The sequence below is a fragment of the Enterobacter sp. R-1.6.2 genome (assembly GCF_035064085.1).
GTDB lineage: Bacteria > Pseudomonadota > Gammaproteobacteria > Enterobacterales > Enterobacteriaceae > Enterobacter > Enterobacter asburiae_B.
Genome location: NZ_JASEYI010000019.1, coordinates 1 through 54,681 on the forward strand (window position 1 = coordinate 1; position 54,681 = coordinate 54,681).

The window sequence follows — 54,681 nt, forward strand, 5'->3', positions numbered from 1 at the left end:
ATACCGTCGCTGACATCGTGCAACGACACAGAGCTAACGCTTAGGGTGTCATTTCGCCCTCAGCCGGAACCGACCCCTTGTTGCCGTTCTTGTTATAGATTTCTGCAGCGTTAGCTGCACCGGCTACCAGCAGGGCAGGGATTACCACTGCCAGAATATTGCGCTTCATCATTATTTATTACCCTCATTGGTTTTTTTATGACACTCGCCACTGCCGTCAATAAATTCTGTCAATAAATATTTCCGGAACTATTGATGAGAGTTTGGTGTCTTTATGTATCTGACAGGCATCTTTCCATTCGGCGAAGCGTTTCGCTAGCCTGAAAGTGCTACAATTTTCAAGATTAAGTAACCGAAAGAAAATATGTGTAACCAAATATGTATTTTTCGGAACTTTGTGAACCATCTCAAACTTCAGAACACCCTGGCGAATTAAACAGCAAATTCTATCCTATATATATGAATTCCTTATGATTAATTGAGATAAAGGCGATTCATATAAACAGACGCTAAACGGCTCGTTTTTTCTTATGACTGCAAAAGGCCTTCCGGATGGCTGTAAGATTGGTCGAAATTTGTGCTATCGCTTGAGGGTGTAATAATCGCAATAAGAATGGGGTTTATTTTTTGTGGCTGGATATTTCGCGGAAACAAAACGTAACAGGTAGTGGTTGTGACGGGGGGAAGGTTTAAAGACGCTGACTTTGCGCTGACGAAAACTGACAATACAGAATAAAATAATGGCCAGCATCTGCTGGCCATTTCAGTCTTTTACCGATTAGAAGCTGGCGTTACGTGGAGTACGTGGGAACGGGATCACGTCTCGTACGTTCTGAACACCGGTAACGTAGGCAATCAGACGCTCGAAGCCCAGACCAAAACCGGCGTGCGGTACGGTACCGTAACGGCGCAGATCGCGGTACCAGCTGTAGTCAGCGGGGTTGAGGCCCATCTCTTCCATACGCGCGTCCAGCACGTCAAGACGTTCTTCACGCTGAGAGCCACCGATGATTTCACCAATGCCAGGCGCCAGTACGTCCATCGCTGCCACGGTTTTACCGTCTTCGTTAAGGCGCATATAGAAGGCCTTAATGTCTTTCGGGTAGTTTTTAACGACAACCGGCGCTTTGAAATGCTTCTCGGCCAGATAGCGTTCGTGCTCAGACGCCAGGTCAACGCCCCAGTAAACCGGGTTCTCGAACGTCTCACCGCATTTCTCGAGGATCGCCACCGCGTCCGTATAGTCCACCTGCGCAAAGTCGGCAGAGACGAAACGCTCCAGACGCGCTACAGCATCGCTGTCTACGCGTTCTGCGAAGAATTTCATGTCGTCAGGACGCTCTTCCAGCACCGCTTTGAACACATACTTCAGCATGGCTTCTGCCAGGCCAGCGACATCGTCGAGGTTGGCGAACGCCACTTCAGGCTCCAGCATCCAGAATTCCGCCAGGTGACGGCTGGTGTTGGAGTTTTCGGCGCGGAAGGTTGGGCCAAAGGTGTAGATCTTTGACAGCGCACAGGCGTACGTTTCGCCGTTGAGCTGACCAGATACCGTCAGGAAGGCTTCTTTACCAAAGAAGTCTTTGTCATAGTCCACTTTACCTTCAGGCGTGCGCGGCAGGTTTTCCATGTCCAGCGTCGAAACGCGGAACATCTCACCGGCACCTTCCGTATCGGACGCGGTGATCAGCGGGGTAGACACCCAGAAGTAACCCTGCTCATCGAAGAAACGATGCAGCGCCTGCGCCAGCGTATGACGCACGCGCGCCACCGCACCAATCAGGTTGGTACGCGGACGCAGGTGGGCGACTTCACGCAGATATTCGATGCTGTGGCGTTTTGCCGCCATCGGATAGGTATCCGGATCTTCAACCCAGCCGGTGACTTCAATCGCAGTGGCCTGAATTTCGAAGCTCTGGCCCTGACCCGGTGAAGCCACAACCACGCCGGTAACAATGACGGAGCAACCCGTTGTCAGTCGCAGAACGTCATCATTGTAATTGGGCAGAGAATTATTAATGACGGCCTGTACAGGATCAAAGCAGGAACCGTCATAGACGGCGAGGAAGGAGATGCCAGCTTTAGAATCTCGGCGGGTACGCACCCATCCGCGCACGGTGACTTCCTGGTCAACGGCGACACGGCCCTGGAGTACGTCGGCTACAGGCACAACGCTCATAATATTCTCTCTGTTAATAGTCGGAAAAAATAAACACTTGTCCACCCTTATGGGGGGATATCTATGTTACCTGCCATCCGCTATCAGACAAGTAAATTTCGCAGTCAAAAGAGAAGAATTGAGAAATAAATAATAAGAAGGGAGCCATAAAGGCTCCCGTAAGCGCTTAACTGGCTTTTTTGATCAAGGGGAGGTCGAACGCTTTACGCAATGCGCGGACAAATGCTTTGTCATGGCAGATGGTTTTACCCGGGCTGTCGGAGAGTTTCGCCACCGGCTTGCCGTTACATTCCACCAGTTTGATGACGATATTCAGAGGTTTTACCTGAGGAATATCGCAGGTCAGACGGGTACCAATCCCGAAGCTCAGGTTCACACGGGTGTTGAAATGACGATAGAGGTCGACCGCTTTCGCCAGGTCGAGATTATCCGAGAAGACCAGCACCTTGCTCATCGGGTCAATGCCGAGTTTTTCGTAATGGGCAATGGCTTTCTCGCCCCATTCAACCGGATCCCCGGAGTCGTGCCGTAATCCCTGGTAACGTTCAGCGAACTCGGGACCAAAGTCGCGCAGGAAAGCATCCATCGTAATACAGTCGGTGAGGGCGATCCCGAGCTGATTCGGGTACTCCTCAAGCCATGCGGCCAGCGCCGCGCGCTGGCTATTAGCCAGATCGGGACTGATCTGCTGATGCGCCTGGAACCACTCGTGTGCCTGGGTGCCCATTGGCGTCAGGCTGAGGCGGCGTGCCAGATCGTAGTTACTGGTGCCCACGAACCACGGCTCCCGCTGCAGACGTTTAACGATGGCCTCCTGAACGTCACGCGAGAAACGGCGACGCGTGCCAAAGTCCATCAGGCGGAAGCGGGACAAGTCCAGCCCTTCGGTCAGCGTGGAGAAGGCTGCGAGTTTATTTTCCAGCGCGGCGACCGCCTGCTCGACGCCTTTTTCCGGCGAACGGTAGCGGTGAGCCAGTTCACTGATCACCGCCAGAAGCGGCACTTCCCACATGATCACTTCCCGCCACGGACCTTCAAGGCGAATATCCAGCTTGCCATTATCGTTAACTACGCTGACCTGCTCCGGCTTATAGCGGAAATCGCGCAGCCAGTTCAGGTAGTCGGCTTTGAAGAAAGGCAGGCCAGAAAGCCACTGATATTCCTCGTCCTGCAGCGTCAGATGCTGCATAGCATCGACCTGTTCACGAATGGCGTCTGCGTAGATACCGAGCAAGTCGTCGCCACGACAGCGGAATTCCGCCGCGACGTGAACGTCATAGTAATGGTGGAAAACGGCTTGCTGCATATGCAGTTTATACGCGTCGGTATCCAGCAACGTATGCAGAACTGGAGAAGCGAATTGAGTCATAGGTGCGCAGTAGCATCCTCTCACAGGAGCGTTTAGTACAATAAACAACTCCGGAGTATACCTTGTTTAGTGATTTATTGAACCCCGATCACAACATAAGCGCGTTTTATGGTCGAGGGCATTTTGTGCCCCGTGTTATACAAATGTAGCGATATGGCTGCTAACCACTTGAATTTACAGATTACTACTGTGCTACTACCATGCTTTGGGGCAGTGATGGGGCAAAGCGTGAAAGCGCCTGGTTGAGAAGGGAAACCTGTTCGGCACTCTTCTCTGACATCCACTTTCCATACACCTTGTAAACCATCTGTGCATCGGTATGTCCCATTTGAGTTGCTATAAAGTTTGGGTTTGCCCCAGCTGATAATGACCAGCACGCATAAGTATGTCGCGACTGGTAGGCGTTGCGGTACCGTATTCCGGCGCGCTTGATTATCGGGGCCCAAATTTTATTAATCGAATTAACCGCGTAGTGATATCCTCTACGAGGCCCATGCTTGACGCATTGAGGACTGAAAACGAAAGTGCAGGGGTGTATGACTGACTGGCCATATTCCCGCAATTTCACTTCAATCTCATATTGCCGGCCAAGGCGCGTCAGCTGGGCCTGATTCCTCAGGGCATCAATAGCTGGTTGAATGAGATAAATCACCCTGTCAGTGCCTGCGTCGGTTTTTGGCAGGGTGAACTCATTCGTCTGGGTAAGGTTGCGTTTCACTGTGATCGTTCCGGCATGCAGATCGATATCTTCCCACGCCAGACCGCACAACTCCCCATGCCTCATTCCAGTATAGACTGCCAGCGACCAGAGATTTCTCATCTGCTGGTGGCCGCAAGCCTGGATAAACCGGATAAACTCTTCTGTCGTGAGTGGATCTGGTTCACCTTTCGCTTTTTTGAGGCGGTTAATTCCGCTAAACGGGTTTTCCTTCGCATAACCGTTATCCGCTCCGAACTGGAAGATCTCGGCCATCAGCATCATGTAATTATTCACGGTCGAAGACTTCCTGCCTTTAACCTGTGTCCGGTGATCCTTCTTCATTACATGAAAACCCGTCAGCAACTCCTTTCTCACGTACAGCAAATCCTCAGTGGTCACCGCAGAAACCATTTTGTTTTCGCCGATGCGCGGAAGCATGTTTTTTATGATGGATTCGTACCGACTCATAGTGTTAGAGCTGATTTCCATCCTCTTCAGCTCAGACCACTTTTCGGTAAGCTCCAGCACAGTAATTTCCTTTCTATCCTGACCGAACCGGGCAAGGTTCGGTGAGTTTGGGAATTTTTCCGCATAGTCAAAATTTCCCATCCTTATCGCAAAACAAACTGAAGAACGAAGCTCGCCGGCTATCCTGCGATTTTTGGCAGTATCAGGGACACCGAGGTTTTCCCTGACACGCTTGCCTTTATATACAAACCAGATGCGGAGTGAACCGCCGTGGTTTTCGACGCCTGTCGGGTATGATGCATTAGCCATTAATCCCTCCTGACGTCCAGGAGCGTTGACGAGTGTACTGCTTTTCATGCTGTCTTCGCACCTGGTTGATTTTTTTTCTGAGCCTCGATCCACTGATCAACTGCTTTTCTGTTGTACATGCATTCGCTCGAAGGCTTTGGATTGCCATCTGGTGAAATGTGCAGGTACTCGCGACCAAGCATCCAGGATTCTTTTCTGGCTCGGGTGATGGTTCCGGGCTTAAGCCCGGTAACCGCAATCAGAACCTTTTCGCTAACCCAGTCATTCGGCACCAGAAGAATAATTTCAGCACTGGTTTGCATGGTTCTCCTCCACTTTTTCTTTAGCCAGGCGAACGCACCGCGCGAAAGAAGAGGGCGTTACAATTTCGCGAAGAGCCTGAACCAGAAAATCATTGTGCTGCTGGTGCAGCTGCAGGTTGCGTTCCTTCTCCTCATGGCGCAGGACAGCCAGACGAGCTGTGATGATGCGTCGCTTACCTTTGATCACCCGTAGCGCGTTTTCAGCCTTTTTCCGCCATGCGCTCCAGTCACTGCAGCTGTTCGATCTCGCCAGTTGCTCTTCAATGCTGAGCTGCGCTTCTTCTGCGTTAACAAGCTGCTGCAGGCAATCGCTGATAGTGCTCAGGTTGTCTGTCTCGATAAGAGTTTTTTTCATTATTAATACACCTCTTTTTTGTTGACGCAGTTTTCCCAACCACCGCAGCCATTAACCATTTCTCCCAGCCTCAAGAAACAGGCGTTCATCCAGCGGATCCCCCGAGGTGTCAGCGTTGGTACCGTCCCCCAGTCAATGAAATCCGAACTCTTTCTGCCCATATAATCAATAAGGTCGAGCATGTTGATGTAATGCGCCCGGCGGCGCTCTAAATCCCAACCTTTGTCTTCCAGATACGAATCGATGAATCCCTGCAATGCTGGCTGATTAAGCGAAATATCACCGTACTGGTGGCGATAAACCGGGCGGCGGTGCAGGCTGACCAGATAAAACAGATACGCATCGCATACCCATGTTAAGGCCCGTTTGTGGGCCTCCTCGACTGAACCTGCCGGCATCCAGATATCACTATTTATGGTCACGTTAGTCACTCTCCCCAGGGATCTCCTTCGGATCCTTACGCAGAATGAAACCGCCGAACTCAGGGTGCTGCCAGCGTTTGCGCTTACCACTCGGGCGAACAGATTCTTCCAGCAGCACCTGAAAGGCATGCAGGAATGATTCACGATGCACGCACAGACCACGAACACCTGGAAGTTGCCTTGTTGGCAAATTTGCGAACTGAACCAGGCGACGGCATGAAGGATCGGACAGTCCGGTTTCCCATGACACCTTGTGTACCGGTTCAAATTCAGAATCGGTATTCACAAATCCAGCGCCAGAACCGATGGTTGTCGGCTGACCTGCTGGGGATGCCGGCGCCGCGGCAATCAGGTTAGTGCCACTCACTTCCATTACAGCTTTCATCGTCGCTGATGCGGTTGCTTCGGCCACAACGCGGGCTAGCGAAAGAATGTCGTGGTTCATACTGATTTCCTGTTGATGTGGGTTAGCGCATGGCACTTCTTTGCTGTACGTGCCGGTTGTCATAATGGATGGGAGAACATCCTCACAAACCCAGTCCTGTACACGCTCAGCAGACGGGAGCTGGCTGCGCAGGATCAGCCGGAACATATCAGCCTGGCCGGCAAGCTGAGTTCCACGTGGCTTTTCACCAAAGCCCAATTCTAACGATTCGTTATAATCAAGTTTAATCAGCGCCTTACAATGGTCCTTAAGTGCCTTGGCTGGGTTGGTATACCCAAGAGACTTAGCAAGTTCGACGGCATCAAATGCTGGTTTTCCTTCATAGAGGATTCCGCTCATGGAAAAATTGAGTTCCTCTGAGCTAAAGGTCATTGGTTGGTTATTCATTGCCTTCGCCCTCCAGTTCTTTCTCTTCCCGTTCGGCAATTGCATCGAGTTCTGCATCAAGCGATTCGGCCTCGCCATTGGTCGCGATACGGATAGATTTGAAAGTTGGGTTACTTAACCCGTCACGGCCTTCGCAGATACTGACTGCCGCAGCAACGGCCGCGCCTGTTTCACTGCTTCCCTGGATGAAAGTTGAGTATTCGCGTCGATCGCCGCCCTCTGTCACCGTGAATGTGATTCGGTACCACACGTTAATGAGCTCGTTATTCATTATTTTTCCTTATTGCCCGGCACCTGGCCGGGCCTGTGAATTATTTGACCTGGATAAATGGAGTGCCGGCGCCGCTCGTCATGTACTGGGGAAGGGTGCCATTCCATTTATTGATAGCTTCCAGCTGCATTACCTCCGGGTTCTGGCGAAGCGCATCACCGCGGATACGGATGGATTTTGCTTCTGCCTCTGCAAGCTTCAGCTTTGCGTCGGCCTGGCCATCAGCCTCGGCACGGAGCATGTTTGCCTCCGCTTCACGCTGCTTTACTTCCTGTTCGCGCTGCAGCGTTTTCTGGTTGGCTGTCACTTTGGCGTTGATGCTGTCGATAACCGTCGGTGGGTATTCAGGTTTCCCAACGTAAGAGAGGCTCACAACCTGAATACCTACAGGTCCCATTTCCTCCTGGATCTCTTTAAGCGCGTTGGTCAGCAGGTCGGCTTTACCGCCATCAATGAAGCGGTCTGTGCTCATACGGCTAGACAGTCGGTTAAGAGAGTCCGCAATTTTCTGGCGAAGGTCTGTATCGGTGATATCGTCGACGCCCTTACGGTAGGTCTGGAAAACGGTTGTGACCTTGGTTGGGTCGACTTTGTACGCCACGCCGATGTGGTAGCCGATAGTGGTGCCATCGCTCATCTGGAAGTTAAAAGCGTCTTCATAGGTCTTCATCTGCTTGAAGGTGGGGAAGATGTAAACCTCCGTATTCCAGCCGGTCCAGTAGCGGCCTACGCCTACCACTTCACCAACGCCTTTATCGTCACCCAGCTTGTTGACCTTAATCCCAACGTTGCCAGGCTCAACACGATCACAACCAACAAGACCGATGGCAGAAAGCGCGATAATTGAAGCCATAATTGCTTTTTTCATTTCTTTTCCTTAGTTACGGTTACAACAAGACCCTTACAGATGGCGTAGATGCACGGCGGGGTCAGGATCGCCAGGGCAATACCGGATAACACAGATGTGGTGTCCTTCATCGAAACGAGGATCGGAACAAACAGTCCATAAACGCTGGCGCCAATTACCAGCGATAGAACGAGGCGTAAGTAGGCAATCATCAGCGCACCCCTTCTGGTTTAATGGACTGCAGCTCTGCCTGCTCTTTCACGTAGTGGTCGTGCATGGAGTCCCACTTCGCCAGCCACTTTTGTGCTTCGCGTTTACGTTCCAGGATTCGGCGCAGACGGCGAACACAACGCTGGTGGGCGGCCAGATACTCAGCCTTTGTTTCCCCGTCTCGCCATACTTCCCTGTCATCGAGATCAATACGCACCCGCGGGTGACGCTGCGGAAAACCTGAACGCTCAAAAGCCCCGGTGGTCATGAAGAAAGCCAGATAGCGGATCGCCGTATCTCGCGTGAAGCATTTTTTGATACGACCGTGGCGTACTGCCACGAACAGCGGGCCAACTGGCGTATCGTGCTTCTGTAATGCCAGGTCAATCATGCTTACGGTGCGTTTATCTTTCATTTCCGGTCCTTAACTTTGCTGTATCGTTCGTGACTCATTACTTCCCAGTTCTTGCCGCCATCGCGGGAGAGTAGCCGCCAGCGGTGATTAACCTTGAGGCTCAAATTCCCGGAGCCGTGCATACGGCAGGGGTGAATGCGCCTTGCTCTAAACTGGCTTAAAACGTGTGCTGCTTTGAGGTGAACCCACTCAGGAATTCGTATCGCTGTAAGTGCCATCAGATCCCCCCATTTCATGACCCTCCGTTTTCGGAGCCACCACTTTTTGTTTTTTGACGAACTCAACCAGCTCAGAAATGAGCTCGTCGATTAACTCCTTCCCGCTATCCGTAAGGAATTCACCGCTGCCATTAACATCAACAGCGCTGCTGTAAATTCCCTTGATAGCTTTTACGCCTTCGACATTCCCGTACTCACTGATCGCAAGCCTTTCGAATTTTCTCAATAATCCATCAAGAAGAATCTCTGTTAACTCGACCGTGTTAATGCCGCCTTTATTGAGCTTAATAACAAGGCAGTTACTGCCTGTTTTACGCTGGTGGCGTAATAACGCTGCTTTTAAAGTTCGTCGGCGATATGTTTCAATTACGTTGTTTTTCACGGCGTTCAAACTCCGAATCCATCCACATAGAAACCTGAGCCGATAAATCGAGGCAGAGGCCTGATAAGGAAATTATTTGCTCAATATCCATATCAGTAATGTTCTAGTTAATTAACTCCATTAACTGATAAAGGTTATCTGCTGTGTTTTTAGCGGTTTCGATTGAACTATCTTTGCTAAGCATATTCAGACTCCATAAGCTTTGCGCATGAAAAGGTCTGTGATATGGCGGTATTCTTCGCCATAGGCCTCGAAGAAAAGCCGCGCAGTTTTATAAGCTGCTCTGTCTTTGATGAAAGTCATACGAAGCGCCTCATAGTCATTGAGGCAATAACCCGGCCATGCACTTGCATATCGCTCTGCTCGTCGGCATCAAGCGTAAAGGTCTCGTAATGATGATTGTCAGAAATTATCACCAGAGCACCGTCAGGCAATGGCTCAACACGCTTAACGAATACGCATGGTCGCCCGAAAACATCGCGGGTAAAAACATAAATACCCGCCTCTGAGATTTTTCCGCCACAGTCAGCGAAAGCGATCAGTTCGCATGGCTGGATGGTTGGCTGCATGGAATCCCCACCCATCTGACAAGTCATAACTTTCCCAGGCGTGTACTTACCTTTCTCATCAACAAATAATTCACGAGGATAATCTACTGGCTTATTTATTTGGTTAAGTAAATTATGCATTTTCACTTCCTTGGGGTGAGTCTGTCCTCACCCGTAAAGGTGTTAATTAAATTCAGATTTATTAATTAATATCTTAATTGATTGGCGGAAAACATCCGCTTAATGTCCGGATGATCATCGATTATATTTTTAGCGTCATCACATGCTTCATCATAGGACTTGAAGAAATCAACTAACACGAAACAATTATCAATGCGCTCGTAAACCGCAAACTCTACCCCATCTACACAGGTTGTTCTGAACTGGTAATTAAAACCTTCATCATGAGGCTGGGCTGAAAAACGATGAGACCAGTGAGTATTGCTACCTCTGAGCTTGTCGTGGATATTAAATTTTTTGCTGCCTGTATTTTGATGGGAAGATTTCTTCATCTCATTGGCTCCGTTGTTTGCCGATGGATGAAATATACCTATAGGTAACATTGCAAATCAATACCTACGGGTAATAAAAAGCGATTTATTTTCTAATTATATGATTGTTATAGATTTTTATTTCTTTATCTGTTTGGCTTGTGATTTCAGGGATAAAAAAACCCGGATGAACCGGGTTTGAGGTGTAGGATCATAGGCTTCTAAACGAGGCGCATTTTCGTTTCTATAGCAACCCCTATAATGCGGCAATTACCATTTATAGGCACCACGGGCCACTGTGGGTTCAAACCTTTCAGATAGGATTTTCCACCGTCGAGCACAAGTTTTTTAAAAGTTGCCTCATTGGAGTCGTAAAGCTTAGCTATAACCAGACTACCGTTGATAGGTTCCCTGCCTGTGTCAAAAAGAACATACGTACCTTCGGGTATGCTAAGGCCTGTGGGTGAAGTCATCGAGTCGCCCTCAATCTTCAGCCAAAATGCATCACCTTGTACATGAGCATCAGATTCAAGCCACATGTCTATGTCTTTTAAGCTATAGGCTTCCACAGCTTCACACCATGCACCGGCCTGAACATTACTTATAACAGGATAAGATCTGCTCGGTTTGTAAGGACCTACGTAGCTAACATTTGCATTCTCTAGGCCTATTTCATCCATCCATCCCCTTGGCAAATTAAAGGCCTTCTCAATAACTTCTATCATCCCGTCAGCGATTCGTTTTTTGCCTGCCTTACCTTCTGGCCACAGCATTCGCGATACGTAGGAAGGCTCTCGCTCCAGTTTCCTGGCGAGTTCTGATGCGTTGCCATTGCAGTATTCATCCCGCAACTGGATGAGCCTTAAGCGGCGTTTCTCGTATTTGTCCATAGCTTTCATTCTAGCAGTTGTTACCTGTTGGTAAATTACCTGTGGGTATTGATTATTGTATTACCTGTGGGTAATATCAATCCTGTTGATTTATCCAGAGGCATCATATGGAAACGTTAAAGAGATACATGGCTAGTCTTTCACCAAGACAGAAAAGGGCTTTCGCGGAAAGTTGCGGGACAACAATCAACTATTTGCGCAAGGTTATGAGCACCGGCTCAGTGATTGGTCCTGAAATTTGCGTACAAATTGAGATCCAAAGCGGAGGAGCTGTAAGCCGTCAGTCACTCAACCCTGAAAACTGGCAACGCATCTGGCCAGAACTAAAGGGTACAGAGTCCACCCCTGAGAATAATGAGGTGTGACATGTCACGGCATGCTGGAGGAATCATGAATCACTCTGACTTCGTACGTAAATATTCATTCGATAACCCACTTCAGCGGTTGGTCATGCTTCGCATTTTGATGGGCGGCTCTATGGATGGAGAAGGGGAACGAGTAATCGATCATCAGGTACTTTACGAATTCTGTTGCTGCTCAAAGCAGGCAATGTTTAAGGAGATCAAGGCCCTTGAACGTGCAGGTTTCCTGAAAGTGAGAAAAATTGGTGCTCTCGATAACGGGCTTGCAGTTCGTCTTGAGCCAGCTCGCGGCTACACAATCACGCCAGTTCAGGAGTTTGTATGAGTAGCAAAATTCTCGGTAACGTCTGGGACGCATGCGCCGCGCATGACGTTAAGGGTGCAAAGCTGGTGATTATGGCACGCCTGGCTGACTACTCGAATGATGATGGTGTGTGCTATCCGAGTGTTGAAACTATTTGCCGCCAACTGGGGCTCGGGGAAAGCACGGTCAGGACCGCCATTGCAGAACTGGAGTCTTCCGGTTGGCTGCGTCGTGAATCACGTCGTAAAGGTAATCGCAACACGTCCAATCTTTATCATTTGAATGCCGATCGTCTCGAGGCTCTGGCACGCATTGAGAAGGACAAAGTGGCAGCGCTGAAAAAGCAGCGCAGGACTAACGGTTTTCACCCGTCAGAATCTGACCCTTCAAAATCTGAACCGTCAGATTCTGTATGTTCAAACGGTTTTCACCCGTCAGATTCTGACAAAAATGGCGTTTTCACCCGTCAGAATCTGACCCCAGATCCACAAGTAAATTCAAAACATGATCCACAAGTAAATTCAAAACAAGAATCACAAGATATTAGCGCACGTGGGAAAGCCCCTTCTGAAAACCGCTCTTCCAAAGAGAACTATTCCAACGAGTTCGAGCAGGCATGGCAGGCATACCCAAAACGTGCTGGTGGTAACTCCAAGGCAGCTGCCTGGAAAGCCTGGAAAGCTCGAATCAAAGACGGTGTTACCACTGAGGCAATGCTGGCTGGTGTAAGCCGTTATGCCGGGTATGTTCGCGCCACAGGTAGCGAGGGGACTCAGTTCGTCAAACAGGCTGCAACGTTCTTCGGTCCTGATCGGCACTTCGAAGATGTATGGCAGCCTCCCGCAGGCAAAACCAACGTACGAACCGGAATGCTCCCTGTATCAGGGTTCAGTGAACAAGATTACGGCCAGTCAGACTGCAACTGGTAAGCAGGAGATATCACAATGCTGAATATTAAACAACGCGAAGAAAGGGAAGCTCTGGTGGCAAAGCGCGAAGGGCTTCGTGAAGAACTGGCGTTTGCTGTAGAGCATAAAAAACCATGGCAGTGGGGGAGTTGGGAATCTGGCGAGGTACACGCTGCCACCTGTGAAATGCATGGTGACTATCAACGTATTTCCCTAACTGGAAAAGCCTATCGTGGCGTTGAAAACGTCAAGCATTCCCAATGCCCGGAGTGCGTGAAAGCGGAACTGGCGGACATCGAATCCAGTCTGCGTGCATTACGTGTGGCCGACCTGCTGGACAATGCGGGGATAGCACGACGTTTCGAAGCATGTGAATTCGATAACTACCAAGCTATCAATCAGGATGCGGCCAAAAATCTCGCGTCCTGTCAGCGTTACACCCACAGTTGGCCTGAGCGTCTGAAAGCCGGAACCGGGTTAGTCATGACCGGAAACTGCGGTACTGGTAAAAACCACCTGGCAGTTTCTATTGCGAAAAGCATCATTCGCGATCACCTCGCTAAAGTGGAAATAACCGACGTCATGCGCCTCACACGGGCTGTGAAAAGCACGTGGCGCCACAATGCTGATGTGACAGAGGAAGATGTCATTGAGCGATTTGCTTCACTGGATCTGCTGATTATCGACGAAGTGGGTGTTCAGTTCGGTAGCCCGACTGAAATGACTATCCTGCAGGAAATCATCAATGCCCGGTACGAAAGTATTTTGCCAACAATCCTGATCAGCAATCTCACCTTCGACCAGCTGAAAGAGACGATTGGTGAGCGAATCGTGGATCGGGTTACAGATGGTGGACGCAACCGTCTGGCATTTGGCTGGGGAAGTTTCCGCGCTATTGCGTCAGGAGTAGTAGCATGACCCCTGTCTGGAAAAATGAAGATCTGGAAGGTGCGGTAATCGGCGCGATTTTTCTGCGTGGTGCTGACCCTGAGGTACTGGATATTCTCTCCAGAGTTCCGTCCAGCGCCTTCTCGGTACCACAGTATCGGGAAATCTACACTGGGATCTGCCGTCAGGCGCGAGGGGCCGGTGTTATCGACCCTGTATTGCTCTGCGAAAGCATGCCAAAGCACAGCGCAATCATTCTGGACTCAAGCCGTATCGCATGGGCGAAGTCGGCGCTTGTTTCCTACGTTTCGACGCTGGAGCGTAATGCAGCTGTTCGCGATGCCGAAGCTGTTATTGAAAGGGCGCTGGCAGATCTGCGGAGTGCTCACAATGGTGATGCAGCTTTATCGGCATTCAGGGCCGCACAGAACAGCATTGCCGCAATTTCTCTCGAAGAAAAGACCGTTCAGCCAGTTCACATCGACGACATTCTTCCTGCTGTAGTGGATCGGGTAGATGCACGCAACCGCGGGCTCGAAGAAGCCAGAAGCCTCATGACGGGTATTGAAGAGCTTGATGCAAAGACTGGCGGCATTGAACCAACAGACCTGGTGTTTATCGCTGCGCGTCCGTCGATGGGTAAAACTGAATTGGCGCTGGATATCATCGACAAAGTTTCTGAGCAGGGCCGTGGTGTGCTGTTCTTCAGCATGGAAATGCCAAATATCCAGATCGGAGAGCGAATGGTATCTGCTGCCGGCGGCATGTCAGTTTCGCGCCTGAAAAAGGCTGCTGATTTTGAAGATGAGGACTGGGCCAGACTGACAAACGGTGTAGAGCGCCTGACAGGCCGTAGTATCTGGATGGTTGATTCCACCGATCTGACAGTAGATCAGATTCAACAGATAGCTACCCGCCTACAACTGGCGCATCCGGAAATAGCGCTGGTGGTTGTGGATTACTTGGCACTCATCAAAATCGAAAGCACTGCACGATATGACCTTGCCGTTGGTGAGGTGTCAAAAGGACTCAAGCGTCTGGCTAAATCTAATAAAACGCCGGTGCTTGCACTGAGCCAGCTTTCTCGTGGCGTTGAGTCGCGGCCCAATAAGCGACCGATGAACTCAGACCTCAAAAACTCTGGTGAGATCGAGGCAGATGCTGATCTGATCATGATGCTTTACCGCGACGAAGTTTATAACCCTGAGTCTCAAGCGAAAGGTATCGCGGAAATTAACGTGACCAAACAGCGCAACGGTGAACTAGGCACGATTTACCGTCGATTCTATAACGGGCACTTCCTGCCAATTGACCAGGAGTTAGCAAAGCAGCGTTCGGCGCCACAGCAGAAAACTCAAACCAGACGATACGCAAAAGATAGGCAATCCAGCAATGCAGACTATTAAAACCATTAAAACAGCGGGGGCAAGCGCATGAAACTGGAAGCATCACTCAAACATTTTAGTCCTCAGGGAATGCATATCGGCGACGACGTGAAGGGAACTTCTCCGGACCGCCTTACAGGAACAGATGTAATGGCGGCGATTGGCACCACCAGCAGCCGTGCGCGCTTCGGCCTGGCGGCGTTCTTCGGTAAAGCAGGAATCAGCAAAACCGATGAACAGCTCGCAGTTCAGGCGCTGGCGCGATATGCGATGGATGTCGCACCGAAGAATGTTCGCAAAGCAGCTGGTGGGCAGTTCGGTTGGTGCATGCAGATGTTGGCACAATTTGCCTTTGCCGATTACTCCCGTTCGGCGGCTACCAGCGTGACATGTCACAGTTGCAGTGGTACCGGACGAACAACCCGCGAGCAGATTACCCGCAAGGTTTCGTACCCATGGGGTAAAGCTCCATACTGGGCCTGCCGCTCTCGTGCTGTTCGACCGTCTGACTGGGAGCAGTGGACGGAGGTAACAGAGGTTGTACCGGCGGTCTGTGATGCTTGCGAAGGCAAGGGAACGATCAGCGCCCGCTGTCGGTGTGGGGGTAAAGGCGAGGTTCTAGACCGCAAGGCCACAAGCGAGCGCGGCGCTCCGGTGTTTAAAACCTGCGAGCGCTGCAGCGGAAATGGATTTTCTGCGGTGCCGTCTACCGCAGCCTATAAAGTGATACTGAAGCGCGTTCCGGATCTGCACGTCAGAACATGGACTCGCAACTGGAAACCGTTTCTTGAGGCGCTGGTCAGCATTTGCCAGCAAGAGGAGGGGAAGGCGGCAAGGGAATTTCAGGCTGTAACCAGTAGCTGTGAAGAAAGCAGCAAAGTTTAGTTTTTTCACTACATAAAGCTTGATTTTGTCCGAAGTTGTCATGTATGCTTCTAATCATGCGGAGTAACGCCTAAAAGATTTCAACATGAAGCCCCTCTCGGGGCTTTTTCATTACTTAAGCCAACCTAAAAAGCCCATAAAGTTTTTAAGCTCGATTTCTTCTGCTGTCGAAGAGTATTTTATTTTATTTGCTATAGGTAATAGGTTCTTTTTAGTTAAGAACTTACCGGCTTGATGTTTTAGATTTTTTAGTCGTTTGATTCGTTCTTCAATTGTGGCCGCGATTCTGGCAGTTTCAGCAATCTCAGGGCTTGGTGCTGTCGATAGATCAATGGTACGAATTTTTTTGATATCTTCACTTATAGATACAAATAAATTTCGAAGGTTATTTTCGGGTAGTAGCACATGGGTAAATGATACTTTCCCCATGTCGTACTCGCTTGTTGCCTCTCCAGAATCCCGCATATGCTTATTCATTGCAAAAAGAATGGTTCTTGTCTTCTTATCAGTTTCAACTTCTGAAAGAGTTACAAAGCCACTCTGATTTTTTTCTAATAGGCGGATTTCTGCAGCTCCAAGCCTGCCAGAAAAATTGGAGTTTTTACTTTTTTCAATAGCAAACGACAGATAATCGATAGTGGGCTTGATGCTTCGTAGCGCTTCAATATTTTTTTTCCATGCATCACACTTATCTTTTGCGGTGCTAATAATTTCTCGGTTTGTTTCGATCTCCATGAATTTATTGAAACTGAGAACGTTTTCACCAAACTCAACTCCAAATTCGTTTTTTCCACATTTGTTGCCGATGTTGGTTTCTATACCTCTTGAGGTTTTGACGATGTAACCCATTTGGTGTGGCTGGTTGCATCCAGTTAAACCACAGTGGATTTCTTCCTTAAATTTATAGTAACCAATAATCTCCTCAAACTGATGATCGCCTTTTGCTATTTTGGCAACAAAATTTGGTCTTGAAGTGATTAGCTCCCAGTCGTCAACTTTTTCGCTGCCATTTTCTGTTCGAAGAAAAATCATGAATCGCTCCATTCGATAGTGGACCGTTTATTTTATCGCCATGCAATTGAGATCACCATATCTTAGTTTCACTTTTGAAATTGATTCGTTTGGCGGCCTTACTTCCCCTCATATTGAGAGAATTCACAGCATTGAGGGGGCTGTCCGATCCTGTTCCTGGCGCTACGGTCGCGTCTGGTGGGGAGCCAGAGTGTTTGGCCCCGCAACCGGGTATTTGCGAAGGTACATTGCACCAGTACCCCTATCGTATAGTCGGTTGTCACAAGACCTTATTCTTGCAAGGGTAGTTTCGCTTATGTATCATCTCGCTCCCGGCCCTTTAGCTCAGTTGGTTAGAGCGTGCGACTCATAATCGCCCGGTCGCTGGTTCAAGTCCAGCAAGGGCCACCAAACCGCCATTAGCTCATCGGGAAGAGCGAGCAACCACGCTGTTGTTTTTGTACGGGGTTCGAGGCCTCGATGGCGGACCAAGCGCTGTTAGCTCAGCAGGATAGAGCAATTGCCTTCTAAGCAATCGGTCACTGGTTCGACTCCAGTACAGCGTGCCATGCGGGCATCGTATAATGGCTATTACCTCAGCCTTCCAAGCTGATGATGCGGGTTCGATTCCCGCTGCCCGCTCCAGTTAAAGCTTTTCGGTCTGCGATGATGGGTTTCCCGGAGTGACTGAAAAGCACCCCCGTTTTGAATGGGCGCTGCTTTTCGCAAAATTGCTGTGTGAAAATACTGACCTTTGAGTTCAGCGCTCATCCAAAAGCATCTCGTCAAAATCCAATTAACCTCGGGTGGTTTGTTGGATGAGGTGCCTCAAATTCAAATAACCTCGCTTTGGCGAGGTTTTTCTTTTCTAAGGCTGCCATCTGGTGGCCTTTTTAATTTCCCCTCGTTCTGAGAGGACTTACAGCAAAAGAGGGGGCTAAATGTCCGCAGAACCAATAACTGCAACGGTAACGGCTGGCGTGGCCGCTGGAACCACTGGAATCACTTTTGCCACGTTATTTCCTGAAGCCACTCCTGCGGTTATGGTCTGCTCCCTCGCAGGGGCGGCACTGTATATCCTCAGTTCTGAGGACCACAAAATCTGGAAGCAGATTCTTTTCGCGCTTATTTCCTTTATCGGTGGCATTTACTGCGCCGGTACAGCTTCAGAGATCATTGCCGCCCTTATCAACGCCGGACTAAATCAGCTAAGTCCGCCAGTCACTATCAAGGTATCGCCCGCGATTGGCGCACTGGCGGCTTCAACGGTTTCCGTGACAATTCTGCTGCGCATTCTTGCCCGCTCAAAAACAGGCAATCTGCCCGGCGTGAAGGGGGAAGAATGACGTGGCTGCTGCTGAACTTTCCATGGCTGTTGCTTCACCTTAATGCACTGGCCTGCATCATGATTTCGTTCCGCCTGATGTTTTTCCGTAAACGAAGTATGCGCCGCCGCCGGGTAATGGAGTTTCTGGCCTACGGGCTGATTCTGGCTCCTGCATACACGGCTTTCCGCATCTGGCACGGCGATTATGTGCAGGTCGATTACGGTGAAATCCTCATTAACGTTGTTGTCTGCGTGGCTGTCTGGCGTGCTGGCGGCAATATCGCTCGTATTACTGGAGAGAGCACAACGTGACGAAAAACGAAATTTTTGACGCCATTCTTGGTAAGGAGGGCGGTTACGTTAATCACCCTGACGACAAAGGCGGCCCAACGAACTGGGGGATCACACAAGCGGTAGCTCGCGCCCACGGATTCACCGGAGATATGCGAAACCTGACCCGCCAGCAGGCGCTGGATATCCTGACGGCTGACTACTGGACAGGGCCACGTTTCGACCTTGTTTCTGAGGTATCACCAGCCATCGCCGCCGAACTGTGCGATACCGGCGTAAACATGGGCCCATCGGTTCAGACCAAATGGTTTCAGCGCTGGCTGAACGTGTTCAACATTCAGGGCACGCTCTATCCCGATCTGATTGCAGATGGTTTTATTGGTCCGCGAACCATCAGCGCGTTAAAAAGCTATCTTTCCCGGCGCGGAAAAGAGGGTGAGCTGGTTATGCTTCGGGCCCTGAATTGTAGCCAGGGTCAGCGTTATCTTGAGCTTGCAGAACAGCGCAGCGCGAACGAAACGTTTGTTTATGGCTGGGTAAAGGAGCGGGTGGTTATATGACGCTTGAGATAATTACCGGACTCGTTGTCGCGGTGTTTGCTGCTATTGCCGCCGCGTTTGGCCTGGGTCATTCACGCGGAACCAGCAAAGCGGAAGCGAAAGCCGACCAGCAGCGCACCGAAGATAACGCAGCGGCAGTGGTTGCAGCAGCAGAACGCAGGGTAGAGACAACGAAAGAGGCCAGCAATGTACAGCAAACTGTTAACCACATGCCTGATGACGATGTTGATCGCGAGCTGCGTGACACGTGGAAGCGTCCCGGTGGTGGTTGATACTGCCTGTGACTGGGTAAAGCCAATCTACCTGACTGATCACGACATCGACGTTATGGACCGCCAGACGAAGAAAGACATCCTGGCGCATAACAAAGCGTGGCAGGCGAACTGCCAGAAAGAAACCAGAGCCTCGCAATAGCGGGCGTTTTAACGCTACAAAGGTAAAGACGATGGATGAAGAGTATCGTAAAGACCTGCAACTGTGGTTTGGCCTGTCACATGCCGCTTTCTGCGTGATGCCCCGAGTTTTTATGGAGGCAATGCCAAAGGAGTGGCAAGAAAAGATGGCTCAACTGCTTTTTGAATACGACGACACAATTAAAACGAATGTCTGTGGGATTCATAGCTGTTTTGTTACTGCCAAAGACAGCAACAACCGCTTTATGAAGATGCCAGAAGATATTCTGAATTATCGTCATCCCCAACGTGAGTTTATCGAGTCATTCCTGAACAAGTAGCCATTACAAAGCTCACCAGCTGGTGAGCTTGATAATGGTTATCCCCGCAAAAGGATATTTGGCGTGGAATGCTTACTCAGTAACTTTAGAAAGCAGCGCTAAAATTTTTTCATTCAGTTGCTTCTCATATCCTTCTGGAACCGGATTTTCAAATTCTACGGGTGGTGCAGCATCAATGCCCTCCTGGAACGCCCGTGCAAGCAAGCCATGTTCTTTATTCATCGTGTTGATAACAGTAGACATGACCGTTATAGCCACTTTTGCTGCATGAAGATCCAATTGGAGACTATTTACGTAATCTTCAAGATTATCAATGCGTTCTTCTAAGTTACTCATTTTTGCGTCCTTCATGATTAGATTGCCAAACGTGCATAAGTATCAAATCAAAAACCCTGATTTTTATCCATAAATTTCGGAGTAAGCATGCAAGTCACTGTCAATGGTGTGACTTATGTTCCTCAATCAGTCGCATCGTCAGTTATTGGGATTGTCATCACCACGCACAACCGCGAGGACGTCCTAAAACGTTCCCTTAAACACCACATGCAGCACCTGCCGTCCGGCGCGCTGGTGGTTGTTATCGATGATGGTTCAAAACCTGCAGCGGTAGTGCCCGACGGCGTGCAGCTGCTTCGCAATGAAACATCACTCGGCATTGTTGCTTCGAAGAACGCTAGCCTGTCAGCCCTGATGGATGCCGGGTGCGAGCATCTTTTTCTGTGGGATGATGATGCCTGGCCCATCGCCGATAACTGGCATCTTCCCTACATCGAATCACCCGAGCCACACCTGGCTTACCAGTTTCTCGATCTTGCTGGCACGAACAAGCTGAATGACCTTTCGGTGCTTTACCGTGACAATCAGCATGTGGCGTATACCGGGCAGCGTGGCGTGATGCTTTATTACCACCGCAGCGCCATCGAGAAGGTGGGCGGATTCGATCCTGTTTATGGTCGCGGCATGTACGAACACAGCGACCTTGCCCTGCGCATCCATAACGCTGGCCTGACGACCTGGGCTTACGCTGATGTCATCGGTTCAGAAAAGTTGATTCATTCTCTCGATGAGCATGAGGCCGTAGAGCGTTCAGTGCCGAGGCCCGACCGCCAGGCGCTGGTGGAACGTAACGTGAAGATCCACAACGAACGGCGTGATACCGGGTATACCGGTTACGTTGAATACCGGAAGCAGCGCGACGTGGTTATCACTACGTTACTGACCAGCCAGCCTGATCCTCAGCGTGGTACGAAAATGACGGCCTCGCCTGACATTCTGAACAGGTGGGCGGCATCGCTTCGAAATTGTGGCCGTATTGCGCTGGTGGATGAATTACTGACGGCCCCGGCAGATGTTGAGCTGTATCTCGTACCTGACGTGAAGATGAATGTCTACTTTCGTCGCTGGCTGCACATCTGGCAGCACCTGCGAGATCACCCTGAGTACCGGTTCGTCTGGTGTACTGATGGTACCGATGTCGAAATGCTTCGCGCGCCGTGGGAAGAAATGGAACCCGGGAAGGTGTATGTCGGTTCTGAACCGAAGACCTACGCCGACTCCTGGGCGAAACAGAATCATCCTGAGCGTATCTATCAGGAATTCATTGAAGCGCACCGCGGTGATGTGATGCTTAACGCTGGTCTGCTGGGTGGCACCCGTGCTGATGTAATGGCGTTCGCTCACGGCATCATCCGTCTTTATTACCGGATCGAGAGTTATCGTTTCTGGAAGAAAGAACAGGTTGGCGCCGCGGTGGGTGACATGCTGGCGTTCGGTATTGTCGCGCAGTCATTCGCTGACAGGCTGGTCACTGGCCCTCTGGTACATACCGTTTTCAAAACTGATGGTATCGGTAAGGAGGCCGCATGGTGGAAACACAAGTGAAGTTTGTTGTGGTTGGTCATCATTCCCGGATAGGGCATGCACAACGTCTTGCTACGATGTTGGATGCTCATCTGCTGATTGACGATGGTAACCATGGCGCGAACTGGAATCATCGACGCGCCCTTGAATGGGCAGCAGAAAAAACATGCCGGGTAATTGTTGTTGAAGATGATGCTCAGCCTTCAAGCAGTCTTACTGAGCTGGTGATAGGTCACTGGCTAAACCGCTTCCCTGATTCTCTGGTGAGTTTTTATCTCGGTACAGGCCGACCACCTCAGTATCAAATGCAGATAGCCGAGCGGTTGATTGTTGCTGATAAAACTCAGGCTGACTACATCACTCTGCCGCGACTGATACACGGGGTGTGCTATAGCGTACCTCCGCAACATATCAACCGCGTGCTGTCTCGATGGGATAACAGTAAGCCCGCTGATTATGCCGTGGGTGATGCCTGGGGCGCTGCAGTGGTCTATCCGTGTTACTCGCTGGTGGACCATGCAGACTTTGAATCAGTCGAGTGTCACCCTGACTCAGCACCACGAACAGAACGCCGCAGGGCGTGGAGATTAGCCTGATGCCTGCGTTAATACCGAGAGCATGCCGCAAGCGTGGCTGTCCTGGAACAACCACAGACCGCTCTGGCTATTGTCCCAAGCATCTTAACGAAGGCTGGCAGCAGCATCAGCGAGGACAGAGCAGGCACCAGCGCGGTTATGGCAGTAAGTGGGACAGGCTGCGCCCAATCGTTCTCGACAGGGATAAACACCTCTGTCAGGAATGCCTGCGAAATGGAAGGTATACACCCGCTAAGACGGTGGACCACATCACCGCCAAAGCAAATGGGGGGACCGATGACCTGTCCAACCTTGAAAGCCTCTGCAAGCCCTGCCACAGGGCGAAAACAGCGGTCGAAAGACTCAAATGACATCAATTCTCATTTGAATAGACCGAGGGGGAGGGCGGGTTGAAAGTTCAGGAACGACGCGCCAAAGGACCGCCGCCTAACCTCTTTTCACATCGCCGCAGGTTAGAAAACTTTTTTAGGGGTCCCCCACTCGATGATTAATAGGAGTTTTCGATTATGTCTGGACCACCGAAAACCCCGACCCATCTACGTTTGGTGAGGGGTAACCCATCAAAACGCCCGATTAATGAAAACGAACCTAAGCCAGCTGCAGGGGTACCCCCAACGCCGAAGCATTTCAACAAGCAGGGGAAATACTGGTTTAAGCGGATGGCCGACGAGCTCGATGCTATCGGTGTGATGTCCCAGCTGGACGCCAGAGCCCTTGAGTTGCTGGTTGAGGCATATACCGAATACCGGCACCACTGCGACACGCTTGAAATTGAGGGGTACACCTACCGGACCGAAACGCAGAGCGGGGATGTGATGATCAAGGCTCACCCGGCAGCCGTCATGAAAGCTGATGCCTGGAAACGTCTGCGCGCCATGCTCGGTGAGTTCGGCATGACGCCAGCCAGCCGCTCTAAAGTGAATGCAAAAGGTCCTGATGCGGTTGACCCGCTGGCCGAGTTTATGAAAGCGAGGGATTAATGGCTAAGGTTGCAGAAGGCATCCGCTACGCCGAGAGGGTAGTGGCGGGGGAAATTATTGCCTGTGAGTATGTGCGCCTTGCCTGTCAGCGTTTTCTTGACGATCTGGCACACGGCGAAGAGCGCGGTATTTTCTTCAGTGAGCCGCGCGCGCAGCACATTCTGAATTTCTATAATTTTGTGCCTCACGTCAAAGGCGCGCTGGCAGGCCAGCCTATCGATCTGATGGACTGGCATGTTTTCATCCTGATTAATATTTTTGGTTTTGTTATCCCGCTGGTTAACGAAGAGACGGGGGAAACCGTCCTGCGTAACGACGGCAGCGGTCGGCCGGTGATGGTTCGGCGTTTCCGTACAGCAGATGTTGAGGTGGCCCGTAAAAATGCCAAATCAACACTTTGCTCCGGCGTGGGGCTCTATATGGCTGGCGCTGACGGCGAGGGCGGTGCGGAGGTTTATTCCGCTGCAACCACCCGTGACCAGGCGCGAATTGTTTTTGAAGACGCGAAAAATATGGTCAAGAAGGCGAAAGCCACTCTTGGGCGGATCTTCGAATTCAACAAGCTCGCTATCTACCAGGAGCAAACGGCCTCCAAATTCGAGCCTTTATCATCAGATGCGAACAACCTCGACGGCCTGAACATCCACTGTGCCATCGTCGACGAGCTGCATGCTCATAAAACCCGTGACGTCTGGGACGTTCTGGAGACGGCCACAGGCGCGCGCCTGCAATCGCTACTTTTCGGTATCACCACCGCCGGCTTCAACAAAGAAGGTATCTGTTACGAACTACGCGATTACGCAATCAAGGTCCTGCGCGGCCTGGTTAAAGACGATACGTTTTTTGCCATCATCTACACCTTAGATGAAGGTGACGATCCCTTTGATGAAAAAGTCTGGCAGAAGGCGAATCCGGGGCTGGGTATCTGTAAGCGCTGGGATGACCTGCGCCGCCTGGCTAAAAAGGCGAAAGAGCAGGTTTCGGCCAGGATTAACTTTTTCACCAAACACATGAATATCTGGGTTACCGCTGAGTCTGCCTGGATGGACATGATGAAATGGGAGAAATGCGAGTTTATCGCCCCGCAGCACGAACTTAAAACCTATCCCTCCTGGGTGGGCGTTGACCTTTCAAACAAAATTGATATCTGTGCAGCCGCTAAAGTCTGGCGCGCGCCAGGTGGCCACGTTCATGCGGATTTTAAATTCTGGCTGCCGGAGGGACGCCTTGAGAAGTGTTCACGCCAGATGGCAGAGCTCTATCGTAAGTGGGCCGAGATAGACAAGCTGATCCTTACCGACGGGGATGTAATCGACCATGCCCAGATTAAGGAAGAGCTGCAGGTGTGGGTTGCTGGCGAGAGTCTGAAAGAAATTGGCTTCGACCCGTGGAGTGCGACGCAGTTCAGCCTTGCGCTGGCAGAAGAAGGGCTGCCGCTGGTGGAAGTGCCACAGACGGTTCGCAATTTCTCTGAGGCGATGAAAGAAGTCGAAGCACTGGTATACGGTGGCCGCTTCCATCACAGTGATCACCCGGTAATGAACTGGATGATGTCCAACGTAACTGTCAAACCTGACCGGAACGAGAACATTTTCCCGAACAAGTCCACACCAGAGGCCAAGATTGATGGCCCGGCGGCATTGTTCACAGCAATGAGCCGCGTTCTGGTTAACGGTGGCAACGACCAGCAGGATCTCTCCGGATTCTTCAATAATCCCATCATGGTAGGTTTCTGATGAAAAAAAACAAACAGCCAGGCAGGGTGAAAAGCGCTCTGCTTAACTGGCTTGGTGTGCCTATCAGCCTGACTACCGGCACGTTCTGGGAGGAATGGTTTGGCACCAGCAGCAGCGGAAAGGTGGTCACGGCCGATAAAGCCATCCAGCTATCGGCTGTGTGGGCATGCGTAAGACTGTTAAGCGAGTCTATTTCAACCCTTCCGCTGAAAATATACGTTCGACAGCCTGACGGTTCGCGTAAAGCGGCAACCGATCATCCGGCCTATTCGATACTGTGCCGCCGACCCAATTCAGAAATGACACCATCACGCTTTATGTTGATGGTGGTCGCCAGTATTTGTCTGCGCGGGAATGCCTTCATTGAGAAGAAATTCATCGCAAACCGCCTGGTTTCGCTGGTGCCTTTACTGCCGCAGAACATGGTGGTTAAACGTCTCACGACCGGGACGCTGGAATACACATACACTGAAAACGGAAACGAGCGCGTCATTCCGGTTAAAAACATCATGCACATTCGCGGGTTCGGTCTGGATGGTGTTTGCGGCATGATGCCGATGAAGACTGGCCGGGATGTGATCGGTTCAGCAATGGCCGTTGAAGAGTCCGCGGCGAAAATATTCGAGCAGGGTCTGCAGAGCTCAGGTTTTCTCTCCGCTGATAATGCGCTGACAGACGATCAACGTGAAAGACTTCGTGGCTATATGGCATCATTCACCGGCTCCAAAAACGCCGGAAAAATTATGGTTCTTGAAGGCGGCCTGAAATATCAGGGCGTGACCATGAACCCGGAAGATGCTCAGATGCTCGAAAGCCGCGCATTTAGCATTGAGGAGATCTGCCGCTGGTTTCGCGTGCCGCCTTTCATGGTTGGTCACACCACGAAACAAAGCAGCTGGGCATCCAGCCTGGAAGGTATGAACCTGCAGTTTCTGACTCATACCCTTCGACCGCTGCTGGTGAATATTGAGCAGGAAATTGGCCGGTGCTTACTCGACAGCGATGACGAAGTGTTTGCAGAATTTTCTGTTGAAGGTCTACTGCGAGCCGATAGTGCCGGTCGCGCGGCATACTATACCAGCGCGCTTCAAAATGGCTGGATGTCCCGCAATGACGTTCGTCGTCTTGAGAACATGCCGCCAATTGAAGGGGGCGATATTTACACCGTTCAGCTCAACCTGACGCAACTGAAAAATCTCGAAAGCAGCAACCCTGCTGTTCAGGCACTGGCCCTGCGGGAGCTGCATAACCACGTATTCCCCGATATTTCCTTTGAACAATCTCCGCTGAAACAGGCCGCTTAGGAGCACTTTCCTGATGAGCAAAAAACAACTTCCGGTAGCACCGGCGGGTCGCCCCTGCGCGCGAGTTACCTGTGAAACATTACCGTCCGCACTGGACCGCTGGGACGGCGGGATCAAAGCGGCGGCCACCGACGATAACAGCATTTCTGTTTTTGATGTTATCGGGCAGGACTACTGGGGCGAAGGAGTAACAGCTAAACGTATTGCCGGTGCGCTTCGGGCGATGAACGGCGCCGACGTCACGGTGAATATCAACTCACCGGGCGGCGACATGTTCGAAGGTCTGGCTATTTATAACCTGCTCCGCGAATACGAAGGCCGTGTAACGGTGAAGGTGCTGGGCATTGCCGCCAGCGCCGCCTCGATAATTGCGATGGCCGGGGATGATATTCAGATTGGCCGCGGTGCCTTCATGATGATCCACAACTGCTGGGTATACGCGATGGGAAACCGCCATGATTTTGCAGAACTGGCACAGTCACTGGAACCCTTCGATACCGCTATGGCTGACATCTACGCGGCGCGCTCCGGCCTTGATATGGCCGCTGTGCAGAAGCTGATGGACGCGGAAAGCTATATAGGAGGCAGTGATGCTGTGGCGAAGGGACTGGCAGACAGCTTGCTTTCTGCTGATGCGGTCAGCGACGGCGACGAATCGCCTGCAGCCGCGCTTCGCAAACTTGATGCATTGCTGGCCAAGACCAACACCCCGCGCTCTGAGCGCAGAAAACTCATTAAAGCCTTATCCGGTGGCATGCCTGGCGCTGTCACCACCAACGACGGTACGCCGGGCGCTGCCGAAGACATCAAACCTGAAACCATCAATTCACTTGAAAGCGCCCTGGCGGCGTTAGTCAAATAAGGACCCTTTATGTCTGAAGTAAACGATATTCTGAAAAAAGTCACGGCCAGCATTGAAGAGGCAACCGGCAAGTTCAACGCGAAAGCAGAAGAAGCAGTGAAGGAGGCGCAGAAGTCCGGCAAGCTGTCAGAAGAAACAAAGGCAGCCGTCGATAAAATGGCTTCTGAGTTCAATGCCCTGCGTGAGGCAGAAAAAACGCTGAAGGCAGCTATGGGCGAACTCGAGCAGCATGTAGCTCAGATGCCGCTGGCAAACGCGAAGCATGTTGTGGAATCAATCGGCCAGCAGGTGATCTCTGCTGAAGCGCTGAAAACCTTTGCCTCCGGTGTGGAAGGTGGCAAACGTATCAGTATCCCGGTTAAGGCGGCACTGACTTCTGCGGATGTGCCTGATGGCGTCGTCGAACCCCAGCGAATTCCGGGCATCGATACGGCACCGAAGCAGCGCCTGTTCATCCGCGATCTGATTGCGCCTGGTCGCACTTCCTCCCCGGCTATTTTCTGGGTGCAACAGACAGGCTTTACCAACAACGCGAAAGTGGTTCCTGAAAATTCACAGAAACCATACAGCGACATTGAGTTTACGCCGAAAATCACTGGTGTAAGCACCATCGCTCACCTGTTCAAAGCCTCGAAGCAGATCCTGGATGACTTCGCACAGCTGCAGTCAACCGTTGATGCAGAAATGCGCTACGGACTGAAGTACGCGGAAGAGCAGGAAATTCTCTTCGGTGATGGTACCGGCGTGCATCTGCATGGCATTGTTCCTCAGGCGTCAGCGTTTAATCCGGCGTTTACTGTGGAACAGCAGAGCGGGATTGACGATCTGCGCCTGGCAATGCTGCAGGCGCAACTGGCGCGATTCCCAGCATCTGGCCACGTTCTTCACTTCATTGACTGGGCGCGGATCGAACTGACCAAAGACAGCCTTGGCCGTTACATCCTGGCTAACCCTGCAGCGCTGACTGGACCGACGCTTTGGGGCTTGCCGGTTGTAGCCACGGAAGCGGCGGCCTTCCAGGGTAAATTCCTGACCGGTGCTTTCAACGCTGGGGCGCAAATCTTCGACCGCGAAGATGCGAACGTGGTTATCTCCACGGAGAACGCCGACGACTTCGAGAAAAACATGATCACCATCCGTTGTGAAGAACGTCTGGCACTGGCCGTTAAACGCCCTGAAGCATTCGTGTACGGTTCATTCAGCACTGGCGCTGGTAGCTGATAAATAATGCGGCCTTCGGGCCGCTTTTACAGGTGGGAAAATGAAACTGATTGCACTTAAACCGATTTATTTCGGCGGTACTGTCGTTACTGAGGGGCTTCCGCTGGAAACTCTGGAACAGCACGGTCGCGAGCTCATCAAAAAAGGCTATGCGAAGCTCGATGAATCAGAAAATCCTGCAGAGCAGGAACAGCAGCAGGAACAGCAGCAGGAACAGCAGCAGGAACAGCAGCAGGAACAGCAGCAGGAACAGCAGCAGGAACAGCCGGAAGTAAAAGCGGACAAGAAGGCGAAAAAATAATGGTCGATCTTGATGTGGTGAAACAGCACTGCCGCATTGATACCGATTTTACCGGCGATGATGCTCTGCTGAAGATATACACAGGTGCGGCTGCGCAATATGTACAGACATGGACAAGGCGAACGCTCTATGACACTGAAAGCAGCCCTGGATACGCAGAAGACCCTGATTCGATTCTCCTTAAAGACGATGTGAAGGCTGCGATGTTACTCCTTATCGGTCACTGGTATGCAAACCGAGAGGCAGTAAATATCGGGAACATAACATCAGATATCCCATTTGCTGTGGAAGCATTACTGCAGCCGTACCGAATCTATGGGTTGTAGGAGGTGTTATGCAGGCCGGGAGACTCAGAGACAGAATCACCGTACAGAACCTTTCTTCGGAAAGGGATAGCTCCGGGCAGCCCGTTGAATCGTGGCATGACGCCCCGGAGACATGGGCCGAAGTAAAAGGGATTAGTGGACGTGAACTGGTAGCGGCAGGGGCTGAAACCGCCATCGCTACTATCAGGGTGTGGACACGATTTCGCCGTGATATCACTGCTGCCTCCAGGATAAGGGTTGAAACTGGCCCGTTTAAGGGGGCTGTTTTAAATATTGTTGGTCCACCAATACCTGATTCTCGTGGTGTTCTTTTCGAAATTTTATGTAAGCAGGGGGCCGAAAAATGATTGAAACGAGCCTCGACTTCTCCGGTTTAAATGACATCGCAAAAGACCTTGAGTCGCTCAGCCGCGCTGAAAACAATAAGGTTCTGCGTGATGCCACGCGCGCTGGCGCCGAAGTGCTTAAGGAAGAAGTGATCGCCCGCGCGCCGGTGCGTACCGGAAAACTGAAAAAAAACGTGGTGGTGGTGACCCAAAAAAGCCGCCGCCGCGGGGAAATTTCTTCCGGCGTCCACATTCGTGGTGTTAACCCGCGCACTGGGAACAGCGATAACACGATGAAGGCGAATAACCCGAGAAATGCCTTTTACTGGCGCTTTGTGGAGCTTGGCACTGCGAACATGCCTGCGCATCCTTTTGTGCGACCCGCTTACGATACGCGCGAGGAAGAGGCCGCCAGCGTCGCCATTGCTAGGATGAATCAGGCTATTGATGAGGTGTTGAGCAAGTGAATGAAGATGATATCTACGCTTTGCTTTCTCCCCTGGCAGAAGGACGGGTATATCCCTATGTTGCGCCATTAGGTAGTGACGGGAAACCGTCTGTCTCTCCACCCTGGATTATCTTTTCCATCGTCGATGATGTTTCCGCTGACGTACTGTGTGGCCAGGCAGAGAGCAGGGTTTCCGTTCAGGTCGATGTGTATGCCACAACGATCACTGAATCACGATCCCTGAGAGATTTGGCGCTCGCATCGCTTAAGCAGTTAAACCCTACAGAGGTGGTAAAAATCCCCGGGTACGAGCCAGATTATCGGCTCTACCGTGCCACCCTGGATTTTAAAGTTACCCCCTGACAATTAATTCACCCAACGAACCCGCCTGATGGCGGGTTTTCTTTTTCCAGGAGACAGCTATGTCTGCACTTTATGAAAAATCGCAGCTGACGAAGATCCTTATTTCCTCCCTGCCAGCCACCAAAGAAACGATGGATTCCGCAACCTTCCTCGATCTGAGTTGCACCATCAAAGAAATTCAGTTCACCGGTGGTCAGAAGCAGGATATCGACGTAACAACGCTTTGCTCGACCGAGCAGGAGAACATTAACGGCCTGCCTTCTCCGTCAGAAATCTCTCTGTCCGGAAACTTCTACAAGAATCCGGCGCAGGACGCCTTGCGTGATGCGTATGACAACGATACGACCTACGCTTTCCAGGTAATCTTCCCTTCCGGCAAGGGCTTTAAGTTCCTGGCTGAAATCCGCCAGCACACCTGGTCTTCAGGTACCAACGGCGTAGTGGCGGCAACGTTCTCCCTACGTCTGAAAGGTAAGCCTGAAAATATCGAGTCTGGCTCCTGAGAGGTCGCATGAAGAATATTAAAAATCTCGCCCTGGCTAAGATGTCGGGTTTCCGTCATAAGACGGTCGCCGTTCCTGAGTGGGAGGGCGTCAAAGTGGTTCTCCGTGAGCCGTCAGGTGAAGCCTGGCTGCGCTGGCAGGAAGTGGTGAAAGCGGGTGCTGATGACGAAAATGTGTCGGTATCGGAAAAGGCGCACCGCAATCTTTGTGCTGACGTGGTGCTCTTCATTGACGTCCTGTGTGACACCGATAAGCAACCGGTATTCAGCGTAGATGAAGAAGAGCAGGTGCGTGAAATCTACGGCCCCGTCCATTCACGCCTGCTAAAACAGGCGCTTGACCTGATCAACAACGCGGACGAAGCGCGGGAAAAGTCTCAACCCCCGGCGTAAAGTTTCTGATGTCGCTTGCGCTCCGGATGGGGCGCACGCTCTCAGAGCTTCGGCAGAATATGACGGCAAGCGAGCTTCTGATGTGGATTGAGTACGACAGGCAAAGTCCGGTTGGCGATATCCGTGGCGACATTCAGGCAGCCCAGCTCGTCTCTGCCATCTACGGCTCGCAGGGGGCAAAAGTACCGCTGGACGATGCGATCCTGCGATGGGGTGGTGAAGAGCAATCAGAACCGAAGGACCCGTTTGCAGGACTTGAGGCTGCACTTACAGCTGCAACTCAGTGACTTTTTACCCAGAAAACATTAGGATTTTAGCCACTAATAATTCTGGAGATAATTTAATGGAAAAAATACTTCTGGGTGCTGCGTTAATATTATTGGCAGGTTGCTCTACCCAACCTGTAAATACAGAACAAGCCTCTATTGTTCCCCAAGAGAGGGTTTGGGATAAGAAGATAACAAGTAAGTCTCCAGAAACCGGTGTTGTAATAGTTAAACGAGACTCGGGATTTATTGGGAGTGCATGTCTTGCAAGTGTTTACTTAGATGGAAACCCGGTAGCTGATTTAAGCACAAGAGAAAAAGTAACACTGTATACAAAGCCAGGAAGACACATTTTAAGTGCAACTCCCCATGGGTGGTGTGCAGGAGGAATGGTTGAGGTGGGTGCAGATGTGGTTCTAGATAAAACATTAATTTATAGAATTGGTTATGGAGCTAATGGTGATTACAGGTTTTCACCAACAGCATTTTAACTATTTAAGTGAATAAGAAGCCCGCCGAATTGGCGGGTTTTTTAATGGGTGAAATATGGCTACGTTGCGCGAACTGATCATTAAGATTTCCGCCAATTCACAGTCTTTCCAAACAGAGATTTCACGCGCCTCGCGGATGGGGCAGGATTATTATCGGACTATGCAAAATGGTGGCCGTCAAGCCGCCGCCGCTGCGCGTGAAAGCGAAAGGGCGTTATCCGATCTTACAAACGGCTTTGCCTCTGCAGGAAGGGCTGCTGCTGCAGCTACGGCAGCATTTGCAACGGGCAAGCTTGTACAAATCGCCGACGAGTGGAATTCCGTAAACGCGCGCCTCAAACAGGCATCATCCTCTGCTGATGATTTTGCTGCTTCCCAGCGACAGTTAATGGAAATCAGTCAAAGAACAGGAACGGCGTTTTCCGATAACGCAAACCTTTTTTCACGCGCAGCTGCTTCAATGCGTGAATACGGGTATAGCTCTGACGAAGTTCTGAAAATCACAGAGGCCGTTTCAACCGGTCTTAAGCTTTCCGGGGCAAATACGCAGGAGGCAAGCTCGGTTATAACCCAATTCAGCCAGGCTCTGGCGCAAGGTGTTCTTCGCGGTGAAGAATTTAACGCCGTTAACGAAGCGGGTGATCGCGTAATCCGAGCTCTGGCCACCGGAATGGGCGTGGCTCGAAAAGACCTGAAAAGTATGGCTGACCAGGGTCAACTTACAATTGATAAGGTTGTTCCAGCTCTAATGGGCCAACTTGGCGCATTGCAGGGTGAATTTGCCAGCATGCCGCAAACCGTATCCGGTTCCCTGCAAAAAGTGACAAACTCATTCATGGCCTGGGTTGGTGGTGTCAACCAGGCTACTGGTGCTACCGATGCGTTGTCTGGTGGACTGGATAATGTCGCACAGACGCTTGATTCTTTTACCTCATCAGCAGTGAGCGGTGCGCTCAGTGAAGTTGCTGACAATATGTCCACAATAACAACAGTAGCTGGTGCGCTTGTTGGCGTTGGGTTGGCAAGATACCTCAGCGGAGTTGTAACCAGTGCCACGAGTGCAACTGGTGCACTAATATCCGCCGCTAAGTCAGAGGTTGCTCTTGCTGTCGCGCAGGACAAAGCGGCTCAGTCTGCTGTTGCGGCTTCCAGGGCTGAAGTTTATCGGGCTCAGCAAGCAGTACAGAGTTCAAGAAGTGCAGATGTTCAGGCAGCTCAGCAAGAGAAAGTCGCGGCAGCTGAAGCAAAAGTCACTGCTGCCCATACAAGACTGACTACCGCTCTTGCCAGCGGTACAGCTACGGAAAAGGTGAGAGCCAGAACAGCACTTGAACGTGCGCAGGCAGGGCTGGTAGCAGCTAAAAATGCCGACGCTCAGGCTGTCGCTGAAAGACGGCTGGCTGCCGCTCAGGGTGCCTTAAACCGTAACCTCTCAAATCGTGTTTCGACTCAAAGTAATCTCAATAGCGTGACATCTGTCGGTACTCGGCTCATGAGTGGTGCCCTTGGTCTCATCGGCGGAGTTCCTGGTTTGGTAATGTTGGGTGCTGGTGCCTGGTATGCGATGTATCAAAATCAGGAGCAGGCTCGGCGTTCTGCTCAGGAATATGCAAGTCAAATTGACGAGATTAGAGAAAAAACATCTCGCATGTCCTTATCGGAAACAGATGACAACCGGGGTAAGACTGTTGGAGCGCTTGCCGAACAAAATCGTCTGATTGATGAGCAAGCCAGGAAGGTTGGTGATCTGAAGTCTCAAATTGATGATCTTAATGCCTCTCGTGGTAAACCGGGCATTAACAGCGAGAACGATGCAAATATTTTAAGAGCTATCGCTATTGTTACTGATCAACTCGCGGTTGAAGAGGGAAAATTGAATGATATGCGAGATAAGTCTCGCGGGATTCAGCAGGCCCTTGAAGAAATAGAGCGGCGTCGTAACGATTTGATACGCGAGCAAGCCTGGCGTCAAAATGCTGTATATCAGTCACTGATCATGATGAATGGACAGCATACGGAATTTAATAAACTTCTGGGGGTGGGTAATCAACTCCTCATGGCTCGACAGGGCCTGGCTAACGTTCCGCTCAGACTTCCTCAGGCCGACCTCGACAAAAAACAAACTGATGCCCTCGAAAAGAGCCGCCGGGATCTGGAGTTGTCACGCCTGAAGGGTGAAGCAAAAGAGCGCCTGCGACTGAGTTATGCAGCCGATGACCTGGGGTTAACCAGTGATCCGCAATTCCAGACAGGCCGTCAGGAGTTGATTAATAACGGTCTTGCTGAATGGCGGAATAATGAGGCCAACAAACCTAAGGCGAAGGGCGGTAAAACCGAAGGCGAGAAAACCGAGGATGTGTATAAGCGCCTTATCAAGCAGCAAAAAGAGCAGATCGCCCTGCAAGGTCAGAATACTGAACTGGCGAAGGTTAAATACCAGATCAGCCAGGGGGAACTTGCTTCTCTGACAGAAGCCCAGAAAAAGACGGTATTGCAAAATGCTGCGCTGATTGATCAGCAAAAAATTCGTGAACAACTGGCAGCGTATGAGGCAAACCTTGCCGATGCTAACGCCAGCTCGCGTGCATCAAACCAGGCTGAACTCACTGGATACGGGCAAGGGAGCCGTATGCGTGAGCGTATGCAGGAAATGCTGCGTATCAGGGATGAATTTCAGCAGAAAAACGTTGACCTTCAGCGCCAGTATCAGTCCGGTGATATCTCTGAGGAACTGTATCGCCAGGAGCTGGCACTGAATAAACGTTATCTCGATGAACGCTTACGCGATCAGGAGGGTTTCTACGCTGCGTCTGATGCCCAAAGAAGTGACTGGGCTGCTGGGATGCGGGAGGGTTTTGCTAACTGGGCAGATACTGCTTCCGATTATGCCTCACAGTCAGCAGACCTGGTGAACAATACCATGTCTGGGCTGGTGGGGAATATTTCTGAAGCGCTGGCCGGTAACAAAGTTGACTGGGAGGACTGGTCAAAATCGGTACTGGCATCCATGCAGAAAATTATCCTTAACGCGATGATCGTCAATTCGCTGCAGTCTTCTATGGGCGGTGGTGGATTCCTGGGCGGATTGTTTGGCGGCTCTGCTGGCGGGTCCACACCGTCTGGTTCTTACAACTCGGCGGCATCAGGTCTTCAGCTCAACGCTAAGGGAGGGGCTTACGCTTCCGCCAGCCTCAGTGCTTACAGTAACAGCATTGTCAGATCACCGACATACTTTGCTTTTGCGAAAGGCGCTGGGCTGATGGGGGAGGCTGGCCCGGAAGCCATCATGCCACTCACACGCTCTGCGGATGGTTCGCTCGGTGTCCGAGTAACCGGGGCGCAAACCGCACCAGCGGGAAGTGGTGAAATCCATATTACCCAGCATATCAATGTCTCTGGTAACGGTGACGCCGCGCTTAATCGTGCCATGCAGGAGGCCGCGCGTCAGGGTGCTGCCGATGGCGCTAAAAAAGCGCGTCAGGACATGCTGAGTGATTTTCAGACCAACGGTCAGGCCAGGAGGATGCTTGGCGTTTAATGGTACTTATTGTGTTATTAATGAGCCGAAAGGCAGGAGTAATTTATGAAGCCAAAAAAGAAATATAATGGAAGCAGGAAAGATTATATAATTTCTGATAATACGACCTGCAAAAAACAGGTCGTGGTCATGCAAATTAAAAAAGACCGTATTCTAATTTCAGAAAATGGTATCAGCCTTCTTTGTTTGTCAGCGTTTTGACCATGGCTCCTAGTTGAGCAAAGGCCAACTGAGTCTTATCGTTCCCGACGTTTTGTTCATAAACCCTATCAAGGTTTTTCAGAAGTTCATGACCAAACCCTGGGATATGGTCATCAAGCGTTCTGGCTAAAACTGCATAAGCAGCGCTATGGACGTAAATAACAGTTTTGTCGTCAGGAAGTTCTGTTCCCGCTGATAGCGATTTTTCAAAGTTGTAATTCATATAATTTCCTTTAAGAGGTTATCAACCATCCCTCCTGGTTAAGTTCGACAGCGTCCCACCGCTGTCGGGCTGAGTTGCCAACATAACCAGGTATTTAAATCAGTAACATCCTGATAAACGATCAGTATATTCAACATCGGGAGTAATTAAGAATGGCTGTGCTTGAATGGCCTGAAGATGTATGTCCGGCGTCGCTGACGTGGCGGCCGGAAAGTAACACAAAAACATTTCGTTCCCCGTTTAATGGTGCATCACAGACCGTCCGTTTCCCCGGCACCCGCTGGATCTGCTCCCTGACGTTTAGCAACCTTACAGATGATAAATCCCGGCGCATCGATGCGCTGGTGGCCGATCTGGATGGTGAATATGGCAGGGTGAAGATCAGCGACTGGGGGCGGGGGGGCAGGACGCCAGCCGGAAATCCGGTGGTTTCTGACGCGAACCAGACCGGTACGCAGCTCGGCAGCAAGGGCTGGACACCAGGTACACTGGTACTGCGCACCGGTGATTACTTTACCGTTAATGACGAGCTTAAGATGGTCACCGCCGATGTGACCAGCACTGCTGCAGGAACTGCCGTTATTCCCTTTGCGCCTATGCTGCGCGCCTCTCCCCCTGCCAACGGAAAAATCGAAGTCGCTAAGCCATACGGCATTTTCAAGCTGAAGGATAACCAGCAGGGGGCAGGTAACCGCGTGCCTGGCATTTTTACCAGCTACACGCTGGAGTTTGAGGAGGCTTTCTGATGCTGTATTCCCCGTTTTCTGATTCGATGGTGGACTGGCTATCCCGCGACAGGGTTACCGCCGTGCTGGCGGCCAATGTCCAGTTTGAGTCCGGTACCGCCTACGTGCATTCCGGTACCGGCACGCTGGTGCTGGGTGGTTATGTCTATTACGGCATGGGAACAATGGGCGCCATCGATGATGTGGGCGAAACCAACACGACAAGCCCGACGCAGCTCAGGATGACGCTATCAGGGCTGGATATGTCGCTGTTTGCTAAAACGCTCAATGAGCGCTGTGTGGGAAGGCCAGCGGAGCTGTATCTGGTGGCGATGGATGATAACGGCGTCGTTCAGGTTGCAGACCTTATTTTTAAAGGGAAGGTTTCCGGCACCGGGGCAACGGCGGGTGAAACGAATGCCCTGCAGTACACCGTCAGTAATATTTTTGAGGACTGGCAGCGACCGTTCCCGGACCGCTATACCGACGAGTCACACCAGGCCACCCAGCCAGGCGACCGCATATTTCGTTACGTCGCGCAGATGGCAGAACGTTCAATTTACTGGGGCAGCAAAAAAGATGCGCCAGGGTTTACCTATTCGTGAGGAAGCATGAAGCATCCAGACTGGCATAACAGATTAATCGCCGTAATAAGGGCCGCTGAAAAGCGGCCTTTTTTATGGGGCGAACATGACTGCTGCCTGTTTGCGGCAGATTGTGCTGAAGCGATGACCGGGGATAATTTCGCCGAAGGCTGGCGTGGGACCTACGACAGCGAAACGGGTGCAAAAAAGGCGCTGCTGCGCGGTGGCGGATCACTTGAAAAGGTGCTGGCTAAATACCTCGATGAAGTGCCGGTGAAGATGGCTCAGCGCGGAGATATCGCAGTAGTGGAAAATGCGGGTACCCGATGCGCCGGGGTAATTTACGGTGGTGCAGTGTGGGTGCCGGGTGAAACTGGGCTGGTTTGCCTTCGGATTAAGCCCCTGAGTACGTGGAGGGTTCGCTGATGCCTGCTGCAATCCCTATCATCGCGACGGTAGCCGCTGGCGCTGCGGCAGCCAATGGAGCCTACGCTATCGCAATGGCAATTACCATTGCCGCTCAGGTCGCCACACAGATGATGACGAAGAAGCCATCACTGGGGTCTTACCGGGACACTGCAGAACGTAAGCAGGTACTGCGCGCGGCTGCCAGCCCTAAAACGGTTGTTTATGGCAGGACCGTATCTGCAGGCACTCTGTTTTTCGCTGAAGAACAGTCTGGCGAGCAGACTGATGGTGAATGGGTTCACCTTGCCATTACTCTGGCGGGACACCCAATATCAGGCACGGGCACCATTTACCTGGGCGATGACGATATCGGCTCCTATGGTGAGAGCGCTACGTATGAAGTGCATATCGATCGCCAGACAGCAGATCCGTTTATGCTGGCAAATTGCCCGTCGTGGAAAGATGACATGATCGGCAAGGGGATTTCCTGGCTGCGTCTGTCTCTGAAATACAATGCTGAGAAATTCCCGTCCGGCATCCCGAACGTGAAGGTTGAGAAGACGGGCCGGAAAGTATACGACCCGCGCACCGGCCGCACGGAGTACAGCAACAATCTGGCGCTGTGCGTGCTGGACTATTACCGGAGTTACCTGAAAGTCGCTGATGCTGATATTAACTGGGATCAGTTTCAGGAGGCGGCCAACATCTGCGACGAGCTGGTGACTAACGGCGACGGCACGACGGAAAAGCGTTACACGCTGAACGGGGAATTTGACCTTAGCGAAAATAAGGCGAGCATTCTTGAGGCGATGCTGACAGCTGGCGCAGCAGAGCCAACCTATATCGCCGGTAAACATGGCATCCTCGTTGGCGCGTATTATGGCCCCGCAACCGAAGTTATTACCGAGAGTCAGCTGGCCGGTGATATCGAGATCATGCCTGAGGTGTCACAGTCAGAGCGCGTTAACACCATCAGCGGTACGTTTGTTGATCCTAAACAGACATACTCTGAAGCCGATTTCCCCTCAGTATCTGTGAGCGAGTGGGTAACCGAAGACGGCGTGGAGATATCGCAGGATCTTAAGCTGCGTTTCGTTACGTCTGAATTTCAGGCCCAGCGCCTGGCGGACATCAAGCTCAAGCGGACCCGCATTTCCCGCACAATGAATCTCACGCTGAACCTCAGTGGGTACCGTTACCGCCCCGGTATGTACGTAAAAGTTAATTTTCCCTCGCTTGGGATCGTTAACGTTGAGATGCGCGTGACAGACTGGAAATTTGGCGTGCAGAACGGCGTGCAGATTACGCTAAAGCAGGAAACCGCTGACGTGTGGGGTGATGCCATTGGTAAGCCGATCGATCGTCCTGATTTTACCCAGCTCCCTCCTGGTGGAGTGGCTCAGCCTCAGAACCTGCGATATACCGTAGAGGAAATAGGTCAGGTGGTGCAGGGCGTGCTTTCCTGGCAGAACATCGGGCAGTTTGTCTATAACCAGGTGGTCATCCGCAGGAATGGACAGCCAGTGCTGACAGCTCAGGTTCCCGGCTCGTTCACGCGATTAACCGGTTTGCTGCAGGATACCTATACAGCCCACGTCACCGCCGTTAATCAGATGGGGGCATCATCACCTGAGGCTTACCTCGAATTCAGCATTGAGGCACCGCCTCCGCCGTCAGGTGTTACGGTGGAGCAGGCATTTTTTGCCGTGATGCTTATTCCCCGCCTCGCAGCCGTGACAAACGTCTCCACCCAGTTTGATTTCTGGACGTCAGGTGAGCAGCCGCTTGCTAACGCTGATACGGCGACAGTGGAGGCCGGAGCCACGCGCGCGGGTATGGGCACGACATGGACCAGCCACAACCTGAAAAACGGGCATACCTATTACTGGTATATCAGAACCATCAACGCGTTTGGTGCGTCTGCCTTCGTCGAGGTGGCCGCGCTGTGCCAGACAGATACCGGTGAACTCATCGACATCATTGATGATTCTGTTCGTGATTCTGATGCTTTTAAAAATATCTCGGAAGGTGTGGACACCAATCTTGAAGCTGCCATGCAGAATTCCCTGGCTAATCACGGTACGGTTGAACATCAGTACCAGCAGTTAGGCGAAGTGCGCGCTGATGTTCTGGTTGTTAAAACGACAGTGGCTGAAGTTGATCACGCTCTTGCTGATTTGTCAGAGTACGTTCAGGCGCAGGTCGGGGATTTAACCGCCGCGGTTAACCAGAAAATGACGGCAGAGGTGAACAGTGATGGAACCGCAAAGGCATCGTATACGCTGAACCTTGGGATCGTTCGTAATGGCGTTAAATACAACACTGGTTTTGGCATGTCGATTGAGCCATCCGGCGGTACCTATAAATCTACAGTGGTCTTTGCTGCCGATCAGTTTGGCATCTACTCGGGAAGCGATCCGGGAAATTACCAGGCTGCATTTTTTGTCTATAACGGTCAGGTGTTCATCCGTGATGCCTTTATCCAGGATGGCAGCATTACTAACGCGAAGATTGGGAATTACATCCGATCAACAAACTATGTCGCTGGTCCCGGCGGCGCAGGCTGGAACATTGATAAATCAGGGAACTGCGAGATGCACGGCGCGCTGTATGCCGCCAGCGGTAATTTCGCGTTCACCGGGAACGGTAATGGCGTCACGATTGACGGAAAGGGCGTAAAAATTGATCTCGGCGGCGGTAACCTGATTGTTCTTGGAGAGTGGTAACTATGCCAAAAGGATTGCGTATTACCTACGCCGATGGCGGCCCGGCAATGGAAATAACTGCCGGGCTTCGCTGCCCTTCGTTTTGCCAGAACGTCAGCGAAGCATGGGATGTTAACCAGTACACGATTAATCAGCGCGTGGATGGCAGCCAGATCGTCGTTATCCCGCGTAATACCGTTTACAAACTTAACAGGGGTACAAACCTCATTCCCACGATCGGCATGCTGGATGGATTTACCGTATCAGGTAATACCATCACCATGAATACCTGGTGGAGTGATAACTGGGGGCGCGCAAAAACCTTTGACGCGTCTATCTGGCAAATACTTCCTGCCTCGTCCGGGAGAGGGCTGCTGATTCAGGACAGCACGGATTTCCTCTCAATCACTGATGCCACGATGTCGGGCTACTGCGTCTGGCGCGGCACTGTCACTTTCACCGGGAGCTGGGCTACACCAACGACAAATATCTCACGCGACCGCTATATGGTGTTCGCAAAATGGAGTGCTGATAACGTCACCATCGAATTCGACGGCTCGAATATTATTGCCACAATCGACCATGCCGGTCTCGATCAGGATGCGACCGTTACCATGCAGATCGCTATTTTTGCCAGTGGCGTAAGCCCAACCCCTGGAAGAGGCCTGAATATCATTAAGGGTGGAGTCTGCGTGTTCTCTACCACCCGCAGGCCGTTCGTTTACCGGAACCAGACCTATGCGCCGTCATGGGGGAATACCGACATCGGCGATCGCATGATACTGCTCGGCCGTTATGGCTATAACAGTGAGGTCTACACCGGCTGGGACTACCTGAAATGGGCTGGACTGATCCGCAGCGGCAATCTGGTGCGCGCCGGAAGGGGAAGAAATGCCGCTTCATGGACATCGCAATACAGTGTGGTAGGGCGACGGCTGACAAGCCTCTCTATCCCCATCATTGATGCAATTTACTGACAACCAGCCTTGGCGGAGCTTTTTGTTGATAGAGTCGGGAGTAGTATGAATGCCGTTAATTGACTGTTAAGGCCTACGGAAAAAATGTAAATTTTGCACCCACTCAAACGCAACCAGAAGCTCGACACGAAGCGAAAATTTAGTATGTGTACTGGTACGTGGCAATTTTATCCTCTCCAAAATGCTTTACGTACCACCTCAAGGCATGTCAAATGCAACCGACAGTTGAAGGATCACCTTTAAGGTAATACACTCTTGATCAATAAAAGGTTGATCGTGATTTTACTCGGCTTGTCTATTTTCTGTAAGTGATTGAGGTTCAATATGTTTAGCGAAGAAAAAGTGGCTCAGATGGCTGCTTACCTGCTACTTAAACGTGGCGGGCGCATGGCATATCTGAAGCTTATGAAATTGTTATACTTGGCAAACCGTCAATCAATGATTCTACATGGGCGTATGATGGGTGAAGACCGTCTCTACTCTATGCCTCATGGGCCAGTCATGTCGACTACACTGGATTTGATTCGTGGTAGAGCTGATATTGACGGTGAGTACTGGTATCGACTGATAAATACTGCAGGACATGATGTATGCCTGAGTGCTGATCCTCGCGAAATGGATGCCGATGAGGTTTTCGATGAGTTAAGCCGGGCGGATATACGCATTCTCGATGAGATTTATGCGCAGTATGGCCACATGAATAGATATGAGCTGCGCGACATGACACACCTTCGAGATGTTTGTCCGGAATGGCACGATCCTAATGGGTCGAGAACCCCAATTGATGTTCGTGAGATCTTTTTGAATGCAGGGAAGACACCTGAAGAAGCTGAAAATATTTTCAGGAGCATGTGTGAATCACAAGAGCTTAAGGAATTTTCTTCTCAATTGTCATGAGCACATTTCAACCATATAGAAAGGGTACGGTCTTAGCTCCAAGTGGACCATGCAATCATCTTCATGTGATTTGCAACGATCCTGTTTATTATCCAGTAAACGACTGTTACTGCATTTTGGTTGTTAATGTCTCGAGCATTAAGCCGGGTGTTCCTCACGATGATGCATGTGTACTCAACCCCGGCGACCATCGCTTTATCCAACATCCCAGTTATATAGTTTATGCTGAGGCGGTTATCTGGCGCGTCGATAATGTTGAAAGGAAACATGCTGCTGGTGAGATTACGGCACATGATGATATGCCAGAGGCTATATTTGAGCGGGTCCTCTCAGGCTTTGACATTTCAGAACAAGCCAAGCCAAAACACATCAGATTTAAAGAAAGATATTGTATGAACACTGAGTTAATCGATCAGCCTCAGCCACCAGATGATATGACCGGTACATAATGCAAGCCCGCATTTTGGCTGGCCTTACATATTGAAAATAATATTACATAAACCCGCTTCGGCGGGTTTTTTATTACCTAAATTCAGGAGTCAATTATGTCAGCAGGCACCATCACCCTGACGAACGGATCCGCTGTTGTCGGCGGTTCCGGAACTTCATTCTCAACAGAACTTGCTGCCGGTGATTTTATTGTCTCAACTGTGGGCGGTGTGTCGTATACATTGCCCGTTAAATCGGTAGAGAGTAATGCGCAACTTACGCTGGTCAGCAACTTTACTGGACCTACTCAAGCCGGGGCGGCCTGGTCAGCGGTTCCCCGTGTGGCGCTGAACATGGTAACGGCCGCGCTGGTCGCGCAAAGTGCTGAAGCGCTGCGTGGACTGAATTACGATAAACAGAACTGGCAAAGCATTTTTTCCGGAACCGGAAATGTAACGGTAACCCTGCCGGATGGAACGACATGGACGGGCCCAGCCTGGAATAGCATTACCACATCCCTTTCAGGCAAGGCGGCAAAAGGTGCAAACAGCGACATCACCTCTCTCAGCGGACTCACTACAGCGCTATCTGTATCACAGGGCGGTACCGGTTCGACAACCGCATCAGGCGCTCGCACAAACCTCGGTTTAGGAAACAGTGCTACCAGGGACGTCGGTGCATCGGCGGGAACCGTCGCCGCCGGGGATGATTCTCGGCTCGGCACGGTGAACGGAAAGAGCGGGGGAACGCTGACAACACCGTCGCTTTTTATATCGGCATATTCTGCTAACGCGGGTAATAAAGTTGGAATGCAGTCATTTGACACTGGCACTGTTGGAGGTGTTATTGGCAGGACTTCATTTCAGTATTTTAACGATGCCGGGTATATCGGGGCGAGACGTGGTGGTAGCACGAACATCCAGGACGTGGCTATTGGAATAGATAAGGCTAACGGTACATGGGTCACATGGATTTTTTCTGAGGGCGGTAATGCCACGGCTAACAACGGATCCTGGGTCAATAATTCCGACCGTCGTATTAAAACAAATACCAGGCCGATTGAGTCTCCGCTTGAAAAAATGAAGATGTTACGTGGCTATACATGGGAACGACTGGATAACGCACCTCCGGGCCAGGGATTTATCGCTCAGGAACTGATGGAAGTGATCCCGACAGCGGTTTTCATTGGTGGTACGACTATCCTTGATGACGGCACAGAGATTGAAGATACATTATCGGTAGATGTTGCTGGTGCTGCTGCAGCGCTTCACCACGAGGCTATTCTAGCTTTAATGCAGCAAGTTGAAGATTTAAAGGAAAAACTCTATGCGTTTCAGCCCGGAAGCTGAGGAAACCGCCGCCCGTTCTTGCATACGACGGGCGGCAGATAGTTGCTGACGTTGCCGAGAGAGTAGGGTATAGAAAACCCAGCGCGGAGGCCGGGTTATTTTAAGGGAATCATCGAGAGTAGCGCTTTAGAGGAGGAGATAGTACTACTTAAATCTCCTACAACCATCCGTCTTCCAACTGCATTTTCAAACCTCAATGCATCATAAGTGTATGCATAAACATGAGCCTCATATGCTTCTCTCAGGTTGTCTGCGTCCTTCTGCTTAAGCATATCGCAGAGAAGATAAATATCTTCTTTTTTAACATTGTCTATGGCGTAGACACCTTGCTCCATAGTTTCAATTTGAGAGTGCAGGGCGGTCCGAACTCGTGATGCCAAAACATTCCATTCCTTTCTTTTCTCGCCCTTTATGGCATAGTGATAACTTAAATAACCACTTGCAGGAACTGCAACAAATGCAACCATTGTTGCTATAATTGAAAGTATTCTATCAATGGTCATGAGGTGTCCAAATGAACGATGTCAGCGCACTCACATAGTTTGCACTGGGATTTTCATGCTTTAATCTTTTTGGTGAGTCTTCTTCAAAATTGGTGGCTGAAGAAAACAAATTGCCGCCCTAAGAGTTGACGGCAATACGATTCTACCCAAATGTCTCGTCAGGCCACTGGCTGGCTATAGCTGATGATAGTAACGCGAAAGAGATAGTCTGATAACCTGGATTTTTATCAGGATTTTTTCGTAGTTATTCTTCTACCAGCCACATATCTGACTCTTCAAACATTTCTTCCAGCATGCGGTTCAATTTTTCCCGATCGCTTTTGCTGGCATCGCTATTCAAGCCGTTTGCCTGCATCGGCTTCACCTTCACTTGGGCATCAGGGAAAATCTGGTGCACCCGTTTCGTCAGCTCGGCCAGAATGATCTCTCTGGCACCTTCGAGCCCATCAACATTACGCTTGTCATAAACCAGTTCTACGAACATACGTGCTCCGCTAATCACTGTTTGAATATACAGTATTTTTGCTTTGAAGGTTTTGTCTGTCAAGGCATGAACCACTTGTTTTTTAATTTTGGGGAACATACTGCTGGCTTGTTTGTTATCGATTTGCCCTACAGGGCTGATGTGGTCTGGCGCTGACTAGAATTATGCGTGGGGCATGGATGGGGCAAAAGTGGTCTGTGAAGTTCGTAAAAGTTCGTTAATCAAGCTTTATCTCGATCTCGCTCATCCCTTGTTTAAAGCGCTCCTGGACGATCTTTATCGATTTTAAAAACTATGAGTTCATATTATACAAATGTAGCAAAAAAAGGTTTTGACCCTGAAAAGATGAACATTCTGCATAGCGCGATTTGCGCAACAGGAATATATTGAAACGTTACTCGACAAACGATGCATAAGGTTTTCTATGACACAACAGCCACAAGCCAAATACCGCCACGACTACCGTGCGCCGGATTACCTGATTAGCGAAATCGATCTGACTTTTGACCTGGATGCCACTAAAACCGTTGTCACGGCGGTGAGCCAGGTGACGCGCCATAGCGCAACTGCGGTGCCGCTGCGTCTGGATGGTGAAGACCTGACGCTGGTCTCCCTGCATATTAATGATGAAGCCTGGTCAGACTATAAAGAAGAAAACAACCAGCTGGTCATCGACAACCTGCCGGAACAGTTTACGCTGCGCATCGTGAATGAAATCAGCCCAGCCGCCAACACCGCGCTGGAAGGGCTTTACCAGTCGGGCGTGGCGCTGTGTACCCAGTGTGAAGCGGAAGGGTTCCGCCACATAACCTGGTATCTCGATCGTCCGGACGTCCTGGCGCGCTTCACCACCAAAATCATCGCCGATAAAACCCTGTATCCCTTCCTGCTCTCTAACGGTAACCGCGTAGGCGAAGGCGAGCTAGAGAATGGCCGTCACTGGGTGCAGTGGCAGGATCCCTTCCCGAAACCGTGCTACCTGTTTGCGCTGGTGGCGGGGGACTTCGACGTGCTGCGCGACACCTTCAAAACGCGCTCAGGCCGCGAGGTGGCGCTGGAGCTGTTTGTTGACCGCGGCAACCTTGACCGCGCGCCGTGGGCGATGACCTCCCTCATCAACTCCATGAAGTGGGACGAAGAGCGCTTCGGCCTCGAATATGACCTCGACATCTATATGATCGTCGCCGTCGATTTCTTCAACATGGGCGCAATGGAGAACAAAGGCCTTAACGTCTTTAACTCCAAATACGTGCTGGCGCGTACCGATACCGCAACGGACAAAGACTACCTTGATATCGAACGCGTTATCGGCCACGAATATTTCCACAACTGGACCGGTAACCGCGTCACCTGCCGCGACTGGTTCCAGCTGAGCCTGAAAGAGGGCCTGACCGTCTTCCGCGATCAGGAGTTCAGCTCCGATCTGGGTTCACGCGCGGTGAACCGCATCAACAACGTGCGTACCATGCGTGGCCTGCAGTTTGCTGAAGATGCCAGCCCAATGGCGCACCCGATCCGCCCGGATAAAGTCATCGAGATGAACAACTTCTACACCCTGACGGTTTACGAGAAGGGCGCTGAAATTATCCGCATGATCCACACCCTGCTGGGCGAGGAGAACTTCCAGAAAGGGATGCAGCTGTACTTCGAGCGTCATGACGGCAGCGCGGCCACCTGCGACGATTTTGTGCAGGCTATGGAAGATGCCTCTAATGTCGATCTCTCTCACTTCCGCCGCTGGTACAGCCAGGCCGGGACGCCGGTTGTCACCGTCAAAGACGATTACAATCCGGAAACCGAGCAGTACACCCTGACCATCAGCCAGCGCACGCCGCCGACGGCGGAGCAGGAAGAGAAATATCCGTTGCATATTCCGTTCAGCATTGAGCTGTACGATAACGAAGGCAAAGTCATCCCGCTCCAGAAGGGCGGCCACCCGGTACACCACGTGCTGAACGTGACTCAGGCCGAGCAGACCTTTATCTTCGATAACGTCTACTTCCAGCCGGTGCCTGCGCTGCTGTGTGAATTCTCCGCGCCGGTGAAGCTGGAATACAAGTGGAGCGATCAGCAGCTGACGTTCCTGATGCGTCACGCGCGTAACGACTTCTCCCGCTGGGACGCGGCGCAAAGCCTGCTGGCGACCTACATTAAGCTCAACGTAAACCGCCATCAGCAGGGCCAGCCGCTGTCGCTGCCTGTCCATGTGGCTGACGCGTTCCGCGCGATCCTGCTGGATGAGAAGATTGACCCGGCCCTGGCCGCTGAAATTCTGACCCTGCCGTCAGCGACTGAAATCGCCGAGCTGTTTGACATCATCGACCCGATTGCCATCGTGGCGGTGCGTGAAGCGTTGACCCGTACGCTGGCTGCAGAGCTGGCCGATGAGTTCCTGGCTATATATAACGCCAACAAGCTTGACGCTTATCGCGTTGAGCACGCGGACATTGGCAAACGTTCTCTGCGCAATACCTGCCTGCGCTATCTGGCGTTTGGTGAAACCGAGCTGGCGAACACCCTGGTGAGCAAGCAGTACCACGAAGCGGATAACATGACCGACGCCCTGGCCGCGCTGGGTGCAAGCGTTGCCGCTGAACTGCCGTGCCGTGATGCGTTAATGCAGGAGTACGACGACAAGTGGCATCAGGATGGCCTGGTGATGGACAAATGGTTCATCCTGCAGGCGACCAGCCCGGCGGCCGATGCGCTCAGCAACGTGCGCAGCCTGCTGAAGCATCGCTCCTTTACCCTGAGCAACCCAAACCGCGTGCGTTCTCTGATTGGCGCGTTTGCCAGCAGCAACCCGGCCGCGTTCCACGCCGAAGACGGCAGCGGGTATCAGTTCATGGTGGAAATGCTGACCGAGCTGAACAGCCGTAACCCGCAGGTGGCGTCGCGCCTGATTGAGCCGCTGATCCGTTTGAAACGCTACGATGCGAAGCGTCAGGCGAAGATGCGTGCCGCGCTTGAGCAGCTGAAAGAGCTGGAGAACCTGTCTGGTGATTTGTACGAGAAGATTGCTAAAGCCTTAGCGTAATAAAAAATTGCCCTGTGGGCAGGTAAAAGCAGAACGGCAACCTCGGTTGCCGTTTTTTGTGTTTTCTCCCCGTGGGAGAGGGCCGGGGTGAGGGCATCAGGCATTAGCCTTGGCTCGCTGTAACTCCGTCCCCCCGCGCTTCATCACCCGATCCAATACCTCAGCTTCCAGCTCCGCCAGCCTTGCCGAGCCCACGCGGCGAGGGCGCGGAAGATCCACCGTCAGATCCAGGCCTATTTTCCCGTCCTCAATTAGCAGCACCCGGTCAGCCATCGCGACGGCCTCGCTCACGTCATGCGTCACCAGCAGTACCGTAAAGCCGTGCGCCTGCCACAGGGAGCCAATCAAATCCTGCATTTCGATCCGCGTCAGGGCGTCGAGCGCGCCGAGCGGTTCATCAAGCAACAGCAAGCCCGGACGGTGAATCAACGCCCGCGCCAGCGCCACGCGCTGCTTCTGCCCACCCGAGAGGGCGGCAGGCCATTCACCCGCACGATTTTCCAGCCCAACGGCGGCCAGCGCCTGGCGGGCTTCATCCCGCCAGCTGCCCTTAAGACCGAGCCCGACATTGTCGATAACCGTTTTCCACGGCAGCAGGCGTGCATCCTGAAACATCATGCGGGTATCGTCCTGAATATTCGAAAGCGGCGTCGTTCCTGCCAGAATGTCACCGCCGTTGGGGGCTTCCAGCCCGGCCAGAAGTCGTAGCAGGGTACTCTTGCCGCCGCCGCTGCGCCCGACAACGGCCACAAATTGTCCGGCGGGAATATGCAGATCCAGCCCGTTAAGAATGGTGTTTTCGCCGTAGCGTTTGGTCACGCCGTTCAGCAGTAACGGCGTTCCCTGGTTCAGTCGTGCAGTATTCATGCTTTCGCCTCCTGAAGGGTATAGGCCGGGTTCCAGCGCAGCCAGCTGCGCTCCAGCCACTGGGCGCTGACGTCGGCGAGCTTGCCGAGCAGGGCATACAGAATGATGGCAACCACCACCACGTCCGTTTGCAGGAATTCGCGGGCGTTCATCGCCAGGTAGCCAATACCTGAGTTGGCCGAGATGGTCTCCGCCACAATCAGCGTCAGCCACATCAGACCGAGCGCAAAACGCACCCCGACCATAATGGAGGGCAGGGCGCCAGGCAGGATCACGTGGATAAAGAGAGAAAAACCGGACAAGCCGTAGCTGCGTGCCATCTCCACCAGACCGCGATCGATGTTGCGGATGCCGTGCCAGGTGTTGATGTAAATCGGGAACAGTGTACCCAGCGCCACGAGGAAGATCTTGGCGCTCTCATCAATGCCAAACCACAGGATAACCAGCGGGATCAGCGCCAGATGCGGCACGTTGCGCAGCATCTGAATGGAGGTATCCAGCAGCCGCTCGCCCCAGCGGGAAAGGCCGCTGATCAGGCCCAGAACCAGACCGATGCTACCGCCGATGGAAAACCCAATCACGGCGCGCCAGGAGCTGATCGCCAGATGCTGCCACAGCTCACCGCTGACGCTCAGCGACCAGAACGCTTCTACGACGCCCTCCGGAGAGGGCAGAATGCGGCTCGACAGCCAGCCGGTGGACGACGCGAGCTGCCAGAGAGCCACAATGCCGACGGGTAAAAACCACGGCGCGGCGCGCAGCAACCATTTTTGGGAGGTGGCAGACATGGTCACTCCTTAGCTCTGTGCGGCTTTGCGTGGAATAAACTCGTTCGCCACGGCTTCGCCCTGAAGCTGAAGCCGCTGCGGCTGCGGAATCTCCGGGATGGCGACATCCAGATGCGGGAATAACAGCTCGCCCACCTTGTACGCCTCTTCCAGATGCGGATAACCGGAGAGAATAAAGCTGTCGATACCCAGGTCTGCGTATTCATTAATCCGGGCGGCTACGGTCGGTCCGTCGCCGACCAGCGCCGTGCCCGCACCGCCGCGCACCAGGCCAACGCCCGCCCACAGGTTCGGGCTGATCTCCAGGTTCTCGCGCTTGCCGTTGTGCAGGGACGCCATTCGGTGCTGTCCGACGGAGTCGGTTTTCGCAAACGCGGCCTGCGCCCTGGCGATGGTCTCATCGTCCAGGTGGGAGATCAGGCGGTCGGCGGCCTGCCAGGCTTCTTCATTGGTTTCCCGCACAATTACGTGCAGGCGAATGCCGAAGCGCACCTTGCGACCATGGGCGGCCGCCTTAGCGCGTACCTGGGCAATTTTTTCTTTCACCAGCTCAGGCGGTTCGCCCCAGGTCAGATAGAGATCGACCTGCTCTGCCGCCAGATCCTGGGCTACGTCCGACGATCCGCCAAAATAGAGCGGCGGTCGCGGCTGCTGCACCGGCGGGAAGTAGAGCTTCGCGTCACGAACGTGAATATGCTTGCCTTCAAAGGTGACGGTTTCACCTTCCAGCAGACGTCGCCAGACGCGGGTGAACTCGGCGGAAGCTTCGTAGCGCTCGGTATGGTCGAGGAACACCCCATCGCCCGCCAGCTCCTGCGGATCGCTGCCCGTCACCAGGTTAAACAGGGCGCGGCCGTTGGACAGCCTGTCCAGCGTTGCCGCCTGACGCGCCGCCACGGTGGGGGAGACCACGCTCGGGCGTAAGGCAACCAGGAACTTCAGACGCTGGGTGACCGGGATCATCGACGCGGCGACCAGCCAGGCATCTTCACATGAACGTCCGGTCGGGATCAGCACTCCGGTGAAACCGATTCGGTCCGCCGCCTGCGCAATCTGCTGCAGGTAGCCGTGGTCAACCGGGCGCGAGCCCTCTTCTGTACCAAGATAGTGTCCATCACCGTGGGTGGGTAAAAACCAGAAAAGATTCAGACTCATGATTTAGCTCCTTCTTTGCCTGCGGGCTGCCAGATGCGTTCGCGAATAGTGACCTGTTTTGGCACCAGGTGGTTTTGATAGAAAAGGTCAGCCGTTTGTTGCTGAAGCGCGGCGACGTGCGCGTCCACGGGCGTAATGGTGGTCGGCGGACGGTGGTTGAGATAGCTCGCGATCACCGGCTCAGGTAAGCCCATGGTTTTCGCCAGCAGGGCAATGCTCTCCTGACGCTGGGTCTGGGTCAGCGCATCGGCCTGAGTAAAGGTATCCAGTACGCCCTGGATAAATGCGCCGTTCTTTTCCGCATAAGGACGCGCGGCCAGATAGAACGAGCCGGTCTGCTTCAGCGTGGTACCGTCTTTCAGCACGCGAACGCCGCCCTGCAGCAATGCGGCGGAGTAGTACGGATCCCAGATGGCCCAGGCATCAACGTTCTTCTGCTGGAACGCGGCGCGCGCGTCGGCAGGCGTCAGATAAACGGGCTGAATGTCAGTGAACTTGAGCCCGGCTTCCTGCAGGGCACGCAGCAGCAGGTTGTGCGAGCTGGAACCTTTCTGGAAAGCCACTTTATGCCCTTTGAGGTCCGCGACGCTTTTAATGTCGCTGTTTTCAGGCACCAGGATCACTTCGGCCTTCGGTTTGGGCGGCTCAACGCCAACATAGACGAGGTCCGCTCCCGCCGCCTGGGCGAATATCGGCGGAATATCACCCGTGCTGCCGAGATCGATACTGCCGACGTTCAGGGCCTCCAGCATCTGCGGGCCAGCCGGGAACTCCACCCAGGAGAATTTGGTGTCCGGGAAGCGTTTTTCCAGAAGCTGATGGCTTTTCGCCAGCACCATGCTGACGCTGCCTTTCTGATAGCCAATGCGCAAACTTTCCGGAGCCGCTTCTGCGGCATGGGCCAGCGAGGTAAGCGCCATCAGACCTGCCAGGCCGATGCGGGTTAACGTTTTAAACATGTGCGACTCCTTGAGACTGACCAAATGCCGGCGCCTGGATATCCCGGCGGTGCAGGGCATGCCAGAAGGTTTCCAGGGCAGTATCGAGGCGGGTTTGCAGGTTCGGCGTAAAATGAGGTTTATGTTGATAATCGATAACCTGGGAGTCATCTGCGAAAACGCCGTGGAGGATCTCCTGCGCTTTCAGCGCGTTCAGCACCGGCTTCAGGGCATAATCCACGGCCAGTAAATGGGCAACCGTACCGCCCGTTGCCAGCGGCAGCACGACTTTGCCGTCCAGGGCGCGCTCCGGAAGCAGATCGAGCAGGGTTTTCAGCGCCCCGGAAAAAGAGGCTTTATAAATAGGCGTTGCCACAATTAAGCCGTCAGCGCCGTTAAGCTGCTCGATGAGCGTTTTCAGCGCTGGGCTGTCGAAGCGGGCGTAAAGCAGATCTTCAGGTTCGAAGTTATGCAGGTTCCAGTGGCACACTTCCACATCCAGGGCATTGAGTTTTTCGCGGGCATATTCCAGCAGGGCGCTGGAGCGCGAAGGGAATCGTGGACTTCCGGCCAGGGTAATGACGCGCATACTTCCTCCTTATAACCAATTGTTTGCTTTTATCTAACATTCATAACAATTTTCAGGAGTGTGACACCGCGCGGTTATTCCACTAAATGATTTATCTGCAATTAAAATGCGAAAAAGTGCATAAGAAATAGACGGGGAGGTAAACGATTGCGTTTTACGCTGATTTTTTGCCGCAGGTCAATTCCCTTTCGCGCGTGGATCGCCCATAATCCCCTCCCGGTTTGCACACCGGGAATCCAGGAGAGTTCATGTACTACCCCTTCGTTCGTAAAGCCCTTTTCCAGCTCGACCCTGAGCGCGCTCATGAATTTACATTCCAGCAATTACGTCGTATTACCGGAACGCCGCTGGCCGCTCTGGTGCGTCAGAATGTGCCGGAAAAACCTGTGCAGTGCATGGGTCTGACCTTTAAGAATCCGCTGGGTCTGGCGGCCGGGCTGGACAAAAATGGCGAGTGCATTGATGCCCTGGGCGCGATGGGCTTTGGCTCCATTGAAATCGGTACCGTCACGCCGCGCCCGCAGCCGGGAAATGACAAGCCGCGCCTGTTCCGCCTGGTTGAAGCCGAAGGGCTGATCAACCGCATGGGCTTTAATAACCTCGGTGTTGATCACCTGGTTGAGAACGTAAAAAAAGCCCATTTTGACGGAATATTAGGCATCAATATCGGTAAAAATAAAGACACGCCGGTAGAGCAGGGTAAAGATGACTATCTGATTTGTATGGAAAAAGTCTACGCCTATGCCGGTTATATTGCGGTGAATATTTCTTCACCCAATACTCCGGGTCTGCGTTCCTTACAATATGGCGAAGCGCTGGACGATCTTCTGAGTGCCATTAAAAATAAACAAAATGAACTCCAGACGATCCACCATAAATATGTTCCGGTCGCGGTTAAGATCGCCCCGGATCTTTCTCCTGAAGAATTGATCCAGGTTGCCGACAGTTTGGTTCGCCATAATATTGATGGTGTTATTGCGACCAATACCACTCTCGATCGTTCCCTCGTGCAGGGAATGAAAAACTGTGACGAAGCGGGTGGGTTAAGTGGACGTCCGGTGCAATTAAAAAGCACCGAAATTATTCGCGCCCTGTCTGCGGAATTAAAAGGACGTCTGCCGATTATTGGCGTCGGCGGCATTGACTCAGTGATTGCTGCGCGCGAGAAGATGGCGGCGGGTGCATCACTGGTGCAAATCTATTCCGGCTTTATTTTTAAAGGACCGCCGCTGATTAAAGAAATCGTTACTCATATCTAATCTTTTCTCTTAATCAGACAACCAGGGCTTTATTTCCAGCCCTGGTTGTTTTATATTCCGTCACTGTTGCTTATTTAGTCATTATAGTCTTTTATTAATGGTGTTATAAACGAGGCGGCAAACAGGACATTTTTAGTACAGGACGTTTGGGGACGGGAGAGACACATGCGAATTAAACCTGACGATAACTGGCGCTGGTATTTTTGCGACGAGCATGACCGAATGATGCTCGATTTAGCCAATGGCATGTTGTTTCGTTCTCGTTTTGCCCGCCGAATGTTAACCCCGGATGCATTTTCCCCGTCGGGCTTTTGCGTTGACGATGCGGCGCTTTATTTCTCCTTTGAAGAAAAATGCCGCGATCTGGTGCTCTCTAAAGAGCAGCGTGCCGAGCTGGTATTAAATGCGCTGGTGGCTATCCGCTTCCTGAAACCGCAAATGCCAAAAAGCTGGCATTTTCTTGCGCATGGTATGAGCTGGACCCCGGCAACGGGTGACGCGGCCAGCGTCAATCTGAGCGATACCGCAGAAGAGGTGAGCCTGCTGGTGGTTGAGCCTGGCGAAAATGCTGCGCTCTGCCTGCTGGCACAGCCCGGCGTAACCATTGCCGGGCGGACGATGCAGCTTGGCGATGCCATTAAAGTGATGAACGACAGGCTGAAGCCGCAGCTGCGCGTAGACTCCTTCAGCCTTGAACAGGCGGTTTAAGCTTCCAGCTGTACGGACGTTTTCGGTATGCAGCTACAGCACAGAATTGTGCCGTCATTTCCAATTGCCGATTTTTTCAGCGCACTGACCTCTCCATCCACCAGCCTGATGCGGCAGCATCCGCAAATGCCTGCGCGACAGGAATAGGGTACGCGAATACCTGCCTGCTCCAGTTGCTCAAGTAATACCTGCTGGTTGTTGCCACGGATGACGTTGCCCTGCCAGTGAATATCTACCGCAGAGGCGGCATTCGTCACAACGTCGACCATTTCTTCTTCCTGACCTGAGCCGTACGCTTTTGCAGGTCCTCGGGCAAGAATTTCTACCTCATCACCGACGCGGATTGCGCCGCTGGAGCGAGGGATCAGGTTCTGCCCGAAATCCACATCGCCGTTATCCTGCGCGGTGCGGAACGACTGCAGCGTCTTCAGCGGTTCGCCGGAAGGGTGCTTCTGGCCTTTCTCAGGGCTCACCGTGGTG

The 54,681-nt window shown here is 51.9% G+C and carries 66 protein-coding genes, 3 tRNA genes and 2 pseudogenes (1 of these 71 only partly in view); 44 read left to right on the plus strand and 27 right to left on the minus strand.

Going from position 1 to position 54,681, the window contains the following annotated elements:
- Window positions 1–40: 40 nt before the first annotated feature.
- The 16 genes from QMN93_RS18655 to QMN93_RS18730 form a co-directional block, all read right to left on the minus strand.
- The gene (locus QMN93_RS18655) at window positions 41–172 is read right to left on the minus strand and encodes a hypothetical protein (protein ID WP_323630728.1); all 132 of its coding nucleotides are present in this window, start codon (window positions 170–172) and stop codon (window positions 41–43) included.
- Window positions 173–778: 606 nt separating this feature from the next.
- Window positions 779–2,179 (minus strand): asparagine--tRNA ligase, encoded by a 1,401-nt coding sequence (gene asnS / locus QMN93_RS18660; protein WP_033145107.1) that lies wholly within the window; start codon window positions 2,177–2,179, stop codon window positions 779–781.
- A gap of 166 nt (window positions 2,180–2,345) precedes the next feature.
- Window positions 2,346–3,548, minus strand: a complete 1,203-nt coding sequence (gene pncB, locus QMN93_RS18665; RefSeq protein ID WP_182383255.1) for a nicotinate phosphoribosyltransferase — start codon at window positions 3,546–3,548, stop codon at window positions 2,346–2,348.
- Window positions 3,549–3,732: 184 nt separating this feature from the next.
- Window positions 3,733–5,025 (minus strand): site-specific integrase, encoded by a 1,293-nt coding sequence (locus QMN93_RS18670; protein WP_058657755.1) that lies wholly within the window; start codon window positions 5,023–5,025, stop codon window positions 3,733–3,735.
- Between the two features lie 44 nt (window positions 5,026–5,069).
- Window positions 5,070–5,327: an excisionase family protein gene (locus QMN93_RS18675; RefSeq protein WP_058657756.1), complete on the minus strand. Its 258-nt coding sequence runs from the start codon at window positions 5,325–5,327 to the stop codon at window positions 5,070–5,072.
- A complete protein-coding gene (locus tag QMN93_RS18680; protein ID WP_148748584.1) occupies window positions 5,311–5,682 on the minus strand; it encodes a hypothetical protein in 372 nt (123 codons plus the stop codon). The genes QMN93_RS18675 and QMN93_RS18680 overlap by 17 nt, the downstream gene beginning before the upstream one ends.
- Window positions 5,683–5,684: 2 nt before the next feature.
- A complete protein-coding gene (locus QMN93_RS18685; protein ID WP_233454602.1) occupies window positions 5,685–6,113 on the minus strand; it encodes a hypothetical protein in 429 nt (142 codons plus the stop codon).
- Window positions 6,106–6,936 (minus strand): BRO family protein, encoded by an 831-nt coding sequence (locus QMN93_RS18690; protein WP_148748583.1) that lies wholly within the window; start codon window positions 6,934–6,936, stop codon window positions 6,106–6,108. The genes QMN93_RS18685 and QMN93_RS18690 overlap by 8 nt, the downstream gene beginning before the upstream one ends.
- Window positions 6,929–7,207, minus strand: coding sequence for a hypothetical protein (locus QMN93_RS18695; protein ID WP_148748582.1), 279 nt, complete (start codon window positions 7,205–7,207; stop codon window positions 6,929–6,931). Before QMN93_RS18695 ends, QMN93_RS18690 begins: the two co-directional genes overlap by 8 nt.
- 40 nt (window positions 7,208–7,247) lie before the next feature.
- The gene (locus QMN93_RS18700) at window positions 7,248–8,075 is read right to left on the minus strand and encodes an SPFH domain-containing protein (protein ID WP_148748581.1); all 828 of its coding nucleotides are present in this window, start codon (window positions 8,073–8,075) and stop codon (window positions 7,248–7,250) included.
- Window positions 8,072–8,266 carry a hypothetical protein gene (locus QMN93_RS18705; protein ID WP_148748580.1) on the minus strand — a complete coding sequence of 65 codons (195 nt, stop codon included), beginning with the start codon at window positions 8,264–8,266 and terminating at the stop codon, window positions 8,072–8,074. The genes QMN93_RS18700 and QMN93_RS18705 overlap by 4 nt, the downstream gene beginning before the upstream one ends.
- Window positions 8,266–8,679, minus strand: coding sequence for a hypothetical protein (locus tag QMN93_RS18710; protein ID WP_323619715.1), 414 nt, complete (start codon window positions 8,677–8,679; stop codon window positions 8,266–8,268). The genes QMN93_RS18705 and QMN93_RS18710 overlap by 1 nt, the downstream gene beginning before the upstream one ends.
- Before the next feature lie 189 nt (window positions 8,680–8,868).
- Window positions 8,869–9,279: a hypothetical protein gene (locus QMN93_RS18715; protein WP_148748578.1), complete on the minus strand. Its 411-nt coding sequence runs from the start codon at window positions 9,277–9,279 to the stop codon at window positions 8,869–8,871.
- Between the two features lie 299 nt (window positions 9,280–9,578).
- Window positions 9,579–9,968, minus strand: coding sequence for a S24 family peptidase (locus tag QMN93_RS18720; protein ID WP_323619716.1), 390 nt, complete (start codon window positions 9,966–9,968; stop codon window positions 9,579–9,581).
- A gap of 65 nt (window positions 9,969–10,033) precedes the next feature.
- A complete protein-coding gene (locus QMN93_RS18725; RefSeq protein ID WP_058660281.1) occupies window positions 10,034–10,339 on the minus strand; it encodes a hypothetical protein in 306 nt (101 codons plus the stop codon).
- Between the two features lie 200 nt (window positions 10,340–10,539).
- Window positions 10,540–11,208: a LexA family transcriptional regulator gene (locus QMN93_RS18730; RefSeq protein WP_111969765.1), complete on the minus strand. Its 669-nt coding sequence runs from the start codon at window positions 11,206–11,208 to the stop codon at window positions 10,540–10,542.
- Between the two features lie 107 nt (window positions 11,209–11,315).
- On the opposite strand from QMN93_RS18730, the gene QMN93_RS18735 reads away from it, so the two are divergent.
- Genes QMN93_RS18735 through QMN93_RS18760 form a run of 6 tightly spaced genes read left to right on the plus strand, consistent with a single transcriptional unit; the run spans window position 11,316 to window position 15,940 of the window.
- Window positions 11,316–11,573, plus strand: a complete 258-nt coding sequence (locus QMN93_RS18735) for a YdaS family helix-turn-helix protein (protein ID WP_213320056.1) — start codon at window positions 11,316–11,318, stop codon at window positions 11,571–11,573.
- A gap of 25 nt (window positions 11,574–11,598) precedes the next feature.
- Entirely contained in the window at window positions 11,599–11,895 is a 297-nt protein-coding gene (locus QMN93_RS18740) for a hypothetical protein (protein WP_058660279.1), read from the plus strand.
- Window positions 11,892–12,803: a helix-turn-helix domain-containing protein gene (locus QMN93_RS18745; protein ID WP_323619717.1), complete on the plus strand. Its 912-nt coding sequence runs from the start codon at window positions 11,892–11,894 to the stop codon at window positions 12,801–12,803. Before QMN93_RS18740 ends, QMN93_RS18745 begins: the two co-directional genes overlap by 4 nt.
- A 15-nt stretch (window positions 12,804–12,818) precedes the next feature.
- Window positions 12,819–13,700, plus strand: a complete 882-nt coding sequence (locus QMN93_RS18750) for an ATP-binding protein (RefSeq protein WP_228861752.1) — start codon at window positions 12,819–12,821, stop codon at window positions 13,698–13,700.
- A complete protein-coding gene (locus tag QMN93_RS18755; protein WP_323619720.1) occupies window positions 13,697–15,076 on the plus strand; it encodes a DnaB-like helicase C-terminal domain-containing protein in 1,380 nt (459 codons plus the stop codon). The genes QMN93_RS18750 and QMN93_RS18755 overlap by 4 nt, the downstream gene beginning before the upstream one ends.
- A gap of 27 nt (window positions 15,077–15,103) precedes the next feature.
- Window positions 15,104–15,940 carry an antitermination protein gene (locus tag QMN93_RS18760; RefSeq protein ID WP_323619721.1) on the plus strand — a complete coding sequence of 279 codons (837 nt, stop codon included), beginning with the start codon at window positions 15,104–15,106 and terminating at the stop codon, window positions 15,938–15,940.
- Window positions 15,941–16,051: 111 nt separating this feature from the next.
- On the opposite strand, the gene QMN93_RS18765 is transcribed toward QMN93_RS18760, so the two are convergent.
- Window positions 16,052–16,972, minus strand: coding sequence for a hypothetical protein (locus QMN93_RS18765; protein ID WP_323619722.1), 921 nt, complete (start codon window positions 16,970–16,972; stop codon window positions 16,052–16,054).
- A gap of 313 nt (window positions 16,973–17,285) precedes the next feature.
- Between QMN93_RS18765 and QMN93_RS18770 the strand changes: the two genes are divergently transcribed.
- From QMN93_RS18770 to QMN93_RS18810, 9 genes are all read left to right on the plus strand, one after another.
- Window positions 17,286–17,362: transfer RNA gene (locus QMN93_RS18770), tRNA-Ile, on the plus strand.
- A gap of 81 nt (window positions 17,363–17,443) precedes the next feature.
- A tRNA-Arg gene (locus QMN93_RS18775) sits at window positions 17,444–17,520 on the plus strand.
- A gap of 1 nt (window position 17,521) precedes the next feature.
- Window positions 17,522–17,596: transfer RNA gene (locus tag QMN93_RS18780), tRNA-Gly, on the plus strand.
- Between the two features lie 296 nt (window positions 17,597–17,892).
- Window positions 17,893–18,297: a putative holin gene (locus QMN93_RS18785; RefSeq protein WP_047056281.1), complete on the plus strand. Its 405-nt coding sequence runs from the start codon at window positions 17,893–17,895 to the stop codon at window positions 18,295–18,297.
- On the plus strand, window positions 18,294–18,590 hold the full coding sequence (locus tag QMN93_RS18790; protein WP_047625964.1) for a phage holin family protein: 297 nt from the start codon (window positions 18,294–18,296) through the stop codon (window positions 18,588–18,590). Before QMN93_RS18785 ends, QMN93_RS18790 begins: the two co-directional genes overlap by 4 nt.
- A complete protein-coding gene (locus tag QMN93_RS18795; RefSeq protein WP_323619723.1) occupies window positions 18,587–19,129 on the plus strand; it encodes a glycosyl hydrolase 108 family protein in 543 nt (180 codons plus the stop codon). Before QMN93_RS18790 ends, QMN93_RS18795 begins: the two co-directional genes overlap by 4 nt.
- Window positions 19,126–19,401, plus strand: a complete 276-nt coding sequence (locus QMN93_RS18800; RefSeq protein ID WP_033146311.1) for a hypothetical protein — start codon at window positions 19,126–19,128, stop codon at window positions 19,399–19,401. The genes QMN93_RS18795 and QMN93_RS18800 overlap by 4 nt, the downstream gene beginning before the upstream one ends.
- Complete coding sequence (locus tag QMN93_RS18805; protein WP_050482960.1) at window positions 19,352–19,543, plus strand: hypothetical protein; 192 nt, start codon at window positions 19,352–19,354, stop codon at window positions 19,541–19,543. Before QMN93_RS18800 ends, QMN93_RS18805 begins: the two co-directional genes overlap by 50 nt.
- Before the next feature lie 31 nt (window positions 19,544–19,574).
- Complete coding sequence (locus tag QMN93_RS18810; RefSeq protein ID WP_193143782.1) at window positions 19,575–19,862, plus strand: hypothetical protein; 288 nt, start codon at window positions 19,575–19,577, stop codon at window positions 19,860–19,862.
- 72 nt (window positions 19,863–19,934) lie between these two features.
- On the opposite strand, the gene QMN93_RS18815 is transcribed toward QMN93_RS18810, so the two are convergent.
- On the minus strand, window positions 19,935–20,198 hold the full coding sequence (locus tag QMN93_RS18815; protein ID WP_323619724.1) for a hypothetical protein: 264 nt from the start codon (window positions 20,196–20,198) through the stop codon (window positions 19,935–19,937).
- Window positions 20,199–20,285: 87 nt separating this feature from the next.
- Between QMN93_RS18815 and QMN93_RS18820 the strand changes: the two genes are divergently transcribed.
- The 18 genes and pseudogenes from QMN93_RS18820 (at window position 20,286) to QMN93_RS18905 (ending at window position 35,375) form a co-directional block, all read left to right on the plus strand.
- Window positions 20,286–21,743, plus strand: coding sequence for a glycosyltransferase family 2 protein (locus tag QMN93_RS18820; protein ID WP_323619725.1), 1,458 nt, complete (start codon window positions 20,286–20,288; stop codon window positions 21,741–21,743).
- A pseudogene (locus QMN93_RS18825) lies at window positions 21,725–22,406 on the plus strand (hypothetical protein). Before QMN93_RS18820 ends, QMN93_RS18825 begins: the two are co-directional and overlap by 19 nt.
- Window positions 22,330–22,668: an HNH endonuclease signature motif containing protein gene (locus tag QMN93_RS18830; RefSeq protein ID WP_323619764.1), complete on the plus strand. Its 339-nt coding sequence runs from the start codon at window positions 22,330–22,332 to the stop codon at window positions 22,666–22,668. Before QMN93_RS18825 ends, QMN93_RS18830 begins: the two are co-directional and overlap by 77 nt.
- A gap of 156 nt (window positions 22,669–22,824) precedes the next feature.
- Complete coding sequence (locus tag QMN93_RS18835; protein ID WP_284593245.1) at window positions 22,825–23,298, plus strand: phage terminase small subunit P27 family; 474 nt, start codon at window positions 22,825–22,827, stop codon at window positions 23,296–23,298.
- On the plus strand, window positions 23,298–25,034 hold the full coding sequence (locus QMN93_RS18840; protein WP_284593246.1) for a terminase large subunit: 1,737 nt from the start codon (window positions 23,298–23,300) through the stop codon (window positions 25,032–25,034). The genes QMN93_RS18835 and QMN93_RS18840 overlap by 1 nt, the downstream gene beginning before the upstream one ends.
- Window positions 25,034–26,338, plus strand: a complete 1,305-nt coding sequence (locus QMN93_RS18845; RefSeq protein WP_284593247.1) for a phage portal protein — start codon at window positions 25,034–25,036, stop codon at window positions 26,336–26,338. Before QMN93_RS18840 ends, QMN93_RS18845 begins: the two co-directional genes overlap by 1 nt.
- Window positions 26,339–26,351: 13 nt before the next feature.
- Entirely contained in the window at window positions 26,352–27,200 is an 849-nt protein-coding gene (locus tag QMN93_RS18850; protein ID WP_088544735.1) for a head maturation protease, ClpP-related, read from the plus strand.
- A 9-nt stretch (window positions 27,201–27,209) separates the two neighbouring features.
- On the plus strand, window positions 27,210–28,421 hold the full coding sequence (locus tag QMN93_RS18855) for a phage major capsid protein (RefSeq protein WP_284593248.1): 1,212 nt from the start codon (window positions 27,210–27,212) through the stop codon (window positions 28,419–28,421).
- 40 nt (window positions 28,422–28,461) lie between these two features.
- Window positions 28,462–28,722, plus strand: coding sequence for a hypothetical protein (locus QMN93_RS18860; RefSeq protein ID WP_323619727.1), 261 nt, complete (start codon window positions 28,462–28,464; stop codon window positions 28,720–28,722).
- Complete coding sequence (locus QMN93_RS18865) at window positions 28,722–29,048, plus strand: head-tail connector protein (protein ID WP_207168135.1); 327 nt, start codon at window positions 28,722–28,724, stop codon at window positions 29,046–29,048. The genes QMN93_RS18860 and QMN93_RS18865 overlap by 1 nt, the downstream gene beginning before the upstream one ends.
- Window positions 29,049–29,056: 8 nt before the next feature.
- Window positions 29,057–29,395, plus strand: coding sequence for a phage head closure protein (locus QMN93_RS18870; protein WP_207168136.1), 339 nt, complete (start codon window positions 29,057–29,059; stop codon window positions 29,393–29,395).
- Entirely contained in the window at window positions 29,392–29,841 is a 450-nt protein-coding gene (locus tag QMN93_RS18875) for an HK97-gp10 family putative phage morphogenesis protein (RefSeq protein ID WP_207168137.1), read from the plus strand. Before QMN93_RS18870 ends, QMN93_RS18875 begins: the two co-directional genes overlap by 4 nt.
- Window positions 29,838–30,185, plus strand: coding sequence for a DUF3168 domain-containing protein (locus QMN93_RS18880; protein WP_175136034.1), 348 nt, complete (start codon window positions 29,838–29,840; stop codon window positions 30,183–30,185). The genes QMN93_RS18875 and QMN93_RS18880 overlap by 4 nt, the downstream gene beginning before the upstream one ends.
- A gap of 59 nt (window positions 30,186–30,244) precedes the next feature.
- A pseudogene (locus QMN93_RS18885) lies at window positions 30,245–30,664 on the plus strand (phage tail tube protein); the annotation flags it as partial.
- Between the two features lie 32 nt (window positions 30,665–30,696).
- Window positions 30,697–31,080, plus strand: coding sequence for a phage tail assembly chaperone (locus QMN93_RS18890; protein ID WP_001549114.1), 384 nt, complete (start codon window positions 30,697–30,699; stop codon window positions 31,078–31,080).
- 8 nt (window positions 31,081–31,088) lie between these two features.
- Window positions 31,089–31,367, plus strand: coding sequence for a DUF4035 domain-containing protein (locus tag QMN93_RS18895; protein ID WP_182383364.1), 279 nt, complete (start codon window positions 31,089–31,091; stop codon window positions 31,365–31,367).
- A gap of 56 nt (window positions 31,368–31,423) precedes the next feature.
- Window positions 31,424–31,837: a hypothetical protein gene (locus QMN93_RS18900; protein WP_182383365.1), complete on the plus strand. Its 414-nt coding sequence runs from the start codon at window positions 31,424–31,426 to the stop codon at window positions 31,835–31,837.
- A 55-nt stretch (window positions 31,838–31,892) separates the two neighbouring features.
- A complete protein-coding gene (locus QMN93_RS18905) occupies window positions 31,893–35,375 on the plus strand; it encodes a phage tail tape measure protein (protein WP_323619732.1) in 3,483 nt (1,160 codons plus the stop codon).
- 172 nt (window positions 35,376–35,547) lie between these two features.
- Here QMN93_RS18905 and QMN93_RS18910 read toward each other — a convergent pair whose 3' ends face one another.
- Entirely contained in the window at window positions 35,548–35,799 is a 252-nt protein-coding gene (locus QMN93_RS18910) for a hypothetical protein (RefSeq protein WP_323619733.1), read from the minus strand.
- A gap of 152 nt (window positions 35,800–35,951) precedes the next feature.
- Here QMN93_RS18910 and QMN93_RS18915 point away from each other — a divergent pair, with 152 nt between their 5' ends.
- From QMN93_RS18915 to QMN93_RS18950, 8 genes are all read left to right on the plus strand, one after another.
- Window positions 35,952–36,545 (plus strand): hypothetical protein, encoded by a 594-nt coding sequence (locus tag QMN93_RS18915; protein ID WP_323619734.1) that lies wholly within the window; start codon window positions 35,952–35,954, stop codon window positions 36,543–36,545.
- Window positions 36,545–37,129 (plus strand): hypothetical protein, encoded by a 585-nt coding sequence (locus tag QMN93_RS18920; protein WP_063144001.1) that lies wholly within the window; start codon window positions 36,545–36,547, stop codon window positions 37,127–37,129. Before QMN93_RS18915 ends, QMN93_RS18920 begins: the two co-directional genes overlap by 1 nt.
- A gap of 6 nt (window positions 37,130–37,135) precedes the next feature.
- Window positions 37,136–37,534, plus strand: coding sequence for a hypothetical protein (locus QMN93_RS18925; protein WP_323619735.1), 399 nt, complete (start codon window positions 37,136–37,138; stop codon window positions 37,532–37,534).
- Window positions 37,534–40,242, plus strand: coding sequence for a DUF1983 domain-containing protein (locus QMN93_RS18930; protein ID WP_323619736.1), 2,709 nt, complete (start codon window positions 37,534–37,536; stop codon window positions 40,240–40,242). Before QMN93_RS18925 ends, QMN93_RS18930 begins: the two co-directional genes overlap by 1 nt.
- Window positions 40,243–40,244: 2 nt before the next feature.
- Window positions 40,245–41,198 carry a DUF6453 family protein gene (locus QMN93_RS18935; RefSeq protein WP_182931107.1) on the plus strand — a complete coding sequence of 318 codons (954 nt, stop codon included), beginning with the start codon at window positions 40,245–40,247 and terminating at the stop codon, window positions 41,196–41,198.
- A gap of 324 nt (window positions 41,199–41,522) precedes the next feature.
- On the plus strand, window positions 41,523–42,095 hold the full coding sequence (locus tag QMN93_RS18940; protein WP_126802330.1) for a Panacea domain-containing protein: 573 nt from the start codon (window positions 41,523–41,525) through the stop codon (window positions 42,093–42,095).
- Window positions 42,092–42,544, plus strand: coding sequence for a hypothetical protein (locus QMN93_RS18945; protein WP_126802332.1), 453 nt, complete (start codon window positions 42,092–42,094; stop codon window positions 42,542–42,544). The genes QMN93_RS18940 and QMN93_RS18945 overlap by 4 nt, the downstream gene beginning before the upstream one ends.
- A gap of 96 nt (window positions 42,545–42,640) precedes the next feature.
- The gene (locus tag QMN93_RS18950; protein WP_323619737.1) at window positions 42,641–43,873 is read left to right on the plus strand and encodes a tail fiber domain-containing protein; all 1,233 of its coding nucleotides are present in this window, start codon (window positions 42,641–42,643) and stop codon (window positions 43,871–43,873) included.
- Between the two features lie 95 nt (window positions 43,874–43,968).
- Here QMN93_RS18950 and QMN93_RS18955 read toward each other — a convergent pair whose 3' ends face one another.
- Window positions 43,969–44,376: a hypothetical protein gene (locus QMN93_RS18955; RefSeq protein ID WP_323619739.1), complete on the minus strand. Its 408-nt coding sequence runs from the start codon at window positions 44,374–44,376 to the stop codon at window positions 43,969–43,971.
- A gap of 244 nt (window positions 44,377–44,620) precedes the next feature.
- Window positions 44,621–44,860: a DinI family protein gene (locus QMN93_RS18960; protein WP_323619765.1), complete on the minus strand. Its 240-nt coding sequence runs from the start codon at window positions 44,858–44,860 to the stop codon at window positions 44,621–44,623.
- Window positions 44,861–45,284: 424 nt separating this feature from the next.
- Between QMN93_RS18960 and pepN the strand changes: the two genes are divergently transcribed.
- The gene (gene pepN / locus QMN93_RS18965) at window positions 45,285–47,897 is read left to right on the plus strand and encodes an aminopeptidase N (RefSeq protein ID WP_193138995.1); all 2,613 of its coding nucleotides are present in this window, start codon (window positions 45,285–45,287) and stop codon (window positions 47,895–47,897) included.
- Window positions 47,898–47,993: 96 nt separating this feature from the next.
- On the opposite strand, the gene ssuB is transcribed toward pepN, so the two are convergent.
- Genes ssuB through ssuE form a run of 5 tightly spaced genes read right to left on the minus strand, consistent with a single transcriptional unit; the run spans window position 47,994 to window position 52,234 of the window.
- Window positions 47,994–48,764, minus strand: coding sequence for an aliphatic sulfonates ABC transporter ATP-binding protein (gene ssuB, locus QMN93_RS18970; protein WP_032658179.1), 771 nt, complete (start codon window positions 48,762–48,764; stop codon window positions 47,994–47,996).
- Window positions 48,761–49,552, minus strand: a complete 792-nt coding sequence (gene ssuC, locus QMN93_RS18975; RefSeq protein WP_023311016.1) for an aliphatic sulfonate ABC transporter permease SsuC — start codon at window positions 49,550–49,552, stop codon at window positions 48,761–48,763. Before ssuC ends, ssuB begins: the two co-directional genes overlap by 4 nt.
- 9 nt (window positions 49,553–49,561) lie before the next feature.
- On the minus strand, window positions 49,562–50,707 hold the full coding sequence (ssuD, locus tag QMN93_RS18980) for an FMNH2-dependent alkanesulfonate monooxygenase (protein WP_039261601.1): 1,146 nt from the start codon (window positions 50,705–50,707) through the stop codon (window positions 49,562–49,564).
- On the minus strand, window positions 50,704–51,666 hold the full coding sequence (locus QMN93_RS18985; RefSeq protein WP_039261603.1) for a sulfonate ABC transporter substrate-binding protein: 963 nt from the start codon (window positions 51,664–51,666) through the stop codon (window positions 50,704–50,706). The genes ssuD and QMN93_RS18985 overlap by 4 nt, the downstream gene beginning before the upstream one ends.
- A complete protein-coding gene (gene ssuE / locus QMN93_RS18990; protein ID WP_058840881.1) occupies window positions 51,659–52,234 on the minus strand; it encodes an NADPH-dependent FMN reductase in 576 nt (191 codons plus the stop codon). Before ssuE ends, QMN93_RS18985 begins: the two co-directional genes overlap by 8 nt.
- Window positions 52,235–52,482: 248 nt before the next feature.
- On the opposite strand from ssuE, the gene pyrD reads away from it, so the two are divergent.
- On the plus strand, window positions 52,483–53,493 hold the full coding sequence (pyrD, locus tag QMN93_RS18995) for a quinone-dependent dihydroorotate dehydrogenase (protein WP_023311019.1): 1,011 nt from the start codon (window positions 52,483–52,485) through the stop codon (window positions 53,491–53,493).
- A 165-nt stretch (window positions 53,494–53,658) separates the two neighbouring features.
- The gene (gene zapC, locus QMN93_RS19000) at window positions 53,659–54,201 is read left to right on the plus strand and encodes a cell division protein ZapC (RefSeq protein ID WP_023311020.1); all 543 of its coding nucleotides are present in this window, start codon (window positions 53,659–53,661) and stop codon (window positions 54,199–54,201) included.
- Here zapC and QMN93_RS19005 read toward each other — a convergent pair.
- Window positions 54,198–54,681: the final stretch of a YcbX family protein gene (locus QMN93_RS19005; RefSeq protein ID WP_182383271.1), read on the minus strand. Its footprint extends 626 nt past the window's final position; the window shows 484 of its 1,110 coding nt (coding positions 627–1,110); its start codon lies off the right edge, out of view — the gene reads right to left on this strand; it ends in the stop codon at window positions 54,198–54,200. The two genes, zapC and QMN93_RS19005, sit on opposite strands and share 4 nt — an antisense overlap.

Bases quoted from the DNA above. Each gene is read 5' to 3' on its own strand.
- QMN93_RS18840 (WP_284593246.1), top strand. From the start codon at position 23,298: ATGGCTAAGGTTGCAGAAGGCATCCGCTACGCCGAGAGGGTAGTGGCG.
- QMN93_RS18895 (WP_182383364.1), top strand. From the start codon at position 31,089: ATGTCGCTTGCGCTCCGGATGGGGCGCACGCTCTCAGAGCTTCGGCAG.
- QMN93_RS18655 (WP_323630728.1), bottom strand. From the start codon at position 172: ATGATGAAGCGCAATATTCTGGCAGTGGTAATCCCTGCCCTGCTGGTA.
- QMN93_RS18950 (WP_323619737.1), top strand. From the start codon at position 42,641: ATGTCAGCAGGCACCATCACCCTGACGAACGGATCCGCTGTTGTCGGC.
- pyrD (WP_023311019.1), top strand. From the start codon at position 52,483: ATGTACTACCCCTTCGTTCGTAAAGCCCTTTTCCAGCTCGACCCTGAG.
- QMN93_RS18680 (WP_148748584.1), bottom strand. From the start codon at position 5,682: ATGAAAAAAACTCTTATCGAGACAGACAACCTGAGCACTATCAGCGAT.
- QMN93_RS18705 (WP_148748580.1), bottom strand. From the start codon at position 8,266: ATGATTGCCTACTTACGCCTCGTTCTATCGCTGGTAATTGGCGCCAGC.
- QMN93_RS18935 (WP_182931107.1), top strand. From the start codon at position 40,245: ATGCCAAAAGGATTGCGTATTACCTACGCCGATGGCGGCCCGGCAATG.
- QMN93_RS18945 (WP_126802332.1), top strand. From the start codon at position 42,092: ATGAGCACATTTCAACCATATAGAAAGGGTACGGTCTTAGCTCCAAGT.
- QMN93_RS18925 (WP_323619735.1), top strand. From the start codon at position 37,136: ATGAAGCATCCAGACTGGCATAACAGATTAATCGCCGTAATAAGGGCC.
- QMN93_RS18955 (WP_323619739.1), bottom strand. From the start codon at position 44,376: ATGACCATTGATAGAATACTTTCAATTATAGCAACAATGGTTGCATTT.
- QMN93_RS18725 (WP_058660281.1), bottom strand. From the start codon at position 10,339: ATGAAGAAATCTTCCCATCAAAATACAGGCAGCAAAAAATTTAATATC.
- ssuC (WP_023311016.1), bottom strand. From the start codon at position 49,552: ATGTCTGCCACCTCCCAAAAATGGTTGCTGCGCGCCGCGCCGTGGTTT.
- ssuE (WP_058840881.1), bottom strand. From the start codon at position 52,234: ATGCGCGTCATTACCCTGGCCGGAAGTCCACGATTCCCTTCGCGCTCC.
- QMN93_RS18710 (WP_323619715.1), bottom strand. From the start codon at position 8,679: ATGAAAGATAAACGCACCGTAAGCATGATTGACCTGGCATTACAGAAG.
- QMN93_RS18675 (WP_058657756.1), bottom strand. From the start codon at position 5,327: ATGCAAACCAGTGCTGAAATTATTCTTCTGGTGCCGAATGACTGGGTT.
- QMN93_RS18815 (WP_323619724.1), bottom strand. From the start codon at position 20,198: ATGAGTAACTTAGAAGAACGCATTGATAATCTTGAAGATTACGTAAAT.
- QMN93_RS18875 (WP_207168137.1), top strand. From the start codon at position 29,392: ATGATTGAAACGAGCCTCGACTTCTCCGGTTTAAATGACATCGCAAAA.
- QMN93_RS18960 (WP_323619765.1), bottom strand. From the start codon at position 44,860: ATGTTCGTAGAACTGGTTTATGACAAGCGTAATGTTGATGGGCTCGAA.
- pepN (WP_193138995.1), top strand. From the start codon at position 45,285: ATGACACAACAGCCACAAGCCAAATACCGCCACGACTACCGTGCGCCG.
- QMN93_RS18835 (WP_284593245.1), top strand. From the start codon at position 22,825: ATGTCTGGACCACCGAAAACCCCGACCCATCTACGTTTGGTGAGGGGT.
- QMN93_RS18985 (WP_039261603.1), bottom strand. From the start codon at position 51,666: ATGTTTAAAACGTTAACCCGCATCGGCCTGGCAGGTCTGATGGCGCTT.
- QMN93_RS18755 (WP_323619720.1), top strand. From the start codon at position 13,697: ATGACCCCTGTCTGGAAAAATGAAGATCTGGAAGGTGCGGTAATCGGC.
- QMN93_RS18700 (WP_148748581.1), bottom strand. From the start codon at position 8,075: ATGAAAAAAGCAATTATGGCTTCAATTATCGCGCTTTCTGCCATCGGT.
- QMN93_RS18735 (WP_213320056.1), top strand. From the start codon at position 11,316: ATGGAAACGTTAAAGAGATACATGGCTAGTCTTTCACCAAGACAGAAA.
- QMN93_RS18890 (WP_001549114.1), top strand. From the start codon at position 30,697: ATGAAGAATATTAAAAATCTCGCCCTGGCTAAGATGTCGGGTTTCCGT.
- QMN93_RS18730 (WP_111969765.1), bottom strand. From the start codon at position 11,208: ATGGACAAATACGAGAAACGCCGCTTAAGGCTCATCCAGTTGCGGGAT.
- QMN93_RS18800 (WP_033146311.1), top strand. From the start codon at position 19,126: ATGACGCTTGAGATAATTACCGGACTCGTTGTCGCGGTGTTTGCTGCT.
- QMN93_RS18790 (WP_047625964.1), top strand. From the start codon at position 18,294: ATGACGTGGCTGCTGCTGAACTTTCCATGGCTGTTGCTTCACCTTAAT.
- QMN93_RS18695 (WP_148748582.1), bottom strand. From the start codon at position 7,207: ATGAATAACGAGCTCATTAACGTGTGGTACCGAATCACATTCACGGTG.
- QMN93_RS18900 (WP_182383365.1), top strand. From the start codon at position 31,424: ATGGAAAAAATACTTCTGGGTGCTGCGTTAATATTATTGGCAGGTTGC.
- QMN93_RS18760 (WP_323619721.1), top strand. From the start codon at position 15,104: ATGAAACTGGAAGCATCACTCAAACATTTTAGTCCTCAGGGAATGCAT.
- ssuB (WP_032658179.1), bottom strand. From the start codon at position 48,764: ATGAATACTGCACGACTGAACCAGGGAACGCCGTTACTGCTGAACGGC.
- asnS (WP_033145107.1), bottom strand. From the start codon at position 2,179: ATGAGCGTTGTGCCTGTAGCCGACGTACTCCAGGGCCGTGTCGCCGTT.
- QMN93_RS18750 (WP_228861752.1), top strand. From the start codon at position 12,819: ATGCTGAATATTAAACAACGCGAAGAAAGGGAAGCTCTGGTGGCAAAG.
- QMN93_RS18740 (WP_058660279.1), top strand. From the start codon at position 11,599: ATGAATCACTCTGACTTCGTACGTAAATATTCATTCGATAACCCACTT.
- QMN93_RS18810 (WP_193143782.1), top strand. From the start codon at position 19,575: ATGGATGAAGAGTATCGTAAAGACCTGCAACTGTGGTTTGGCCTGTCA.
- QMN93_RS18855 (WP_284593248.1), top strand. From the start codon at position 27,210: ATGTCTGAAGTAAACGATATTCTGAAAAAAGTCACGGCCAGCATTGAA.
- QMN93_RS18865 (WP_207168135.1), top strand. From the start codon at position 28,722: ATGGTCGATCTTGATGTGGTGAAACAGCACTGCCGCATTGATACCGAT.
- QMN93_RS18845 (WP_284593247.1), top strand. From the start codon at position 25,034: ATGAAAAAAAACAAACAGCCAGGCAGGGTGAAAAGCGCTCTGCTTAAC.
- QMN93_RS18910 (WP_323619733.1), bottom strand. From the start codon at position 35,799: ATGAATTACAACTTTGAAAAATCGCTATCAGCGGGAACAGAACTTCCT.
- QMN93_RS18930 (WP_323619736.1), top strand. From the start codon at position 37,534: ATGCCTGCTGCAATCCCTATCATCGCGACGGTAGCCGCTGGCGCTGCG.
- QMN93_RS18720 (WP_323619716.1), bottom strand. From the start codon at position 9,968: ATGCATAATTTACTTAACCAAATAAATAAGCCAGTAGATTATCCTCGT.
- zapC (WP_023311020.1), top strand. From the start codon at position 53,659: ATGCGAATTAAACCTGACGATAACTGGCGCTGGTATTTTTGCGACGAG.
- QMN93_RS18905 (WP_323619732.1), top strand. From the start codon at position 31,893: ATGGCTACGTTGCGCGAACTGATCATTAAGATTTCCGCCAATTCACAG.
- ssuD (WP_039261601.1), bottom strand. From the start codon at position 50,707: ATGAGTCTGAATCTTTTCTGGTTTTTACCCACCCACGGTGATGGACAC.
- QMN93_RS18940 (WP_126802330.1), top strand. From the start codon at position 41,523: ATGTTTAGCGAAGAAAAAGTGGCTCAGATGGCTGCTTACCTGCTACTT.
- QMN93_RS18860 (WP_323619727.1), top strand. From the start codon at position 28,462: ATGAAACTGATTGCACTTAAACCGATTTATTTCGGCGGTACTGTCGTT.
- QMN93_RS18870 (WP_207168136.1), top strand. From the start codon at position 29,057: ATGCAGGCCGGGAGACTCAGAGACAGAATCACCGTACAGAACCTTTCT.
- QMN93_RS18765 (WP_323619722.1), bottom strand. From the start codon at position 16,972: ATGATTTTTCTTCGAACAGAAAATGGCAGCGAAAAAGTTGACGACTGG.
- pncB (WP_182383255.1), bottom strand. From the start codon at position 3,548: ATGACTCAATTCGCTTCTCCAGTTCTGCATACGTTGCTGGATACCGAC.
- QMN93_RS18785 (WP_047056281.1), top strand. From the start codon at position 17,893: ATGTCCGCAGAACCAATAACTGCAACGGTAACGGCTGGCGTGGCCGCT.
- QMN93_RS18745 (WP_323619717.1), top strand. From the start codon at position 11,892: ATGAGTAGCAAAATTCTCGGTAACGTCTGGGACGCATGCGCCGCGCAT.
- QMN93_RS18690 (WP_148748583.1), bottom strand. From the start codon at position 6,936: ATGAATAACCAACCAATGACCTTTAGCTCAGAGGAACTCAATTTTTCC.
- QMN93_RS18670 (WP_058657755.1), bottom strand. From the start codon at position 5,025: ATGGCTAATGCATCATACCCGACAGGCGTCGAAAACCACGGCGGTTCA.
- QMN93_RS18850 (WP_088544735.1), top strand. From the start codon at position 26,352: ATGAGCAAAAAACAACTTCCGGTAGCACCGGCGGGTCGCCCCTGCGCG.
- QMN93_RS18920 (WP_063144001.1), top strand. From the start codon at position 36,545: ATGCTGTATTCCCCGTTTTCTGATTCGATGGTGGACTGGCTATCCCGC.
- QMN93_RS18820 (WP_323619725.1), top strand. From the start codon at position 20,286: ATGCAAGTCACTGTCAATGGTGTGACTTATGTTCCTCAATCAGTCGCA.
- QMN93_RS18915 (WP_323619734.1), top strand. From the start codon at position 35,952: ATGGCTGTGCTTGAATGGCCTGAAGATGTATGTCCGGCGTCGCTGACG.
- QMN93_RS18805 (WP_050482960.1), top strand. From the start codon at position 19,352: ATGTTGATCGCGAGCTGCGTGACACGTGGAAGCGTCCCGGTGGTGGTT.